Source organism: Verrucomicrobium sp. BvORR034 (assembly GCF_000739635.1).
GTDB lineage: Bacteria > Verrucomicrobiota > Verrucomicrobiia > Verrucomicrobiales > Verrucomicrobiaceae > Verrucomicrobium.
The window spans coordinates 57,672-115,342 of record NZ_BATQ01000085.1; the positions used below are offsets into that span (position 1 = coordinate 57,672).

Annotated in this window: 46 protein-coding genes and 1 tRNA gene (2 of these 47 cut by a window edge); 30 read left to right on the top strand and 17 right to left on the bottom strand. The window is 58.8% G+C overall.

Annotation, left to right across the window (positions count from 1 at the left end; all coding sequences use genetic code 11):
- The 3 genes from BV034_RS36055 to pssA form a co-directional block, all read right to left on the bottom strand.
- Positions 1-13: the beginning of a glycine zipper domain-containing protein gene (locus BV034_RS36055; RefSeq protein WP_050027764.1), read on the bottom strand. 587 nt of this gene lie to the left of the window's left edge; 13 of the gene's 600 nt are visible here — the first part of the coding sequence; it begins with the start codon at positions 11-13; its stop codon lies off the left edge, out of view.
- A 109-nt stretch (positions 14-122) separates the two neighbouring features.
- Positions 123-632: a pyridoxamine 5'-phosphate oxidase family protein gene (locus BV034_RS14730; protein WP_050027765.1), complete on the bottom strand. Its 510-nt coding sequence runs from the start codon at positions 630-632 to the stop codon at positions 123-125.
- Between the two features lie 67 nt (positions 633-699).
- Positions 700-1,569 carry a CDP-diacylglycerol--serine O-phosphatidyltransferase gene (gene pssA, locus BV034_RS14735; RefSeq protein ID WP_050027766.1) on the bottom strand — a complete coding sequence of 290 codons (870 nt, stop codon included), beginning with the start codon at positions 1,567-1,569 and terminating at the stop codon, positions 700-702.
- Between the two features lie 205 nt (positions 1,570-1,774).
- On the opposite strand from pssA, the gene BV034_RS14740 reads away from it, so the two are divergent.
- Complete coding sequence (locus BV034_RS14740; protein ID WP_050027767.1) at positions 1,775-2,542, top strand: hypothetical protein; 768 nt, start codon at positions 1,775-1,777, stop codon at positions 2,540-2,542.
- A 145-nt stretch (positions 2,543-2,687) separates the two neighbouring features.
- The gene (locus BV034_RS14745) at positions 2,688-4,016 is read left to right on the top strand and encodes a gluconate:H+ symporter (protein WP_265593018.1); all 1,329 of its coding nucleotides are present in this window, start codon (positions 2,688-2,690) and stop codon (positions 4,014-4,016) included.
- A gap of 568 nt (positions 4,017-4,584) precedes the next feature.
- Here the strand turns inward: BV034_RS14745 and BV034_RS14750 are convergent.
- The 3 genes from BV034_RS14750 to BV034_RS14760 all read right to left on the bottom strand — a co-directional run bounded on the left by BV034_RS14750 (position 4,585) and on the right by BV034_RS14760 (position 6,850).
- Positions 4,585-5,301, bottom strand: a complete 717-nt coding sequence (locus tag BV034_RS14750) for a glycosyltransferase (RefSeq protein ID WP_050027769.1) — start codon at positions 5,299-5,301, stop codon at positions 4,585-4,587.
- A gap of 26 nt (positions 5,302-5,327) precedes the next feature.
- On the bottom strand, positions 5,328-5,816 hold the full coding sequence (locus tag BV034_RS36060; RefSeq protein WP_265593019.1) for a hypothetical protein: 489 nt from the start codon (positions 5,814-5,816) through the stop codon (positions 5,328-5,330).
- A 125-nt stretch (positions 5,817-5,941) separates the two neighbouring features.
- A complete protein-coding gene (locus BV034_RS14760) occupies positions 5,942-6,850 on the bottom strand; it encodes an SGNH/GDSL hydrolase family protein (RefSeq protein WP_265593020.1) in 909 nt (302 codons plus the stop codon).
- A gap of 193 nt (positions 6,851-7,043) precedes the next feature.
- Here BV034_RS14760 and BV034_RS14765 point away from each other — a divergent pair, with 193 nt between their 5' ends.
- A complete protein-coding gene (locus BV034_RS14765; protein ID WP_081887831.1) occupies positions 7,044-10,160 on the top strand; it encodes a glycosyltransferase family 9 protein in 3,117 nt (1,038 codons plus the stop codon).
- Here BV034_RS14765 and BV034_RS34780 read toward each other — a convergent pair.
- Positions 10,096-10,818: a glycosyltransferase family 25 protein gene (locus tag BV034_RS34780; protein ID WP_081887832.1), complete on the bottom strand. Its 723-nt coding sequence runs from the start codon at positions 10,816-10,818 to the stop codon at positions 10,096-10,098. The genes BV034_RS14765 and BV034_RS34780 overlap by 65 nt on opposite strands.
- Before the next feature lie 71 nt (positions 10,819-10,889).
- Here BV034_RS34780 and BV034_RS14770 point away from each other — a divergent pair, with 71 nt between their 5' ends.
- The 3 genes from BV034_RS14770 to BV034_RS34785 all read left to right on the top strand — a co-directional run bounded on the left by BV034_RS14770 (position 10,890) and on the right by BV034_RS34785 (position 13,320).
- Entirely contained in the window at positions 10,890-11,711 is an 822-nt protein-coding gene (locus BV034_RS14770) for a polysaccharide pyruvyl transferase family protein (RefSeq protein ID WP_050027773.1), read from the top strand.
- 95 nt (positions 11,712-11,806) lie between these two features.
- Complete coding sequence (locus BV034_RS14775; protein WP_050027774.1) at positions 11,807-12,400, top strand: twin-arginine translocation signal domain-containing protein; 594 nt, start codon at positions 11,807-11,809, stop codon at positions 12,398-12,400.
- Positions 12,401-12,450: 50 nt separating this feature from the next.
- A complete protein-coding gene (locus tag BV034_RS34785; protein ID WP_265593021.1) occupies positions 12,451-13,320 on the top strand; it encodes a trypsin-like peptidase domain-containing protein in 870 nt (289 codons plus the stop codon).
- A gap of 323 nt (positions 13,321-13,643) precedes the next feature.
- Here BV034_RS34785 and BV034_RS14780 read toward each other — a convergent pair whose 3' ends face one another.
- Positions 13,644-15,038 (bottom strand): sulfatase, encoded by a 1,395-nt coding sequence (locus tag BV034_RS14780; RefSeq protein ID WP_050027775.1) that lies wholly within the window; start codon positions 15,036-15,038, stop codon positions 13,644-13,646.
- A 465-nt stretch (positions 15,039-15,503) separates the two neighbouring features.
- Here BV034_RS14780 and BV034_RS14785 point away from each other — a divergent pair, with 465 nt between their 5' ends.
- On the top strand, positions 15,504-16,154 hold the full coding sequence (locus BV034_RS14785; protein ID WP_265593022.1) for a hypothetical protein: 651 nt from the start codon (positions 15,504-15,506) through the stop codon (positions 16,152-16,154).
- Positions 16,155-16,522: 368 nt separating this feature from the next.
- Here BV034_RS14785 and BV034_RS14790 read toward each other — a convergent pair.
- Both BV034_RS14790 and BV034_RS14795 read right to left on the bottom strand, forming a co-directional pair.
- Positions 16,523-16,594, bottom strand: a tRNA-Lys gene (locus BV034_RS14790).
- Between the two features lie 70 nt (positions 16,595-16,664).
- Positions 16,665-17,372 (bottom strand): HAD-IA family hydrolase, encoded by a 708-nt coding sequence (locus BV034_RS14795; protein ID WP_050027777.1) that lies wholly within the window; start codon positions 17,370-17,372, stop codon positions 16,665-16,667.
- A gap of 216 nt (positions 17,373-17,588) precedes the next feature.
- On the opposite strand from BV034_RS14795, the gene nusA reads away from it, so the two are divergent.
- The 8 genes from nusA to BV034_RS14835 all read left to right on the top strand — a co-directional run bounded on the left by nusA (position 17,589) and on the right by BV034_RS14835 (position 28,002).
- Entirely contained in the window at positions 17,589-18,842 is a 1,254-nt protein-coding gene (gene nusA / locus BV034_RS14800; protein WP_050027778.1) for a transcription termination factor NusA, read from the top strand.
- Between the two features lie 81 nt (positions 18,843-18,923).
- The gene (gene infB, locus BV034_RS14805) at positions 18,924-21,233 is read left to right on the top strand and encodes a translation initiation factor IF-2 (RefSeq protein WP_050027779.1); all 2,310 of its coding nucleotides are present in this window, start codon (positions 18,924-18,926) and stop codon (positions 21,231-21,233) included.
- A 99-nt stretch (positions 21,234-21,332) separates the two neighbouring features.
- Positions 21,333-21,782 (top strand): 30S ribosome-binding factor RbfA, encoded by a 450-nt coding sequence (gene rbfA / locus BV034_RS14810; RefSeq protein ID WP_050027780.1) that lies wholly within the window; start codon positions 21,333-21,335, stop codon positions 21,780-21,782.
- A gap of 144 nt (positions 21,783-21,926) precedes the next feature.
- Positions 21,927-22,907: a bifunctional oligoribonuclease/PAP phosphatase NrnA gene (locus BV034_RS14815; RefSeq protein WP_050027781.1), complete on the top strand. Its 981-nt coding sequence runs from the start codon at positions 21,927-21,929 to the stop codon at positions 22,905-22,907.
- Positions 22,885-23,613 carry a tRNA pseudouridine(55) synthase TruB gene (gene truB, locus BV034_RS14820; RefSeq protein ID WP_050027782.1) on the top strand — a complete coding sequence of 243 codons (729 nt, stop codon included), beginning with the start codon at positions 22,885-22,887 and terminating at the stop codon, positions 23,611-23,613. The genes BV034_RS14815 and truB overlap by 23 nt, the downstream gene beginning before the upstream one ends.
- A gap of 112 nt (positions 23,614-23,725) precedes the next feature.
- Positions 23,726-24,658: a bifunctional riboflavin kinase/FAD synthetase gene (locus tag BV034_RS14825; RefSeq protein WP_050027783.1), complete on the top strand. Its 933-nt coding sequence runs from the start codon at positions 23,726-23,728 to the stop codon at positions 24,656-24,658.
- 80 nt (positions 24,659-24,738) lie between these two features.
- Complete coding sequence (locus BV034_RS14830) at positions 24,739-26,205, top strand: MBOAT family O-acyltransferase (RefSeq protein ID WP_050027784.1); 1,467 nt, start codon at positions 24,739-24,741, stop codon at positions 26,203-26,205.
- A 54-nt stretch (positions 26,206-26,259) separates the two neighbouring features.
- Entirely contained in the window at positions 26,260-28,002 is a 1,743-nt protein-coding gene (locus BV034_RS14835; RefSeq protein WP_050027785.1) for a hypothetical protein, read from the top strand.
- A gap of 367 nt (positions 28,003-28,369) precedes the next feature.
- Here the strand turns inward: BV034_RS14835 and BV034_RS14840 are convergent, their stop codons facing one another.
- From BV034_RS14840 to BV034_RS14855, 4 genes are all read right to left on the bottom strand, one after another.
- Positions 28,370-28,789 (bottom strand): hypothetical protein, encoded by a 420-nt coding sequence (locus tag BV034_RS14840; RefSeq protein WP_050027786.1) that lies wholly within the window; start codon positions 28,787-28,789, stop codon positions 28,370-28,372.
- A 544-nt stretch (positions 28,790-29,333) separates the two neighbouring features.
- Entirely contained in the window at positions 29,334-30,239 is a 906-nt protein-coding gene (locus tag BV034_RS14845; protein ID WP_050027787.1) for an ADP-ribosylglycohydrolase family protein, read from the bottom strand.
- Between the two features lie 43 nt (positions 30,240-30,282).
- A complete protein-coding gene (locus tag BV034_RS14850) occupies positions 30,283-30,819 on the bottom strand; it encodes a hypothetical protein (protein ID WP_050027788.1) in 537 nt (178 codons plus the stop codon).
- A gap of 103 nt (positions 30,820-30,922) precedes the next feature.
- Positions 30,923-31,675: a DNA alkylation repair protein gene (locus BV034_RS14855; RefSeq protein ID WP_265593023.1), complete on the bottom strand. Its 753-nt coding sequence runs from the start codon at positions 31,673-31,675 to the stop codon at positions 30,923-30,925.
- Between the two features lie 257 nt (positions 31,676-31,932).
- Here BV034_RS14855 and BV034_RS14860 point away from each other — a divergent pair, with 257 nt between their 5' ends.
- From BV034_RS14860 to BV034_RS14895, 8 genes are all read left to right on the top strand, one after another.
- A complete protein-coding gene (locus BV034_RS14860; protein WP_050027789.1) occupies positions 31,933-33,261 on the top strand; it encodes an MFS transporter in 1,329 nt (442 codons plus the stop codon).
- Between the two features lie 192 nt (positions 33,262-33,453).
- Positions 33,454-34,377: a D-alanine--D-alanine ligase gene (locus tag BV034_RS14865; RefSeq protein WP_050027790.1), complete on the top strand. Its 924-nt coding sequence runs from the start codon at positions 33,454-33,456 to the stop codon at positions 34,375-34,377.
- A 19-nt stretch (positions 34,378-34,396) separates the two neighbouring features.
- Positions 34,397-35,410 (top strand): FtsQ-type POTRA domain-containing protein, encoded by a 1,014-nt coding sequence (locus tag BV034_RS14870; RefSeq protein WP_050027791.1) that lies wholly within the window; start codon positions 34,397-34,399, stop codon positions 35,408-35,410.
- 41 nt (positions 35,411-35,451) lie between these two features.
- A complete protein-coding gene (gene ftsA / locus BV034_RS14875) occupies positions 35,452-36,669 on the top strand; it encodes a cell division protein FtsA (RefSeq protein ID WP_009962556.1) in 1,218 nt (405 codons plus the stop codon).
- Between the two features lie 183 nt (positions 36,670-36,852).
- Positions 36,853-38,922, top strand: a complete 2,070-nt coding sequence (locus BV034_RS14880) for a cell division protein FtsZ (RefSeq protein WP_050027792.1) — start codon at positions 36,853-36,855, stop codon at positions 38,920-38,922.
- 67 nt (positions 38,923-38,989) lie between these two features.
- Positions 38,990-39,388, top strand: a complete 399-nt coding sequence (locus BV034_RS14885; protein WP_050027793.1) for a hypothetical protein — start codon at positions 38,990-38,992, stop codon at positions 39,386-39,388.
- Positions 39,389-39,522: 134 nt separating this feature from the next.
- Positions 39,523-41,697, top strand: a complete 2,175-nt coding sequence (locus BV034_RS14890; protein ID WP_050027794.1) for a multicopper oxidase domain-containing protein — start codon at positions 39,523-39,525, stop codon at positions 41,695-41,697.
- 61 nt (positions 41,698-41,758) lie between these two features.
- Positions 41,759-42,013 (top strand): hypothetical protein, encoded by a 255-nt coding sequence (locus BV034_RS14895; protein ID WP_265593024.1) that lies wholly within the window; start codon positions 41,759-41,761, stop codon positions 42,011-42,013.
- Between the two features lie 71 nt (positions 42,014-42,084).
- Here the strand turns inward: BV034_RS14895 and BV034_RS14900 are convergent, their stop codons facing one another.
- Positions 42,085-42,321, bottom strand: coding sequence for a thioredoxin family protein (locus BV034_RS14900; RefSeq protein ID WP_038169476.1), 237 nt, complete (start codon positions 42,319-42,321; stop codon positions 42,085-42,087).
- Positions 42,322-42,512: 191 nt separating this feature from the next.
- On the opposite strand from BV034_RS14900, the gene BV034_RS14905 reads away from it, so the two are divergent.
- From BV034_RS14905 to BV034_RS14935, 7 genes are all read left to right on the top strand, one after another.
- Positions 42,513-42,872, top strand: coding sequence for a helix-turn-helix domain-containing protein (locus BV034_RS14905; RefSeq protein WP_050027796.1), 360 nt, complete (start codon positions 42,513-42,515; stop codon positions 42,870-42,872).
- Positions 42,869-43,579: an MOSC domain-containing protein gene (locus BV034_RS14910; RefSeq protein ID WP_050027797.1), complete on the top strand. Its 711-nt coding sequence runs from the start codon at positions 42,869-42,871 to the stop codon at positions 43,577-43,579. Before BV034_RS14905 ends, BV034_RS14910 begins: the two co-directional genes overlap by 4 nt.
- A gap of 333 nt (positions 43,580-43,912) precedes the next feature.
- Positions 43,913-46,225: a UDP-N-acetylmuramate--L-alanine ligase gene (murC, locus tag BV034_RS14915; protein ID WP_050027798.1), complete on the top strand. Its 2,313-nt coding sequence runs from the start codon at positions 43,913-43,915 to the stop codon at positions 46,223-46,225.
- 195 nt (positions 46,226-46,420) lie between these two features.
- Complete coding sequence (locus tag BV034_RS14920) at positions 46,421-50,131, top strand: PAS domain S-box protein (protein ID WP_050027799.1); 3,711 nt, start codon at positions 46,421-46,423, stop codon at positions 50,129-50,131.
- A 70-nt stretch (positions 50,132-50,201) separates the two neighbouring features.
- Entirely contained in the window at positions 50,202-51,641 is a 1,440-nt protein-coding gene (locus tag BV034_RS14925) for a Gfo/Idh/MocA family oxidoreductase (protein ID WP_063768796.1), read from the top strand.
- 71 nt (positions 51,642-51,712) lie between these two features.
- Entirely contained in the window at positions 51,713-52,927 is a 1,215-nt protein-coding gene (locus BV034_RS14930) for a hypothetical protein (RefSeq protein WP_050027801.1), read from the top strand.
- Positions 52,928-52,974: 47 nt separating this feature from the next.
- A complete protein-coding gene (locus tag BV034_RS14935) occupies positions 52,975-54,183 on the top strand; it encodes a sialidase family protein (protein ID WP_050027829.1) in 1,209 nt (402 codons plus the stop codon).
- A gap of 631 nt (positions 54,184-54,814) precedes the next feature.
- Here BV034_RS14935 and BV034_RS14940 read toward each other — a convergent pair.
- Together BV034_RS14940 and BV034_RS14945 are read right to left on the bottom strand one after the other, a co-directional pair.
- A complete protein-coding gene (locus BV034_RS14940; RefSeq protein ID WP_265593025.1) occupies positions 54,815-55,354 on the bottom strand; it encodes a hypothetical protein in 540 nt (179 codons plus the stop codon).
- A 174-nt stretch (positions 55,355-55,528) separates the two neighbouring features.
- Positions 55,529-57,671: the 3' portion of a secretin N-terminal domain-containing protein gene (locus BV034_RS14945; RefSeq protein WP_050027803.1), read on the bottom strand. It continues 524 nt past the right edge of the window; the window shows 2,143 of its 2,667 coding nt (coding positions 525-2,667); its start codon lies off the right edge, out of view; it ends in the stop codon at positions 55,529-55,531.

The window sequence follows — 57,671 nt, forward strand, 5'->3', positions numbered from 1 at the left end:
TTGCCGTTTTCATGATGGCGTATGGGGTGGGGGGTTAAGTTGCAGGCAAGTAAGTCCGCAGAGGGCCGCCCGTCGCATGCCTGCGACCTCAAGAACGGTCCTGAAGGGGGAGGTGGCCGTTTTCAAAGATGAACGACGCCGTGCTCCTCACCTTCCTCGATGCGAGGCTGTCGTCCGGCGACGTAGGCGGCGGCCGACTCCATGAAGGACTTGATCTTGCGGAAACCGGAATTGTCCCAGAACTCCCCATCCTCAGGGATGACGGAGATCAGGACCAGATCGGGATCCTCAACACCGTCTGGAAACCAGACGCGAAAGGGCTCTTTCCAGATGGCTTCCGTCTTCGCGCGGTTCTCCACGAGGGTGGCACGGCCGCTCAGTGTGAGATAGGCATCGTGCTCCCTCTGGCAGATCACCAGCACACGGGTGTCCGTCTGGATCTCGTGCGCCTTGGCAGACTCCCGGTGGGTGAGGAACCAGACACGACAGTCGGGTTCGATCTGCGCCAAGGCCATCGGGCGTGCATGAAACGAGTCTGCCTGCCCATGAGTCACCAGCATCGCCGTGGAGAAGCGACTTAGCAGCCGGCGGAAATGCTCCTGCTGCTCTTCCAGGGAGGGAAGCGTTTTCATAACTTGAAATCGGATCTCAATTCCCCTGTGGCCGTCTGGTTTCGGGGTTGGGGTGCTGAGCTTTAGATCAGATCAGAGAAGCGGGATCCTCCGTGCTGTCATCACGAGCCGGGGCAGGAGGCGACGCTTTGGCCGACTTTTCCTCCTCGTCCTCCTCCTCCAGCTGTTGCCGCCACTGACGGGAAATCCAAGGGCGCACGAGGCCGTAGGCCAGGTAGGAGACAAAGAGTACCATCGGCATCCACTGCCAGTACCGCACGGTGAAAAAGAGGACCAGAATGCTCACCAGCACCCAGTGGAAGGAGCGGCGGGTGCGGAAGTTCACCGCCTTGAACGAGGGGTACTCCACATTGCTCACCATGAGGTAGGAGAGGATAAGCATCAGCACCGGCAGAGCATAGCGCCAGCGTCCGATCTCGCGATTGGACCCATCCAGCCAGAGCAGAAACAAAGTGAGGGACACGATGACCCCCGCCGCAACGGGAATGGGGCAGCCACGAAAGTGCGTGGATCCCCCCTGATGAGGCATGGCGGCAAGGCAGTTGAACCGGGCCAGCCGCATGGCCCCACAGACGAGGTAGATGCAGGCGATCAGCCAGCCCAGCCCGGCCATGGACTGCTCAAACTCGGCCAGCACAATGTCATGCATGAGCAGGGCCGGGGCTACGCCGAAGCTCACCACGTCCGCCAGCGAGTCAAACTCGCGCCCAAAGGAGGAGGACTGTCCCGTCATGCGCGCCAGTCGGCCATCCAGGAGGTCGAAGAAGCAGGCCAGCAGGATGAGGCCAATGGCCCAGATGTACCGCTGGTGGCCATCGTCCGGCTGGAACCGGCCCACAATGTGGAGTGAGGCGAGGAAGCCACACAGCAGGTTGCCCGCCGTCATCAAGTTGGGCAGGACGAAGATCCGGGGCTCGCGTTCAGCGGTGTCTGACATGGATGGGTGCCTCAGGAAGGTTGGTGGGGGCAGGACGCCCGCTGTTCATTCAAGCGGATCAGGAAATCAGCCTGGGACAGTCTCCAGTGTATCGCTGGAAAAAGCGATCACGGATGCGGCAAAAGGTGGAGGAGGGGACGGCAGGCATCGCCTGTGAGGAAGGATGATTTTGCAATGGACGGTGCGACAGGTATGGATGCGTGTCATGGACGACAAGAAAATCTTCCGTCATGTCTGGGTAACAGCTGGGACCAGTGAGCTCTGGTGCGACCTCGGTGATGAGCACCGCACCTACCGGTCCATAGAGGGACATCTGCTTCCAGAAATTGGTGTGGAAAACTTGCAACAGCATGGGCCGTGGGTATGGCCCATTTCAGAACACGAATCTGCTTTGGTAGAGGATGGTTGTGTGCTGCAGATGAGTGAGCACGGCTCCGCTGATCTGACCCTTCTGCGCAATGATGTCGCCAAGCTGGGATTGAGATGGTCGGAGACTTTGGCGCGTCTTTTTGAAGACTCCGCTTTCCAGTCGAGAATCCTCACCTGCACCGGTTGTTACCTTGAGCTCTCAGATCAGCTGGTACCCATCCCTAACTGCGGTGATTCAGGCTCCGATGGATTCCTGTTAAGATTTCTTCATGACTCGCAGTGCTGCTGCCTCTGGTATCTGTGGTTGAGACCCGAGGAACCCGCCGGGGTGGTGGCTGCACCGTACTTCTACGAGAAGGAGTATTTCGATGCCCTCCAGGATGACGAGGCGCCGGTGGAGTATGACAGGGCCTTCAAGGAAGCAGTGCTGTGTGCCCACTCCCTGGAGGAGTTTCTCTACCGGTTCTGGATCGAGAACCAGATCTGGTATGCCCAATACAGAAAGCTGCCTCTATCACCCTTGATGGCCGGCTATCTCGCCACGGCACAGGCGAACCGCCGCGCAGATGCGGCAGGCGATACTGACCGGGGGTTCGAGGTGTAATTTGACGCCGGGACTCGGGGGCTGGCCGTGAGTCTGGAGGCGGTCGCCACCCACCCCAACCCCCGGAGCCATGCGTAAAAACTTTCAATAAAACTAAACCGATACTTTATTGACGGAGCGCGGCGGTACTGGCTTTATCAGCGCCGTGAGTCCGGAATCTATCAACCTGTTGTATCTCTCCCTCGGGGCGGTTGCCGTGCTGATCTTGCTGATCGCCTGGCTGCGTCTGAATGCGTTTTTGGCGTTGTTGTTCGCCGCCCTCCTCATGGGCCTGGGCGCGGGCATGTCCCCGGCCAAGGTGGCCACGGCCTTTCAGGACGGGATGGGGGCTACTCTGGGCGGGATCGCTGGCGTTCTGGGTCTGGGCACGATTCTGGGCGGCATGCTGGCTGTCTCGGGCGGGGCTGAGGTGCTGGCCGTGCGGCTGGTGCAGATCTTTGGTCCCAAGCGGGTGCACTGGTGTCTCATGATCCTGGCGCTGGCGGTGGGTCTTACCACTTGGTTTGCCGTGGGCCTGGTCATGCTGGCGCCTATTCTCCTCACCCTGGCGAAGGAGACCAAGGAGCCCTTCCTCAAGCTCGCCATTCCCATGCTGGCGGTGCTCTCCATCATGCACGGCGTCATGCCGCCTCATCCAGGCCCGCTGGTGGCGATCGAGGCGCTGCATGCGAACCTCGGCAAGGTGATGCTCTGGGGCCTGGTGGCAGCGATTCCCGTGGCGGCCATCTCCGGTCCCATCTTTGCCAAGTGGGCGGTGAAGAACGTGCAAGCCTCCGCGCCCCCACCGGTGGCCGCTCCCTCCACCGAGAATGAACGCCCCAAGCCTACCCTGCGCGCCACCGTGGCCGTGCTGAGTCTGCCGGTGATCCTGCTCCTCAGCCAGACGGCTGTGGAACTCTGGCCCAAGGCTCCCGCGCAACTCAAGAACATCACCGGCGTCATTGGGAACCCGACCGTGGCGCTTGGTCTTTCCGTCATCTTTGCCTCGCTGCTTTTCCGCTTCACCCGTGAGCAATCCTTGAAGGTGGGCGAAAAAGCCATCGCGACTGTGGGCATGACCCTCCTCGTCGTGGGCGGCGGCGGCGGCTTCAACCGCGTGCTGCGTGAAAGCGGCGCCGCCAACGCCATCGGCGAGATGGCCTTGGCCTTCCACCTGCCCACCTTGGTCTTTGGCTGGCTCTGTGCTGCGCTCATCCGCGTAGCCACCGGCTCCGCCACCGTGGCCATCACCGCCGCCTGCGGTCTCGTGGCCCCTCTGATGGTCAACTCTCCAGGCGTGAATCCGGAACTGCTCGTCGTGGGCATTGGCTGCGGTTCACTGTTCCTGTCCCACCTCAACGATGCTGGCTTCTGGATTGTGAAGGAGACGCTCGGCCTCTCCGTCTCCCAAACGCTCCGCACCTGGACCCTGACTGAGACCCTCGTCGGCATCAGCGGCCTGCTGGTGACCCTGGCGCTGGACGCAGTGTTTTAAGCAGTTTGCGAACGATCAACCGGAGCATGTTGCTCCCCTCGTCAGCCCACTTTGACGCAAGTCAGGGTGGGCTTTTTGCTGGTTCCAATCCTCATACGAAGGTACGAAGGTACGAAGGTACGAAGGTACGAAGAGGATGGGTGGCATTTGAAATGGAGGCGGGGGTTCCAGCCCTGCTCAGTCGCAAGTGCATTTCACGACGCCTGGTGCTCCATAGACAATCACCCCTTGAAAAAACTACTGAAGGGCGAGCGCCCCGCTTGCCACGAGCGTCGCCTGACACGGCAACCAAAGCGGTCGCCCTACAACCCAGAGAGTGCGATAATAGGGGAGCGATGCGACCTCGTGGGAGGCTTGGGGCAGATCAGGACAAGAATGTCTATGCGTCTGTATACGGTCCTCCGCGCCCCACATCGCAACACCATGTGAATTGGGTGGATAGGGTCTGGATGCTGACAGCATCTCTGAGGCGGCATTGCATTTGGCACCCTGTGCAAGGTCTATGGGTAACGGGATGGCATCTAGCTATGGCCAGAAGAAGGTAAGCCTTTGGGAGCTCGGCCCCGTGCTAGCGCTGAGTTGATTGAGGTAAATCAAACCAACTTCCGGCCCAGTGGTGAGCGGCGAAACTATCAGGATGGCACTCAGGATGCCATGCTTCCCCAAGATAGTAGGGGAAAAAGATCCACGGTTCGAAGAGCAAAAAGTTCCCAGGCAGGAGCATGGCCGCTCGTTTTGATGTTCCATCGACGACGACCACCTGTCCTCTCGCGAACTCCCCAAAATATTTCTTTAGCATGTCATTGAGGAACACCGGGCCTGTTTCAGATAAAATGTCGCCACTGTAGGGTGCGCGAGAAGGGAGTTGGCTAAGCATGTAGGAGAAAAAGGGATGGTTTGCAACGGCTCCCAAAACAGCCTGGCTGGGGCGGCCCGGCAGCTCATTCCCGACAAACGCCTGCGCACCTTCTATGATCGGTTCAATGCATCGCAGGCACTCCATATCCGTGTCGATATACACCCCACCATGGCGGCAAATCACCTCGATCCTAAGAATGTCTGCTTTCTGGGCAGGTTTCGATGCAGAATAGAACAAGTGGGGATGAGAAAGTGTAGGAAGATTTGAATCGGTCCAGTGGAGGTGACGCCATCCGGGGTGATTTGATATCCAACCCTCAATCCAGGTTGCTTGATCCGCGGGCATCGGTTGCTTGCCCAGCCAGATGGTGTGGAGGATTTTTGGAATCAGATTTGCACCGTCCGACGGCAATCCGGTGGAGATCATTTTGCAATTTTAGTAAGAGATTTTTTCTATTTCGTCATGGCCTGCTCGACCTTGCTCAGTACTTCCAGTGTTTGCCTTCGTCGCTCCAGGTCGCTAGTAGAACCCTGTTGGGTGCGTCTGGCTCTGAGTTCTTTGAATACCTGAATTCTCTGTGCTTCAGGAAGCGCATCCAATCGTCTTCGAATTTCACTTTCGGCTCCGGCATCACGGCTTTTGGGCGAATCTGAAAGATCTCTGGCTTGGTTGGCTGCATATCGCACATTGACATTTTCGCCATTTATTGAAATTATCGCGGTTGCACGCAGTGGATTTGAGTTTGCCTTGACCGATACAACGCTCCAGCCGCGGGCGTCCTGTGATAAAGATAGCGTATGATTGGATCGGGTGGAGCTGTCGTAGACCGTTACAAAGGGTGCACCGTGGATAATTGCCACTCCTGTTAGAAAAATGGTTTCCTGCGGTGAGACCCGCCTGAGAAATGGAGAATCAGTCAGCATTCTCTCTGCCAGCTTCATGTCGAACTTGGACGGAGAGTATGCGTCACTGTCGTCAGCGCTCAATGATGCTGCAAGCAGCAGTGAGGCTGCATGGTAAACGAAAAGATGCCAAATTGCTCGGTGACTGGACAGATCATCTGACCTCATTTGCGAGGCAAGGGGTTCGTGGGTTGCTGCTGAAATCCTCGCTGGAAGACGTTCTGGAACTCGTACGTAAGTTTGAGGTTCCATGTATGTTGTGAACCTTTTCTAAGTGCTTCCGCAACCACCATTGCAAGCAACGCTGTGCCTTGTGGTGTCAGGTGTAGCCCGTCCTTCTGCATGAGTTCATTGGTATGGCCAGCTGGGATTGTGAGGGGGCCGACGTCAATCGACGCATCTCTTTCACAGCGCCTGTGCAAGTCGATGAGGTCCACCACGACTACGTGTGGGCGCGACTGCGCCCATTTAAGTATGGTGCGGTTTGCCTCTTCCACGTCCTCAAAGGAAGGTCTCTGGTTTGGTCGAATGATCTTGGCATTTGGCAGCCAGGGAATGTTGCCAATGACAATTGGACAACCAATAGAATCCAGGTCAGTCAATGCAGTGTTCAGAATGTGAATTCTGTCAGTGGGACTATGCTTGCCGTAGCAATGCCAGAATAGGAAATCAACTGCCAGCACCACGGACGGCTTGGCTGCCATGGCTTTATTCACCATATCATGACCCAGCCGAACAGGATCTTCGTACATTGTGCGCGATGCGAAAGACCTGGATCTGCCTGATGCATTCAAAATTGCAGCGTCGAAGTAGGGTGTTATCTTAAGCCCCGGACTTTCTGAGCCCTCCAATAGGTCCTTTATAGTAAACCCGTCGGTGAGACTTGCGCCGATTGCTACTACCTCATCAAGATTGAGCCTCGAAGTGTGCTGTATCTCTGAAGGAAGTGCCTTGGTGGCAATGTTGAAATACAAGGCTAAGAAAAGTATCAAACTGTAGAGAGTTTTCAGTCGGCGCAAAGAGCGGCAAAGAGAACGATCAACTTCACCGCATTTGCAAATACTGCTCGACATGGGCCGCTTCTAACAAAAATGCATGCATTAGGAAAGAGGAAAATATATTGCATTCGCCATATAAATGAATGCAATTATTCGAGGTTGTCTCGGGCCAAGATATTGATCTAAACTGCGAATTCGAAGCTTATAGAAGGCAACTGTCCATTCTGAATCGAATATCGAAGGGACGAATCAAACGAAGCAATGCCCTATGGAAGACCGCGCTGACAGAGGAATTGTTGTGTGTGCCGGGGGAGTAACTTATCTCACGAATGCCTATATATCGATCCGCCTGTTGCGGGAAGTCGGTTGCCGAATGCCGATCGAGCTCTGGTATGAAGGCCGCCATGAAGTGGATGACCGCGTAGTTCAGATATTTTCGCCTCTACAAGTCGAAATGCGGGATGCCTCCGCTTGGGCAAAGGTCCACGGCCACCCCGCCCCGAAGGGCTGGGCAATGAAACCATTTGCAATTATCAACAGTGCCTTTGCAGAGGTTCTGTATATGGATAGCGATAATTTTGCCGTTCGCGATCCGGAGTATCTTTTCGAGGAAGAAGAATATAGGCAAAAGGGGGCCATATTTTGGCCAGATATCAATAGGGCCGATCCATATGCAGAGATATGGCAAATAATGGGGGTATTTCCAAAAGATGAGCCCGAGTTTGAAAGTGGGCAGATTGTCGTAAACAAAAATAAATGTCTTCCTGCGCTTAAGACCGTGATGGAGATGAACTACATGTCATCTTTCTACTACCAGTATTTATGGGGGGACAAGGACACATTTAGATTCGCCTGGCACAAGCACAACCTTGAGTTTGCCATGCCCAAGTCTCCAATACAGATGTTGAGTGCTGCGGACGCTCCTGACCTTGGGGGCGTCATGTGTCAACATGATCTCAGCGGCGACAGAATCTTCCAGCACCGAAACCTTCTGAAATGGCAGTTGTATGGGTTCAATCCCGCCGTTGCAGGCACGCTGCATGACAATCTTTGCAGAAGTTTTCTTGCTGACCTGACCAGCATGTGGAGTGGTAGGATCAACAGTCCAGCAGCCGAGCCGGATGTCGCTTCAGACGGCAGGTATAGGGCTCTCCTTAATGTCGATTTGCTCGTGTCAGGGATTAGTGTGCAAAAGGGTGTCAAATGGACGGTGACGGGATGCTCGGAACGCCTTGGTGACAATCTGGCTGGGCTCATAGTAAGGAAACGAAGGGGGCGCTCTGAGTCTGGTCTTAAGGAAGATTTGGCTCGGATCAGATCCTCTGGAGTCATGCTGAAGCTTCTGGATGATGGATTGGTCCGGGGGCTGGAGTCTGCAGGCCTTTGGTACTGGGAGGTTCATTTGGATGGGGCGACCGAAAAGGTCCGCCTTTTTGGTGAGAAGAACAAGGAGGCCATTTTTGAGCCCAAAACGATCGATGACCTGCCGGTTTGGATCGGGGTAGCTGGCGAAAGTGACAGCTTCTGGCCCGTAGAGATGGCCCGTTTAGACATACTGTTTCCCACGCTCTCAAAACAACCGGGACCTGTTTCGATTGGGCACGTTGACAACCTGTCTCGAGAGGAGGTCGTAATTGTCAATGTCGAGGACGGAATTGGGGATCATGTTTTTGGACTCTATGCGGCGGTGGGTGCTGCTTCTCATGCTAGAAGTGTTGTCTATTGCACTCGGTTCGCTGATTGGTTTGATCGGGTGGTTCACCCGAACCTTAGAATCATCAAGTCCTTCAGAAAAGAGAATCATCTCGGTGCTCGGATTGTAAATTTGTCTGCTCGACCCGACATCAAACTGAGGAGCGCGAGATCAGCCGCTGCCTGGTACGCGGGATTGGTTGACCATGCGATCAAACCGTGTCGTCCAATGTCGGTTGATGCGACGGTGGATCGGGTGCCGGTCGATTGTAAACGCTATGTTGTGCTGACCCCCTTCGCCGCACATCGCGGGCGTGATTGGACGCTTTCGCATTGGACGCGACTTGTGCATCTTCTGGAGAATGAGGGGTTTCAATGCATAGTCCTCAGCACAGCCAACGACAAGGCTCGTGTGGAGGAGGCGTTCGGGATCACCTGTGCAATCTGGCTATTTGATCTGGAGCCTCAACTTGTCACCGCTTTCATGCTGGGTGCTGTCGCAGTGGTCGGCCCCGACAGTGGGATGGTCCATATTGCAGGTTTGCTGGGGGTGATTGCGTTCTGTATTCATGCTCAGCTGCCGGAGGGTTATCTTTTTGATATTGTGCCTAGCGTCAAAAGTCTGCGGCCAAAATCGAGTTGCACTGGTTGCAGGTGGCAAGTAGGTGCGGGCTACAACAAAGCTTGTGATGTTGCCTGCGCTGCTCTTGGCACTCTTGATCCAGAAGTTGTGGCCCAAGAGGTGAGCCGCCTATGCAAAGCTGGGGATGGGGCGCCGCTGGGCCGCAATTTGAACGACCGCATACCTACGGTGACACGTTCTGGAGTTCAGACACCGGCCGGTGAAATCCCGGTATTTGCTGGATTCTACTCTCGCAGTGGAAATCTTGATCACGATTTCGAGACATACGCGATTGAGAAACTGTGTCCGGACTTGAAGGGATACTGTGATATTGACAACATTGAACACGAACCGCGCAATTGTGTGTTGTTGTTGAGTGGTGGTTTGAGAGTTGATTTTGACAAGTTGAGCAAAAACAAGAGGGTGGCCGCTGCGTATTTGGCTGTGCATTTTGAAGCAGATGACAATGAGCTATATCGGGCTCGAGATTATCTGATGGAGTGTGCTCCCATAGGTTGTCAAGATGAAGCCACTGCGCTCCGATTAGCCAAACTTGGAATCGAGGCGGACGTCATTGGCCCGTTGGTGCTCGGAATCACGTCGCAAATCGAAGAGCGCGTTCGGGAGGGCTCGATCGCCATCGATCTTCCGGAAACCGCGGCGCTTCCAAAGTTTGCAAGGCGACTGACTCAGAGTGGGCCAGTCAACAGCCATCCGAACTATATGAGGAAGTACACGCGGCATCGTCTTGATGAAATTAGGTCTGCGCGACTCGTGTTTGCAACAAGCATGCAGGTTGCAGGCGCTTGTCTGGCGCTTGGGACCCCCGTAGTATTGTCGGGAGATTCCGCCATGAGAGCGTCAGAAGAATGGAAAGGGATGATACCTTTGCGCGAGCTAAGTGATGGCGGGCCGCTCAAAAGTGTGCTTCTCGACAGCTCTGTCCGGGAGCGAATGGTGGCGCTTCAGAAAAATTTTGTGGAGAAGATAGTCAGAAATGCGAAGGTCAGGTTGGGTCGGAAATGTAGCTGTGCCCAAGATCGTCATGAATTGTGTAGTATTCAGGTGTGACAGAGATACGGCACTCTGGCGCACCAGGTGATCTCAGTTTCAGAAGGGAATGCCTCGTCAGGCGGGTGCCGTGTGCGCAGGCTAGCAATTGCAGGTCCACTGGTTGTTTCAGTTCTTCGAAGATTTTGAGGGCCTTTTGAGCTCCACTATAGGTGACGATGTAGGCTTCAGTTCCGCATCCGGGGACCAGCGGGAGGTAGCGATGAGATTGTAGATAGGCTGCTAGTTGAGGTTCTGTTTCAATGTTGGTGGGCAGAAGACCGCTCACCCTGTCGCCGATGAAAACGAAATCTGTGTCATTAGGCCAAGCGGGCTCAGACCATTTTTTCAGAATTCTGGCGTCATCTTCAAAAACAAATGTGTACGGAAGTGACTCGAGAAGAATCCTTTTCCAGATCAGGACATGAGAAAGTGCGCAGGCGATATTTCCGGGCGACACGGTGGGGCGGCCGATGGCGTCAACAGTGGTGCGAATGGATGCGGAAAAATTTGACTGGTCTTGGACGAGGCAGTGCGAAGTATTTGAGGAAATGACCTTTAGGTTGCATTTGTTCACCGCATCAAACTGTTTGATGTCCCATCCATGATTTCTCGCATTGGAGAAGAAACGTGTGCGTCTTTCAGTGGCGTGGTCGAGGCTGATGACAATACCTTGCATGGAGAAATTGATATGAAATTGTTTTGTAACACGCAAGTGCAATCAATGTGCTTGTAAACTATTCCCGCGACATGATCTATTTATCTGCGAATGATCGAAATCTTGGCGAGCACATGGATCTCCGTGTTGTCATACGGCGAATGGGTAAGGGGAGGATCTTCTGGCTGGATGAGGCTGTTGCGAATTCTGAGTATCGAAGTCTTGTCTACAAAGAGATCGATGGTTTGGTGCCAGTTGTTGCCGGTGGAGGGACATTGATGCCCTATTTTGAGCCCTTCTGGAAGGGGTTGCCTTGTGATCAGAAACTTTGGTTTGTTGGTACTGGGGTGTGTTTGGGCCATGGCCAGAGTGCGTCGTGGTTGCCTGGGGAAAATCAGGTGGACTTGCGTTCCAGGTTCAGGGGGCCTGTGGCGCCTGGAGTGTTTGAAGATCAGGACTTCCTGCCTCCTCCGGGTCTTCTTTTTAGAGTTCCGCGGTATCAAGGCAAATATGTGCTTTCGGTTGTGCATCCTGATCTGATTGATGCTGGGTGGCAATACATTCTGGCTGAGAAGGTTGCCAGAAAGTTGGGTTTGGGGGTCGTTCAGTGTGAGAATCAGTTGGAAGACAGATCTCGGTACTCTGAGGCTGAACTGGTGATCACAAGCCGGCTCCATGGGGCGGTAATGGCCGCCGGCAACGGAATCCGCTGTTTTGCGTTGTCGCGAGATCGAAAGATGGACTGGTTTTGTTCGTCGGCAAAGGTTGCTTGCGTTGTGATCGATGATTGCCACCCGGATATTGTACCAGATGATCTGGTAAGTCTTGCAAGTTCAGCAGAAGTTCCGTCTGCGAGAGAGTTGGAAGCCAGGCTGGGAAAATATTTTGATCAGTATTCCGTTCGGTTCCAATAGTCGGCGACCCTTTGGTGATCAATTTGCTGCGTGGTGTGTGAATGAACTGAAGGGTGATCGGGGAAATGGGAAATAACCAAAGCTTGCTGCTCTGAATGTTGATCGATGATGTGGATTGGTGCATGCGAAATTTATTTCAGGTCGTGGAAAAAGAATTGCAGGGGATTGGAGCATTTGAGATATCTATGGCGACTCCGAAACAAAAAAAGAAACAGCTAATGAAGAACGAAGCAAATGAGCCTACGAGACGTCAGTTTCTAAAAACGGTAGGGCAGGCGGGATTGGTGTTCGCTTTCGGATCTGGCCTGTCATCGTGCGCAACTATCGCGGGTCAGCCCGAGGTAGAGGTGAAATATACTGTGAAAGACAACAATGGCACCTCGCAGGGGGAGCTGTCTTTCGGTCTCAAAGTCAAACTGAACGTTGGTTCGGGAAATCGTCGCGGTAGGACCTCCTACAGCGCCCTAAATGATACGTTGGTTATTGAGAACACGGAGAGCACGGATATCATCCTTGCGGAGTTCATTGATGATCCAACTTCATTGGTGCTTCTGGCACCGGGGCAGTCCATCGAAATTACCGAGGTGACTTCCGGAGTTGGCACGATTGCCAATACGTCGTCCACGCAGATTGCTATTGGCGACTATTTCGCAGATCCTGCCACATCTGGTACCTACGAGTTGCTTTAGATCGACACTTGTTCCACACTGTCTGATGCCTCTATCGGGCAGTGTGGGCTTTGAGAAACCTGAGTCCAGTCAAAGCAGGATTTATTAAGGCATTTGTTGTGAACTTTCTAGCGCTGCATCGAAAACTGATTATTTGCTCTGTGGCGTTTGCCGGTGCCGCCTGCATGTTCCTGACGGGTTGCACTCATATTGGAACGAGATCGGGTCAAAGTTCTGATCCGGGGTTGGGTGCAGCAATGAGGGCGGTGCAGATTTGGCAGACCGAGGGTGGGCGAAGTTCGTCGCTTTTGAAGCCAAGCCGCGGCCTGGAAATTACCGGGGGAATGGCTTTTCCGGTTTCAGAGGACGGCTACTACCTAACGTCCGGGCATGTTGCGAGCGAGAGAGCTGTGATCAAGATGCTTTTGGGTCCGGATGGTGAGGGTTGTCTGGTTTCAGATTTTACGGGGTCAGGTCAGCCGATAGTTGGTTTGCGCAACCTTGGCGGGGCAGTTGCGACTGGAAATTCGCAGGTTAGAGAAGTCGAATGCAGTGTTGTTAAGCATTTGGTTTCATCTGACCTGACCATACTAAAAGCTCGGCGCAAGACTCCCGGATATCTTGGCTTCTTTCATCGAGCGCCCACCTCCAATGTGGGTGTGTATTGGGCGGCTAATCCGCTGCGATATCCGGGACCTTACGTTCACAAATGTGCGGTGAAGAAGGTGGAGATTACGAGTGCGGATACGTGGTTTGTATGGTTGGATGCTTCAGGAAAGCAGGGGGATAGTGGTAGCCCGATCGTCAATGAGGATGGAAAGTTGATAGGAGTAGTCGTTGGGCAGCAGGTGGTGGATGGGATGCCGATGCTTCTTGGCTCGGGTGTCTCGCAACGCATTGTCGATGGCATCATAGCAAGACACAGACATAGTTCGCAGTAGATGGTTCTGCGGGTCGTTTTGCTCATCGAGGTGCGTTCGGAGAGAGTGCCTGAGCGAACCTTCCGCTTTGGTGTTTTCGAGACTAGATGGAATAGAGGGGGCTCTGGCTGCTGCTACAGTGGAGGTGTGTGATCTGCCTGCCTTGTGCCTCATTAATCGGGGTATGTGGTCAATGGGGTAGATGTTTGGCGGTATGCCGCTTTGGGGGGTGGTTGGGCTTCTTGAAGGCTGTAGGGCGCTGCGGTATTGCCTGTGAGGCGGCATAGCTGATTTCCAGTCTGCGCGGCAGAGTTTCTCAGCCTTCCCTGTCCCAGCGCATCCGCTCAAGGCCTCATCAACTCCCGCTGGTCGCGTCTCCAATCATCCAGCTCCGCCCGCAACGTTTTGACGCGCTCAGCTTGCGTCGGGTCTGCGGCGAGGTTGTTCAACTCAAACGGGTCATTGACCAGATCGTATAGCTCGACGGCGGGACGATGATGGTAGCGATTGACCTTGGCGGCGATGGCGGGATCCGTCTCCGCGGCCTTCTCCCAGGTCTCCCAAAAACCGCCCCAATAGCCGGTGCCATTTCCTTTGGGGGCGAGGTCGATGTGAGTCGTGTAGTTGGCTTCTGGCGTAAGGTTCTGGATCAGTTTCCAGTCTTGCGTGCGGATGCTGCGCATAGGGTAGTTGTTCATCTTGCCGTCCGCACTGTGGGTGGTGAAAATGCGGTCGCGCGCCACCTGGGTCTCGCCGCGCAGCACCGGTGCAAAGGAGCGTCCATCGATGCCTGCCTCAATCTCCCATTTTCCGGAGTTGTGAACTGGCGGTGGCTTGCCGCCTCCCAGATCGACTAACGTGGGGAGGATGTCCACCCAGCTAACCATGGCGTCCACCCGTGAACCTGGGGCAATGACGCCCGGCCAGGACACCACCATGGGCACGCGGATGCCGGCGTCATAGCAGTTCCACTTGCCGAAGGGGAACTGAGCACCGTGATCGCTGGTCATCATGAAGGCAACCTGGGTGCCCAGAGTGTCTTTCACGGTCGACATGACTTGACCCAGTTCATCGTCCATGCGCTTCACGGCTGCCGCGTAGGCAAAGCGGGCCCGGCGAGTTTCCGGTGTATCCGCTTGGGAAGGTGGAAGCTCGGCCTTGCTGAGATCCGCATTTGCTGGGGGCGCAGGCCAGGGGACGTGAGGCCAGTTCGAGCCGACAAAGATGCACAGCGGCTTGTCACTCTTGCGCTGCTTCAGCCATCGGATCGCCGAGGGAATGCCCTCAGGATCGTGAAATGTGTCATGCTCGAAGTGATCAAACCCATAGTCGGCCGTGTGCTTGTAGTGGGAAACTTTTCCAAAGGCCACGACCTCGTACCCAATCTCCTTCAGATAGGCGGGCAGCTTTTTGATCGACGCTCCCGGCTTCGAGTGATTCACCTGAGCACCATTGTGCGCCGGCGTAAGCCCGGTCAGCAGTGCGGCCCGGCTCGGGGCACAACTGGGTGACGCGACAAAGGCATGCGAGAACGTCATCCCTGCCGCGGCCAGTTTCGTGAGGTTCGGCGTGCTTACATCCTTGGCCCCTTCAGACTCGGAATCGAGGAAGCTATAGTCGTCCGCCAGAAAGACTACGAGGTGCGGAGGCTTGGAGGAGGGGGAGGGGGCTGAAACGGGCTCCTGGGCGCAGGCAACCTGATTTCCCCCAAGGGCGATCAGGCTAGTCACCAGCCCCATGACAATCGCCAACGTGCACCATGCATTCTGTAACGCAGAGTAAACCAGCGGGCCCCGAGTCGCAGCCAGGGAAGGTGAATGTGGACGGAGGGAGCGATGCATCAAGGCATCCCAGCATGATTCACTCATTCACGCAAGTCAGCGTCATTACGAGAAATGATTAGCCTGACGATGGTCAATGGAACATGAGGAGCTTTGTAGACCCGAGGCAGCTTCGGAGTGGGGAGGTCGATTGGCGAGGTCCGGGAATGTGTAAGCAGGAGCGAGATTAAAATTGATGGCATTTTGCAGGTGTGACCGTGTAAGATGATTGCCGTCGCTCTTGCCATTAAAGCTATGGGGATAGACTTTATCGTTTGTGTGCCCAAAATTTCTTGGGTGCAAGTTCTACCAACGACTGCGACTAGCATCCTGGAGCTCAGTGCGCGAAGGTCTTCTCAAGCGGTGGCGTGCCATGACAATCCCATGAAACAAATCCAACGAGGCGCTTTTGCACTGCTGCCAATCTTCGGGTTGGTTTATTTTTCTCTGCCTGATGGGCGAGATCGTCAGCATGACGCCGCATCTGGGAAAGTGGGACTTCAACACGGAAATCGATCTGCGGAAGTACGGAGCCGGCCACTGCCAAAACCGGTTGAAATGCCCATGGACGTCGATCCTGGTACTGAGGAGGTAACTCAACTGCGGGGAGCCGAGTTGCGGGAGGCCATCAATGCAAGCATGGCCAAGGTGGCGAGGGCTGCGACTCCTGAAATCCGCCGGGAGGTCGTCAAGACGAAGATGCGTACAAGGGAGCCAGCATATCGTTCGCTGTTCTCATCTTGGAAGCTTGGATTGGAGGCCTGCGACCAGGTGCTGGAGATCTTGCACGCCCGTGAGAATCAGAAAAATGAGGCGCTTCACCAGCATGATCTCAGAGGGATGGAAGGCGGACGGGATTATGTAAAAGCGGTGGCTGCCGAAACTGCGTGGGCCGAGTCACAACTGGTGGTCCTATTGGGGCCCGACCGCGTTGCTGAATTGTCTCGTCTGGAGGCTGAGTTAGATTCTAGGGCATTTACACACGCCCGACGAATCATTGAGTCAGGATCGCATCAGCCAGTCCGACCAGAGTAAACGCTGTGGAGCGTTTAAGGTGGTTTTCAGGAGGTGCGACGGCAAGACAGTTGAGGGTAAGATAGGGAACATCGAGGCGCTTGCGATGCGATTGCGCTATCCTGTATCCTGATTGGAGTGGTCTCCAGCTGCCCCAGCGGCAAAAGGTTCGCACTCGCAACATGCGAGGAGTGGTTCGATACACCGCGTAAACGCGGAACTCCAACCCTGGCGCGATCGTGCAGTCCTGGCTTGAATGCATCAACGCTCAGGCTGTGCGCGTGATGCCCTGCTGGTCGATTTTGGGAGATACGGACGCATCATGTGCTCGATCATCGGCTTTCTCCGGTTGTTTCCTCAACTTCTGATTGCTTCAGAGAGGGGAAAAGTGCGTGGGCTGGGGATCGAACCCAGGACCAATTGGTTAAAAGCCAACTGCTCTACCGCTGAGCTACCCACGCGTTTTGGAAGGGGAGTTTTAGATATGCATTTTGGAGCTCGGTGCAAGTGGCAAAATCACTTTTTCGCATTTTATTTTTCACCGTCCCTGTTGGCCTTCGTGTTGCCATCTAGTTCAGTCACCAGAGTGAGAAGGGTGGTGCCGGGTCGATCAACGAGCCGGGAGTGCATGCCGGCCTGCTGTGCGCCTTCAAAGTCGCACTTCCGATCATCACCCAGATGCAGGCACTGGCTGGCGGGAACGCTGGCGGCAGCGAGCGCCCGATGAAAGATGCGCGGGTGGGGTTTGCTGGCACCGACCTCGCTGGAAACAAGGATGCGCTCGAAGCGGGAGGCGATGCCGAGATCGTCCAGGATGGTGAGAAGGCGACGGTCGAAGTTGGAGAGGACAAAGAGTCGGTGGGTATCGCGGAGATGTTCCAGGGCGGGGAGGGCGTCCTCGTAGAGTTCCCAAACGCCTGGCCGGGCGAAGTGGGCGTATAGCTCGGCGAAGAGGGGATCGAGCGTCTCCTCCGGCAGAGGGGCTCCAGTGACGGTCGCAAAGGTCCGGGCAACCAGCGCTCGCCACCAAGAGGCGTCGTCATCTGCCGGGGGCTGGCCATCGGGGTGGAGGAGGGGAGGCGTCGCCTTCCAGGCTTGGCGAAAGGCGGTCTCCACTGGCTGAGGATCGACCTCAATCCCGTGCCGCGCGGCAATCCTGGCATAGGACTCGCCCACGGGTTCGCGGAGGCGGATCAGGGTTCCGGCCGCGTCGAAGAAGACACACGAAACAGGGGGCATGGGCCGCTTCTCGCACGGGCTATTTCGTTCTGCCAGAGAAAGCTACGGCAGAGTTTGGTACATGAAGCCATTTTAGAGAAAACACTTGCCACATCTTCACAATCGAGTACTTTTATCGTTCCTTTCCGGGGCGAAGACTTGAGAGCGAATCTCCTGACGCAAGAGTGGGACGAGTCCCGCTCTTTTTCGTCCAGGACAGGCAGCCCTCAAAGTTTTATGGTCAGCGAACTTAAAGCCCTGTTTGAATATTACGAGAAGGAGAAGGGAATCGACCGTTCCAAAATGGTCGATGCCCTTCAGAGCGCCTTGCTGGCCGCCTCGAAGAAAAGCATCGGTCCCGCCCGGGAACTGCGCATCGAGATCGATCCCGACAAGGGATCCATTCGTGCTTTCGCGCGCCTGCTGGTTTCAGAGACCGTTGAGAACCCTTTCGAGCAGCTTTCCGTCAAGCATGCCCGCAAACTGAAGGCCGACGCCCAGCCAGGCGACGAGGTGGACATCGAAGTCACTCCCAAGGACTTCGGTCGTATCGCCGCCCAGACGGCCAAGCAGACGTGGATGCAGCGCCTGCGGGAGGCCGAAAAGGCCAACCTGTATGATGAGTTCAAAGATCGCACCGGTGACGTGGTCAGCGGCACGATCCGTCGTTTTGACAAGTCAGACGTCGTCGTGGACCTCGGCAAGTTCGAGGGCATCATGACCTCCCGTGAGCGTGTGCCCACGGAGGACTACACGTCTGGTGATCGCATGCGTTTCTACGTCAAGGCGGTGGAGAAGAGTACTTCCCGGGGTCCGGAAATTATTCTTTCCCGCAGCCACCCGAACTTCGTGCGCCGGTTGTTTGAATTTGAGGTCAGCGAGATCGCGGACCGCACCGTGGAGATCGTGAGCATCGCCCGTGAGGCGGGCTACCGTACCAAGGTGGCCGTGCACAGCGCGGACGACAAGGTGGACCCAGTGGGTGCTTGCGTCGGCCTGCGTGGCGCACGCGTGAAGAACATTGTGCGTGAGCTCAACAACGAGAAAGTGGACATCATCCGCTGGAGCAAAGACGTTGCCGAGTTCACCAAGGAGGCGCTCAAGCCCATCAAGATCCTTTCCATCAAGGTGGATGAGGATCACAAGCGGGTGCTCCTCACCGTCAGTGAGGAAGAGCTCTCCAAGGCCATTGGCCGCAAGGGGCAAAACGCCCGCCTGACGTCCCGTCTCATCGGTTACGATCTCGTGATCGAGAAGGACGAGCACGCAGCCAAGGTCTTTGAATCCCATGTGGAGGAGGCGGTGCATCGCATCGCCGCAGACCTCGACATCGACAAGAATATCGCCCGCAAACTGGTGGGTGAGGGCCTCTCTGACCTTTCCAACTTCGCTGATGCAGACGCCGATGACATCGCCGCCATCCTGGACGGTGATGCGGAGCTTGCCCAGCAAATCGTGGATAAGGTAGCCGCCATCACTTCTCGTTCGTAGTCGTTATTTCACCGATCTTTCGCCAATTTTCTCCAGCATCGCTCGTTACTCTTTCAGTTTCTGAACTTTTCCAACTCTCGCATGGCAAACAAGCCCCCGTCATCTTCCAAGCCCGTCAAGCGCACCTCTTCCACCGAGGAGGCGCAGGGAGCCTCAGCGCCCGCGGCGAAGAGTTCCGGCAAACCCGGGGCGGTTTCGCTCATCGACGACGAGGGAAGTCCTCGGAAGAAGCGCACGGGTGAACTCAAAACTGGCTCCGCCTTTGCTCCGCTGGGCTCGCGCCCACAGCAGTCTGCGGCTCCCGCCAAGCCCGCCTCCACCACCCCTGAGCCTCCGAAAAAGACGCTGGACCAAGTGAAGGCCGAGGCGTTGTCCTTGTTTGACGAGGTGGAAAAGAAGGAAGCCCGCCGTGTGCGTCGTGCTGAGGAGGGGCCGAGTGAGGCTCCCGTCCGCCCCTTCCAGGTGACATCTTCCAAAGTGTTGCCGCCCATCTCCCTCCTCCGCCATGAGGAGCCCCCGGCACCGCCGGCTCCGGTCAAAGCTCCTGAGCCTGAGGCTCCCGTTGCGGAAGCTCCTGTCCAGCCTGCCGAAGACAATTCGGAGTCCAAGATCATCCACCTGAAGCCGCCGATCATCGTCAAGGAACTGTGCGAACGCATGGGCCTGAAGGTGTTCCACGTCATCAAGGACCTCATCGAATTCAAGGTGTTCGCCAAGGCGGACACCGCCATCGAGCCCGATATCGCGGCCAAGGTTTGCGAGAAGCACGGCTTCATCTTCGAGAAGGAGAAGCGCGAAAAAGGTGCTGGCATCCACAAGGTGGAAGAGAAGATCGAAGAACCGCCGCCGCCGCCGCCTCCCAAGGCTGAGGAGAAGGACGTCTTCGAGCTTCGCGCGCCCATCATCACCTTCATGGGTCACGTGGACCACGGCAAGACCTCCCTCCTGGATGCGGTCCGCAAGACCAGTGTCACGGCAGGTGAAGCTGGCGGGATCACCCAGCACATTGGTGCCTACAGCGTCAGCTACAACGACCGGCCCATCACTTTCATCGACACCCCGGGTCACGCCGCCTTCTCTGAGATGCGCGCTCGCGGCGCCAACGTGACGGACATCGTCGTGCTCGTGGTGGCAGCGGATGACGGCTTCATGCCGCAGACCGTGGAGGCTCTCAACCACGCCAAGGCGGCGGGAGTCACCATCATGGTGGCGATCAACAAGTGCGATCTGCCCGCAGCCAACTCCATGCGAGTGAAGCAGCAACTCCAGGAAGCCGGTCTCATGCCGGTGGAGTGGGGTGGCGAAACGGAAGTGTTGGAAGTTTCCGCGACGAAGGGCATCGGCATCGACAACTTGCTGGAGACCATGTCCCTGCAGGCTGAAGTGCTCGACCTGCGCGCCAATTCCAAGGCTCCAATGCGGGCCACGGTGATCGAGTCCCGTATGGAAGCCGGTCGCGGCCCCATGGCGACAGTCATCGTCCAGAACGGCACCCTCAAAGTGGGTGAGCCTTTCATCTGCGGTCCTTACTGGGGCAAGGTGAAGAGCCTCATCAACGATCGCGGTCAGATCATCAAGGAAGTGAAGCCCGGCATGCCTGCCGAGGTGGTTGGCTTCAGTGGTCTGCCCAATGTGGGTGACGAAGTGGTGGAGATGGACAATGAGCGTACCGCCAAGCGCCTGAGCGAAGAGCGGCAGGAAGAGATCCGCCAGAAGAAGCTCGCCGCCCCGCGTCGCAGCACTCTGGAGGCCCTCTTTGCCAACCTCGAAGCGGGTGCGAAGAAGACGCTCAAGATCATTCTCAAGACGGACGTGCAGGGCTCTATGGAGGCCATCACGAAAACCCTCATGGAGATCAAGAGCGACAAGGCGAAGGTGCAGATCCTGCACAGCGCCGCCGGTCCCATCTCTGAGAGCGACATCCTTCTTGCCAGTGCCTCTGACGCCGTCGTCATCGGCTTCAACGTGAAGGTGGAGTCCACTGCTGTGGCCGTCGCCAGACGCGAGGGCGTGCAGGTGAAGCTCTTCAGCATCATCTACGAACTGCTCGACCAGATGAAGGAGGCCCTCCTTGGCCTGCTTGATCCGGAGACCCGCGAGAAGATCCTGGGCCACGCCAAGGTGAAGGTTGTCTTCAAGCTGACCCGTGGTCGCGTAGCCGGTTGTGTGGTCACGGACGGACGTCTGGACCGCAAGGCCCGGGCCCGCGTGATTCGTGGCAACCAGCCTGTGTATGACGGTTCCATGGACACGCTTCGCCGCTTCCACGAGGAAGTGCCGGAAGTGCGCAATGGTCTCGAGTGCGGTGTCCGCCTCGGCGGCTACCAGGAGTATGAAGAGGACGATGTCATCGAGTGCTACGAGCTCGAGAAGATCCAGCAGACGCTCTAAACGGTCGCCCTCTCTACGATCCATCCCGGGGTTCGGGAGTGCCGATGGGCTTCAGGCCCGGGCATGCCCGACCCCACAAACCTCTTTTCAAATACCGACATGAACCACCGCCTCGCGCGCGTCCGTGAGCTCATCAAGCGCGAGTTGGGGCCCATTGTGGACCGCAACTTCACTTTTGCGGGCTCCGTGGTGACCATTCACGAGGTCGATGTCACCCCTGACCTGAAGCAGTGCTTCATCTATGTGGGTGTCCTCGGCAAGGAACACGCTGCGCCCAACATCCTGCGCAAGCTCAATGAGAACCGCGGTCTGATCCAGCGGGAGCTCTTTAAGCGCGTGATTCTTAAGAATTCTCCGTCTCTCACTTTCAAGTACGACACCTCCATCGAGCGTGGCGTGAGGGTGTTGGCCCTCATTGAAAACCTCCCAGAGCCGCTCCCTGACGAGGAGCCCGTTGCTGAGGAGGGGGCTGACAAGGCCGCCGCCGCTGAAGAAGGCGATGAGGTGATCGAGGATGCTGGCGACGACGGCTCAGGCAAATCCCGCTGATCTCCGCTGCCATTTGGGTCCACTTCGGTCAGAACAGATCGGTCGCCACGGCACACTCAGCGAGGCTGCCCCTTGATCCGGCGGCCTTCCTGAGTTCTGTGCGTCCCGATCTCCTGCTCCAACCTTCTCCCATTCCCTCCAGCTATGAATGACAGCCTGTCCCATCTGGGTGCCCTGCTTCGCGATGCGTCGAGGATTGGCATCGCCTGTCACGTGCGGCCTGATGGCGATGCCATTGGCAGCATTGTGGGGTTGGGTCGCAGCCTGCAGCTGATGGGCAAGGCAGTTTCGATCCTGTCTGAGGACGGCGTCCCACCCAATCTGACTTTTCTGGCGGGGTCGGACCTCGTGCAGGTTTCCCAAGCCGTGCCGCTGGAGCTGGACGTGGCCGTGGCTCTGGACACCGCAGCGAAAGACCGCTTGGGCGAGCGCACGCTGACCGCCTTTCAGAATGCACCCGTGCTCATCAATGTGGATCATCACGGCACAAATCCGCGCTACGGCCATTTCAACCATATCGATAGTGCCTCGCCTGCTGCGGGTCAGCTCGTCTATGAACTGCTGCAGGTCAGCCAGTTCCCCATGGATGCGATGGTGCGGGAGAATCTCTTCGCCGCCATCAGTACGGACACCGGATCCTTCCAATACAGCAGCACCAATCCGCGCACGCATCGCATCGTGGCGGAGATGATGGAGGCAGGGCTGGATACGGCCGCTCTCGCGACCCAACTCTACCAGACCCATCCCCTGCGCCGGGTGCTGTTGCAGAAGGCGCTGCTCAACGAGATGAAGTTCACCTGCGGGCAGCGGGTGGCAAGCTGGGCGTTGAGCCAGGCCCTGCAGCAGGAGATCCAGATCCAGCCCGGGGATACCGAGGGTCTCATCGACATCATGCGCTCCATCGAGGGCGTGGTGGCCGCTGTCATTTTTGAAGAACTGCCCGACGGGCGCATCCGTGTGAGTGCCCGGTCTAAAGATTCACGCGTCAATGTCTCTCGCGTCTGCGGTGAGTTTGGCGGTGGGGGCCATGTCATGGCTGCCGGGGCACGTCTGCCCGGCCCGGTGGCAGAAGCAGAGTCACGTTTCCTTGAAGTATTAAAGAATGAAATCGAACGAACCGATTAGTGGAGTCCTCCTGGTAGATAAGTCGCCTGACATGACGTCTCACGACGTGGTGGCGGTGGCCCGCCGATGCCTGAACACGAAAAAGATCGGCCACTGCGGCACACTGGACCCCATGGCCACCGGGATGCTCATCCTGGTCATTGGCAATGCCACGCGCATCCAGGATCTCCTGATGAGTGAGGACAAGGAGTACACCGGCACGGCGCGGCTGGGTGCCACCACTTCCACCCAGGATCGGGAAGGGGAGATCATCGAAGAAAGGGAAGTGTCCGCATTCACGGATGAACAGATCAAGGGTGCCTTCGACACCATGCGTGGGGATTTCTACCAGATTCCGCCCATGGTCTCCGCCATCAAGAAAGACGGCGTGCCTCTCTACAAGCTGGCCCGACAGGGGAAGGTGATCGAGCGCGAGCCCCGGTTGGTCCACGTGTTCGACTACGAACTCACCCGGGTGGAGGTCCCTGAGATCGACTTCCGCGTGGTCTGCAGCAAGGGGTTCTATGTACGCACCTACGCGCATGACGTGGGCCAGCACCTCGGCTGCGGAGCCCACTTGAGCGCGCTGCGCCGCACTCGCTCCGGCCACTTCACTTTCCAGCCCGGCAAGTTCACGACCTTCGATGTGCTCAAAGAAGGCCGTCGTGACGAAGCTCTGGCGGCCATGTACTCCCTGTACGATGTGTCCAAGCTGAGGGGAGCGTAGTGCACCGATGAGTGGTAAATGGTCTAGCATCTGAGGCCTGACTCTTAACAAGGTGTTGTCATCCGCTTCCATTCTCATTGCGTGCGGCGTATGACCCATACTGTCTAATCCCATGCGGACTCACACTTCCATCGGCGATCTCCGGACCCTTCGCGGTCCGGTGGCGCTGGCCATTGGGGTGTTTGACGGGGTGCATCTGGGGCACCAGGAGGTGATCCGGGCGGCCATGGACCACGCCGCCACCCATCATGGGACGGCGGTGGTCATGACGTTTGATCCCCATCCGCTGCGGGTGTTGCGTCCGGAGTCGGCCCCCCGACTCTTGTGCAGCACCCGGCACAAGCTTCAAATCTTGGAGCAGCTCGGCGTGACGGATGTGCTCATTTGCAAGTTCACGCCAGACTTCGCCAAAACAGATGCGGCCACCTTCGTCGGGGCCCTGAGCCAGAGCTGTCAGCCGCTGGGCTTCATCTCGGTGGGATACACTTGGAGTTTTGGGAAAGGGCGAGGAGGCAACATTCACCAGCTCATGGAGCTGGGGCGCGAGCTTGGATTCGGCGTCTATGGAGTGCCGGAGGTAAAGCTGGGTGAGGAGGTTGTCAGCAGCACACTCATCCGTGAAGCCGTGCGCGGGGCCGATTTCTCGCGGGCGGCCGAACTCCTCGGGCGACCCTACACAGTCCTGGGGGAGGTGGTGGTGGGGCGTCAGCTCGGCCGCACCCTGGGCTTCCCCACGGCAAATGTCCGGGTGGAGAATGAAGAACTGCCGCCCACCGGTGTCTATGCCGTGCGGGCTCAGTTGGATGGACGGGACCTTCCCGGCGTGGCCAATCTGGGGGTTCGACCCACCGTGGACTCCAGTGGGGAGCGCTCGCTGGAGGTGCATCTTTTTGACCAGAGTGGTGACTTCTACGGGCACCAGATGGAGGTGACCTTTGTCCAGAAGCTCCGGGATGAACGGAAGTTCGACGGGCTGGACGCTCTGAAGGCACAGATCGCCAAGGATGCGACAGAGGCGCGGAACGTGCTGCAGGCGGTGGCTTGAGGCATTCGGGTGGACTGTCCTCCCGGTCAGCGGGTGGCAACTCCCCTTGACCCATGGGCATTCCCGCTTAAGTCCAGCGCGTGGTTTTTAGTTCGCACATCTTCATTTTCTATTTCCTGCCCCTGGTAGTGTCTGGCTACTACCTGCTGCTGGGCCTGAAGACCAACACCACCCTGCGACACCTGTATCTCACCATCGCGGGGATGATCTTCTATGGCTGGTGGAATCCCTGGTTTGTGCTGCTCATGCTGGGCACCACCGCGCTTGACTACAATCTGGGCCTGATGATCGCGAATGCGGACAAGCTCAAGGAGCGGGGAGGGACGGATGAGGATGTGAGGCGACGAAAGAAGCTGGGGGTGGTGCTCTCCGTCACCTCAAACCTCGCCGCGCTCGCCTTTTTCAAGTACACCGCGTTCGCCGTGGATTCGGTCCAGGGCATCTCTTCCGCCATGGGGTGGGGCAGCGTGGCCGTGCCCGCCTTCTTCCAGAACATCATCCTGCCGGCGGGCATCTCGTTCTACGTCTTCCAGAGTTTGAGCTACTGCGTGGATCTCTATCGTGGCCACGCCAAGCCAGCGCACTCTTTCCTGGACTTCACCTGTTTCGTCTCGCTCTTCCCGCACCTGGTCGCGGGTCCCATTGTGCGCTATGGCATCATCGACCACCAGATGCGCCACCGCGTGCACACGGTGGAGGGGTTTGCCCTCGGGCTCACCCGTTTCAGCTTCGGTCTCGCGAAGAAGATCCTGCTGGCCGATCCCATGGGAGCCATTGCCGACAGCGCCTTTGGCAGCGGAGCGGGCTCTCTCACTACTTTTGCGGCCTGGATCGGCATCGTGGCCTACGCTTTCCAGATCTACTTTGACTTCAGCGCGTACTCAGACATGGCCGTGGGTTTGGCCCGGTTGCTCGGCTTCTACTTCATCGAGAACTTCAACTCGCCGTACAAGAGCGTCAGCATTACCGACTTCTGGCGGCGCTGGCACATCTCCCTCTCCACCTTCCTGCGGGACTACCTCTACATCCCTCTGGGGGGCAACCGGAAAGGCCGAGGGCGCACGTATGTCAATCTCATGCTGACGATGGTGATCGGCGGGCTCTGGCATGGCGCGTCGTGGAACTTTGTCATCTGGGGGGCCATCCATGGCGGCATGCTGGCGCTGGAGCGGCTCATGGGGAAAAACTCCTTCTATGGCAGGGCTCCCGCCGTGGTGAAGATCCCGCTGACGTTCTTCATCCTGCTGATTACCTGGGTGTTCTTCCGTGCGGAGAACTTCGATGTCGCCTGGCGCTACCTCGGCACCATGTTCGGCCAGGGCCATGCGGGGGCCACCTCGCTGCTGCTGGAGTCGGAACTGCTTCGGGGGTTCAATCTCTTCCAGTTTGTCATCTGCGCCTTCGCGGTCTGGTTTATGCCCAATACGCAGACCATGCTGCAGCGATTCACCTTGTGGAAGGCGCTCATCGGCGTGCCGCTCTTCCTGATTGCCGTCACGATCATGGTCACCCGTGGCCACAGTCCGTTCCTCTACTTCCAGTTCTAGTCTCCTCGTCGGAGTTTCTCCGGGTTCGATTTCCCATTCTGCCCCACTTCTGCCATGTCCCAGATGCACAACCCCTTCGCGGAGGAACGCTGTCGTACGGTCTTTGAGATCGGTAAAGGCGTCGCCACGATCTTCATTGCAGGCTTCATGCTCATGCTCATTCTGCCCGCGCTGGGCTGGCATGTGTACCTTGCCAGTCAGGGGCAGTGGAAGGAATCGCCTGCAGCCCGCTTGCTGAGCTGGCGCCCCGGGCAGCAGGACATCGTCCACCATCTGCGTGAGGTGGAGAAGGTCACCGACAAGGCAGGCTACAGCGTCGCGCTGCGGCAGAAGGCCCAGAGCATGCTGCTGGAGTACGCTGATGAAGGCAATCTCAAGACCTACCTGGGTTGGGAGGGGTGGCTCTTCTACCACCCGGACTTGAAGGCACTCACCGGTTATGGCCCCATCAAGCCGGAGCCCTTCAGCGTGATGAAGGACCCAGAGCTGGGCAAGGTGCCAGAGACCCGCGAGCTCATCATCGAGTACGCCGCCCAGCTCAAGGAGCGGGGCATCGACCTCCTCCTGGTGCCTGTGCCGCTGAAGCCGATGATTTACAACGAGCAGGTGGCCCCGCAGTCAACGCCCTCCTGGGTGACCCATCCCGATGCACCTGCGTTCTACAGCCTGCTCCGAAAGAATGGGGTGGACGTGCTGGACCTCACGCAGGATCTCTCGAAGCTGCGCGGCGAGCGCAAGCGGGTGTATTACCTCGAAGCCAACTCACAGAACCGCGAGATCGCCAAGGAGAGTGAGGAGGCGCTCAAGCTGAAGAAGGACGCGTTCTTGAAGCAGGACACCCACTGGACGCCAGACGCCATGCGACTGGCTGCAGAGAAGGTGGCAGATCATGTGAAGACCAAGTACCCGCAGGCTCTGGGCCCCGGCTTCCAGACCATCCGTGCCGTGGATGGCGTGCATCGCAGCAGCCTGGGAGATCTGGTGAAGCTGCTGGATCTCAAGGACCCCTACCGGTTCTTTGAGGAGGAAGAAGTGTTTCTTAGCGTCATTGGCGACGGCACCCAGAACACCCGCTCACCACTGGTGCTGCTGGGGGACAGTTTCGTGAATATCTATGATGATCCCTCGTTGGGCTTTGAGAATCCGGAGAAGCCTGAACAGCCCATTCGTGCTGGTTTCGCCCAGCACCTGAGCCTTCTTTTGCAGCGTCCTCTGGATGTGATAGCCAAGAACGGCCAGGGCTCTACTGAGGTGCGCCGTGAACTGGCCCGCCGCCCCGACGATGAAGTGCGCGAGAAGAAGCTCGTCATCTGGGTGATCGCCGCTCGTGACGTGCTGCTTTCCACGAACGCCGCGCGCGCTGCCAATATCACCTGGGCCCGGGTGAAGTTCAGTGAGAAGACCTCCTCCGGTGCGGCGGTCGATGTTGCGCCGGGTCTCTCTGCCCCTGCAGAGGATGTGGTGGTCGAGGCCACGCTGACCGAGAAGTCCGCCAACCAGGATCCCAACGGCACGCCCTATACAAACGCCCTCCACACCGCCACCTATGAGGTGGGCAAGGTCGTGACCGGCGCGATGGAGGCCAAGCAGATCCTTGGTGTGCAGTGGACCTTCAAAGAGAAGCAGATGCAACCCACCGCCGCCTTTGCCCAAGGCAAGCGCTACCGACTGACGGTCGTGCCGTGGGACGTGAAGAAGGGGAAGGAGCCTGCCTTTGGGAACTACAATTTGAGTGATGAAAGCACCGCGTTTGATGCGGAACGCTGGTTCGTGGAAAAAGCGGAGGAGATTCCGTAAGGGCGGGAGATATTATGCCTTCGATGTCGAAGGGCGAATTCGTGTCCGGGTGAGCATTCGCATTCATCACCTGGATGCGAAGCATCTTTGGAGTACGCGAGAATCGCCGCTTTTTCGGCCCTTGTGAGTTCCTGAAATCTTGGGGTGTGAGCAGGGGTGGCGGTTGGGGGACAATTACCCTGCTCGACCGCGATCGTGGAGTGGACCTCACAAGCTCCGCTAAAGCGGCGGTTCCCGCGCGCACTCCAAAGCGACTTCGTCGCCAGGTGTTGAGCGTAGAGTGGTGGTATGGGAATTTGCGATGCTTGCGACGTCGGAGGGGCAGATGGCGTGCAGGTGACGCCCGAGCGTCAATGTACGCCCGGATCTATGGATTCGTTTGCATGCGGCTCACCAACTTTGGGATCGTCAGCAACTCGGGCCGATCATAAGTGTCGCAGGTTTCGTCTTTAAAGGTCGCTTGGGAAACCGTCTTGGTGCCAGACTTGACCTGCAGGCTGATCGTGTCGCTGGTGGTGCAGCCCCCTGCGCGTACGTGGCGGTAGAACTCGAAGAGTCGATCCAGTTTGACCGCATCGCTTTGCGTCAGCCTGATGTCGTGGAGTTTGGATGCCTTCGCGCGCTCGTTTTTGGGTTGGCGTGGGCTTGAAGTCTGAGGGCTGGTGCCCGTCGCAAGATAGCCGTCACCTTGAGGAATGATCTTGAGGTGATGTTTAGCGTAGTGGAAACAGCCGGACGATTGGAATTGCACCTCGATCGACTGCCCTGGTGTCAACTTGCTCACCATCGGAGTGGGATCCTTGTCCTTGTTCTTGGAGGTTGATGTGGCGAGGCTGGAACAGGAGGCAACCAGGAGCGGAAGTGCCAGAGAAATGCAAAAGGCGAGGGAAGGGAGAGCGATGGGCTTGATGGGCTTTGGGTATTTGATCGGGCGGGGAAGTTTTTGTCAATGGGTTGTTTTGGTAGGTGGCGATGGATCCGGCGGGCTGCTCTGCGTGAGACATCGGAGGCCTGTTGGGCGTACAGACTATTGATCGGAAGCAACCCCTGGATGCGAAGCATCTTTGGAGTGCGGCGAGAATCGCCGCTTTCATGCCCCTTGTGACTTCCTGAAACCTTGGGGTGTGAGCAGGGGCTGGCGGCGGTTGGGGGACAACGGCCCCGCTCAGCCTCTATCGTGGTGGTGCCTCACAAGCTCCACCAAAGCGGCAGTTCCCCCGCGCACTCCATCCCGACGCGTCGGGACGTCGCCAGGTGGAGCAAGTGTCCTATTGGTTGAGAAAGGTGGAACCTTCCATTGTCGAAGGCCGATGCCTGTCGGGTGTCTCCCGCTACACCTTAAACTTCAACGTTTCCCTGATCCTGAGCCACTCACTTGGAATGCTCGCTGCACCTGAGTAGGCTGCCGCCAAACTTCCTACGATGGCCGCGTTGGTATCGCAGTCGCCACCCACTTCGACAGTGCTCAAGATCGCCTCTTTGTAATCTCCCAAGTTCCGACAGGCATTCCAGAGGCAGAACGGCACGGTGTCCTGTGCAGAGATCTCATAGCCGCAGCCCAGTTCACGGGCCACGGTGTCTGCTGTGGCGTCCTTCATCTCACGTGCCAGGCGGACTTTGCGCCGGACCTCTCCCTCGGGTGTGAGATCTAGAACTGTCTGCCAGACTCTTTCGACGGCCTCCGGTTCCGTTTCGCCTCGGGCGTTGTACGCTGCGGCCGTGGCCGCCGCTACAGCGATAGCCCCCGCGATCCCTTCCGGGTGAAAGTGGGTGACTCGAGCGGATTTGGCTGCTGCTTGGACAAGTTCTGGCAAATCATCGGCATAATAGCCTCCCAAAGGGCCTGCTCTCATGGCAGCCCCATTGCCGAACGATCCTCCCCCGAAAGCCTTGGGGGACACGTCCCTCCACCCCGAGCCGTCGGCAAGCTCGTTGAGGATCCGACGGGCCATCTTGCCATAGCCCCGGTCAGGGTCGCGACGGAATCTCGCGGTGAAGGCCCATGCAACAGTATCTTCATCGATGCCCTTCATGAGGCTCAAGATGTCGTAGATGCCAAGGGCCATCTCCGTATCATCTGTGTAGATGACGGATCCATCACGATAGAAGGAGAAGTCGGTTATCTCTCTCACCCGATAGTGCTGGTAGGAGAAGGCTTCGCCCAACGCATCCCCAACGGACAATCCATCCAGAACTTCGCGTGCTGTGGCAAGGCGTTCGTTGTGATTCCGAGTCATCTTGATTCTTGGTAACCGTAGGTGACTTCAATTCCCGGCACTCCTATCGCAGTGGATTCTCCGGCCTCATGCTGTAGACAATGGCCGGGATGGACAGGAGCTCGGGCATGTAAAGGTTGTCGCAGGGGTCGCACGAATTGTCCATGAAGTATTCCTGATAGAGCGTCCGGGAGCCGGATCTGATGGTCACGTGGGTGGAGTCAACGGTGAGGCATCCTCCACAGGAGATGCTGCGGTAGTATTCGAACAGACGGTCCAGCCTGGCGCCGTCTTCGTGGGTCAGGTCCACCGGTAGGAGGGGCTTGTGGTTGAAGATCACTTTGGTGTCTGTGACGGTGCGGGAAGGGGAACGCTCCACTCCCGTCACGCGGTAACCTCCGCGGCGAGGAGTGATGGTCAGATCATAGACCAGATAGTGGTAGCGGCTTGAGGACTGAAAATTGAGATCAAGCTTCTGTCCGGGAGCGAGCCGGGTCACCACCGGGTAGGGGACTTGAGAGGGGTTGTAGTTGCAGCAACAGCTGGAGAGCAGTGCAAGCGACGCGAGAGCCAGGCAAAAGACAAATAGATGTTGTTTCATGGTGGTTGTTCTTGTTGGCGGCGCAGTGAAGAGGTGGGGGAAGGTGATCGGCAACGATGAGGTGGCGGTGTATTGGGTGAAATTCAGGAGCGGCGGGACGGAATCAACACTTCGCACTCTTCCTCTTTTTCCCGATCGCTCCCCGCGCTTCCACCTTGCGGATGTAGTCAGGAGCGGAGAACACCTGGCACTGATTGTTTCCTAAATCAGCGCTGACCGGGCCGATGGCTTCGGCATGGCGGAGGGCGGTGTCCTTGAGCGGGGCGACGAAGCTGCCCACGGCGATGACAAACTGGTTCATCTGATAGCGCGGCAAATCGGGTGCTTCATGAATCTCTCTCTCCACCCGTTTGAGCAGCGACCTCAATTCATCGAGGTCCAATTGGGTATCCGGGGTGATTGAAACCATCGCGCTTAGGGTGGCCCAACCTGCGGCGGCAATAAGAGGCTGCGGGGATTCGATCCATTGCAATGCCAGTGCATGCCCGTGAGGACTGCCAGCGGCTACGGACGGCACCGTCGTGCCATGCAGTCCTCCTCCATAAGCCTGCTCCGCCCAGTGTTGCAGATCCTCTTTGGTCATGGCGGCATCATCGGCGATGAGGCCAGCCAGATACATCGCGTCGTAGTTGCCGGTGTCGTAGAGCTCCTTGGCGAGCTGGTAGTCTTTCTTGATGCGCTTGCGGATCTTTTGCAGTTCGGATATCGCCACCCCATAGCAGGGCTCCTTCACGCCATGGTTCTTCATCAGCGTGCGTTTGTAGCTCTCCTTTCCGAGAGGCTTCAACTCCTCGAGGACCTGTGCGGCATTCATGGTGAGGCTGAGACGAGTTTGGGAGGTGAGGGCCTGATCCATTCTCCTTTGAGGAGGAGGGGCGCCGTGATCCAGGCAAACTGTCGGATGGTAGGCATCGGTGTTTTGAGATCGGCAGGGGGGCGGACAAAACCATATTACTTAACCAGCTGGTTTTTGTCCTCAAGAATGCTGGGGGACGGGATCGCAAACCTTCCCGTAGGGGAATGCGACGGAACATTCATGGTGCGCGCGGCACGATCAGGCGTAAGAGCTTCCAGAGTTCACGTTTCCGCTGCCGATTCCGCCCCACCTGCTCCATGCCCCGCAACGCCGCGCTTTTTGTCTGGTTCCGCCTGTTGTTCAACTGCCGGTTTTACTACCCGGTGTACACCATCTTGTTCCTCGATTTCGGGCTGAACCTTTCGCAGTTCGCAGCCCTGAACGTGATTTGGGCTTTGAGCATCGTGCTGCTGGAGGTGCCAAGCGGGGCGATGGCGGACATCATTGGCCGGCGCAATCTGGTGGTGCTGTCGGCAGTGCTCATGGTGGTGGAGATGACAGTGTTCGCCCTGCTGCCGGTAGGTGGGCCGTGGGTCTTCTGGGTCTTTGCCGTCAACCGGGTGCTCAGCGGTGCGGCGGAGGCGTTCTCCAGTGGGGCAGATGAGGCGCTGGCCTATGACAGCATTCCCGAAAAGGACCGGTCAACGGTCTGGCCGGCGGTCATCGGCAGGCTGAGCCGGTGGATGGCCCTGGGATTCATCGTGACCTCTCTATTGGGTGCCTATGTCTATGACGTCCACCAGATGAACCGGCTTCTTGCCTGGTTGGGGGCAGGGGAGGGCGTGCTGGCCAAGGCGGATACCATCAAGTTTCCCGTGTACCTGTGCGTCTTTACCGCTGTGGCTTGCCTGGCCGTCACTCTGGCGATGAAAGAGCCGGCTTCCAATCGGGCCAAAGAGCCCTTCTGGGCCACGGTACGAGAGAGCTGGCAAGGCATTCAACATGCGGGGGCGTGGATCTGGCGCACCCCTGAGCCCTTCCTCCTGGTGGTGTTGGGCTTCCTTCTGGACAGCACCATCCGGTTGTTTCTCACCGTTTCCAGCAACTACTACCGGCTCATTGGGATCGCCGAGGCGTCGTTTGGTGTCATCTCTGTGGCAGGCTCCGTGGCCGCCTTCTTCACCACGAGCTGGATGGAGTGGTTGGTCAAGCATCGCTCCTCGGCCTTCAACTTCGGCGTCGTCATTGCCATGGCCCTCTGGGGCTTGGTCGTCTTGGCCATTCAGATCCCGGGGTGGTGGGGAGTCCTGGCGCTGGCTCCGTTGATCCTGGCCATCCGGTTCCTCCAGTTCTTCCAGTCGCACTATTTGAATGAGGTCACGCCGTCGTCTCATCGGGCAACCGTTCTGAGCTTCAAGGGTATGACCATCAACCTGGCTTACGGCGCGGTGACCCTGCTCTTTGGCTGGCAGACGGCGTGGCTGGCGGGACGCCTCCAGCTGCCCAATGAAGCACCTCAAGTGTTTGGAGCAGCGCTCACATGGTGGCCATGGTATTTTGGGGCGACTTTGCTGGCCTATTCGCTCATCAGAAAGTGGCGGTTGCGACCTTCCAAAGTCCAAGCTCCATCGGACTCGCAATTCTGAGTGTCAGCAGTGACCCCCTAGGGGTTGTGTTGCACCACTGTTCAAATGAGGATATATGGTATCTGCGTGGGCCTGCGAGCCAAAAATGAGTGTCCTAAATTAGTTAGAATATCTTGATTTTTAACGTGCTGGCTTTACACTCGGACCATAATTCCCAGCATTTAACCCACAATACTGACCGGCGCGATTCCCATGGCTCTAGCAAATCACAAAATCGCAGTCTTGAAAGGCGGACCAGGCTCTGAGAGGGCAGTGTCGCTGAAGTCTGCCGAGAGTGTGGTTGAGGCGTTGAAATCCCTTGGGGCAGAGGTGGTTGAAATTGATGTGACCTCCACCGACTTCACGGTGCCTGGCGATGTGGTGGTTGCGGTGAATATGATTCACGGCACCTTCGGCGAAGATGGCGAATTGCAGGCCATCCTGGAGAAGCAGGGTGTGGCCTACACCGGTGCCGGTGTGGAGACCAGCCGCGTGGCCTTCGATAAAAATCTCAGCAAGGACAAATTTGTGGCTGGTGGGGTGCCCACGCCGCAAAGCCAGATCCTCAAGCTCGATGGTGTGGATCAGCTGCGCCTCTCTCTCCCCGTGGTGGTGAAGCCGCCGCGCGAAGGCTCCAGTGTGGGCGTGCACATCGTGCACACGGATGAAGAGCTCGCCGCAGCGCTGGCCGATGCGAAGCAGTACGGCGCAGACACGCTGGTGGAAGAATTTGTGGATGGCAAGGAACTCACCGTGGGGGTGATTGGTGGCGAAGCACTGCCCATCATTCACATCGAGCCTGTGAGCGGGTTCTATGACATCAACAACAAATATCCGTGGATGTCAGGCACGGGCAAGACCAACTACCATTGCCCCGCAGATCTGGACATCGAGACAACCCAACGGGTTCAGGAAGCTGCGCTGGCCGCGATGAAAGCGGTGGGCGTGGAAGTGTACGGTCGCGTGGATGTGATGCTGCGGAAGGACGGTCAGCCGTTCGTTCTGGAGATCAACACCATCCCCGGTATGACTGTCAGCAGTCTTTTGCCCAAGGCCGCACGCGTGGCCGGGCTGGAGTTTCCGCAATTGATGGAGCGCATTATCGAGCTATCGCTTGAGGTGCGGAGGGCAGGCTAACCACCGACTTCTCATCAACATGTTCTTTGCCAAAAACACCCGACGCAAGCCTGGGGCGGCGAAAGGTAATTACGCGTTCCGTCGCCGCCGCAAGGTGGTGCGACTGGAAGTGCATCGTCTGGAATTGAATCCAGAGACGGCTGCCACACGCCGCGAATCCCGCCGCAAGACGGCGCGCCTGGGTTTCAAGCTGGCCGTGGGTCTGCTAGCTGCCATGGGCATTTTCAGCGCCGGCAAGATCGTGGTCAAGGAGGCGTTCGTGGACAACTCCCGCTTCCATCTGCAGCACTTCTCTGTGGTGACGGATGGCGAGATCACGCCATCGCAGATCGTCACTGCCACCGGGCTGCATGAAGGCATGAACATGCTGGGCATTTCGCTCGTCCAGGTGAAGGAGCGTCTCGAGGCCATGCCTCAGGTGCGCAGCGCTAAAGTCACCCGTGGTTATCCCGGGATGATGTTCCTGGACGTCGAACAGCGTCACCCTGTGGCATGGCTGGAGTCTCCTGAGCAGAAGTTGGAGGCCAAGGTCTCCGGCTATGGCTGCCTGCTGGATGCAGAAGGAGTCGTGATTCCTAGTGGGGAGCTGACAGAATCTCGTCGCAAGCTGCCCGTTATTCGCGTAGGTCGTGTCCATCGTCTGGTGCCCGGGCAGAAAATTGAATCCGCTCCTGCACTCGCCGCGCTCACGATGCTGAAGATGCATGACAACACCCTTGCCTCCCGCACGCTGGGCGTGAAGTGGGTGGACGCGACCCGCGCTCATGTGCTAGGAGTTACCTATGATTCCCGCATCCATGTCACCCTCCCAGTGGACGGCATGGAAAAAGAGCTTGCCCGATTCGACCGAGTTCTTGCAGAATCGGAACGTCAGAAATGGCAGCTTGCCACCGTTGACCTGCTGGTTGCCCAAAACGTGCCCGTGACCCTTCGTGGAACGGCGATTGCTCCAGAGAATCTCGCACCTGAGCCTCCTTCCACTCCCGCCAAGCGCACTCCCGCCGGACGACGTACACTCGCCCGGGCGCAATAACACCCAAGATCATTTCCTACAACCTCAACACGTTCACCACCATGGCCAAGAGCACCATCTATGCAGGACTAGAGATCGGCACGTCCAAGATCTGCGTCGTTGTCGGCGAGGTGAAGAAGGACGGTGCCATCAAGATTCTGGGCGTAGGTCAGGCTCCTGCCCGTGGCATTCGCAAAGGCGAGATCACGGATTTTGACATCGCCCAGACCTGCCTCAATGACGCCCTTCTGCGGGCGGAAGACCGCAGTGATGTGATGATCCGCAACGTCTTCCTTGGTGTGAGTGGCACGCACATTGAGAGCTTGAACCACGCTGGCGTGTACCGCCTGCCCTCCGATCAGAACACCATCACTGAGGATGACCTTGAGGATGTTCGCGAGATCGCCTGCAATGTGGATATCGCTCAGAATCACGTGTTTCTGCATCGCATTGCGCGCAAGTACAGCGTGGACGGTCAGGAGCAGGTGCGCTCCTTGATCGGGCGTCCCGCAGAGAAGCTTGAGGCTGAGTTTCACATCATTCACGGCGTGCGCAGTCGCGTTCAGAATTCCATCCGCCTTGTCCGCCAGATCCCGCTGGAGGTGGAGGACGTGGTGTTCCTGCCTCTCGCGGCTGCCCAGGTTGTGCTTAATAAAGAGGCCAAGCAGCATGGGGCTCTCATGATCGACTTTGGCGGCGGCACTGCCGACTACGTTCTCTACATCGATGGCATGCTTACCGCCTCTGGGTGTGTGCCATTGGGTGGTGATCATATCACCAACGACATCTCCCTTTGCTTCCAGATCCCGCACGGTCGTGCAGAGCGTCTGAAGGTGGAGGAGGGGAGTGCTGTCTATGAAGACGTGGCCCCTGGCGAGATGATCCGTGTGGAGGATGAGAACGGCATGTTCGTCGGCGAGGTGGAGCGCGCCTTGCTGAATGAAGTCATCAGCCTGCGCACGCAGGAGATTCTGGGTCAGATTCGTGACCGGTGTGAGGAGCACGTCGGCCGCCTCGGCGCGGGTGTGTATCTCACAGGCGGCGTGAGCATGATGCGTGGCATCGAGCACGTTGCGAAGGAGATCTTTGGCGTTCGCGTCACCCGTGCGGGTTCGTCCCAGATGGGTGGAGTCACCGCCACCTATGAAAATCCCTGCTACTCGGCTCCGATCGGTTTGATCCGGTACGCGCAGCTCATGGATGCAGAAAAACCCTGGCTCTCACCTCTGGCAAAACTGGGCCGCCGGATGGCGGAGGTGTTCAGCACCTGGACTATTTAAGAAATTGCTCCTTGGGGGCGTGGAATTAGGCCCGGTATTTTTAAAATAGTATCCCTGCTTAACCTGCTGGGATTCAACTTTCTTTCCAGACTCGATTCGTCTTGGAGTTTTGCCCGGTTTGTGGTTTATGTAATCACGGCCCATAACCCCGTTTTCCAACCCAATTTTTAACCACTCCGGCTTATGGTAGAATTTGAACGCACTGACGAACGCGAACTGGCTCCCAGTATGCGCATGAAGATCTGTGTGGCTGGCGTGGGTGGCGGCGGCTTGAACGTCCTGGACCGCATCTCGCTGGATCGGATGATGGATGCAACGCTGGTCTCCATGCATACCGATGTGCGGGTGCTGGGTCATGCGATGACGCCGGTGAAGATTCAGCTCGGCTCCGAGCGCATGCGCGGCATTGGTAGCGGCGGTGATCCGGAGAACGGCTACGCGGCGGCGATCGACACGCGCGAGCAGATCCGCGCCGCGTTGCAGGGGCATGACATGGTTTTTGTTTGTTGCGGTCTCGGCGGTGGCACCGGTTCTGGTGCAGCTCCCGTGGTGGCAGAGGTTGCCAAGGAAATCGGGGCCATGGTGTTTGTGTTTGCCACGATGCCGTTCTCCTTTGAGGGGCGCCGTCGCATCCAGCAGGCCGAGGTGGCGCTGGAGCATCTGGGCCAGGTGGCCGATGCACTCATTCTCTTTGAGAACAACCGCATGGGCGAGCTCACGCTGCCCAAGGAAGGCATTCAAAAGGCCTTCAGCCAGGCGGATCAGTTGATCGGTCACAGCGTGCGTGCGATCGCCACCATGGTCATGCAGCCCGGCATCGTCCGCATGGGCATTGCAGACCTCCTTACGGCGCTGCGTGGTCCCAACTCCCGCTGCTTGTTTGGCTTCGGTGAAGCGCGTGGTACGAACCGCGTGGCAGATGCCCTCAAGCGTGCGCTCAAGAGCCCGCTGGTGAACCAGGGCATGCTGCTGCAGAACGCGCGCAACCTGCTCGTGCATGTGGCAGGCGGCGAGAGCCTGACGCTGGCCGAGGTGGAAAGTTTGATGAAACAACTCGGCAAGTATGTGCCCGAGGATACGCAGATCATGTTCGGCCTTGCCGTGGAGCCCAAGCTGGGCGACATGATCTCTGTCACGCTCGTCAGCTCGCTGAGTGTGTATGAGATGTCGCCGGACTCCGTGCTGGGGCGCACCGAGCGCTCCGCTCCTGTGGAGTCTCTGCCCGCGCTTCCTGCGGTGGAAGTGCCCGTGGCTGAGACTTACGTTGCTCCGCAGCCCCAGCCGCAACCAGCTCCGGTAGCCGCGCCTGTGCCGGTGCAGGCCGCTGAACCTGTTTACTATCAGAACGGGCAGAATGGCCAGAATGGTCATGCTCCGCAGCCTGTTGTTCAGACGGCAGTGGCTGCAGCGCCGACACCTGCGCCGGTCCAGGCACCCGCGCCTGCACCCGTGGCAGAGTTGGCTCCTCAACCCGTTTTCACAGCACCGGTGCAGGTTCAGGCACCGGCCCCACAGCCAGCTCCCCAGCCTGAACCTCAGCTCTTCCAACTAGAGTCTCCTGCTGTGGTTGAGCCTGATCTGTTCTTCATGGATGCGCCCGCACCTGCCCCGGTCCAGAATCTGGCATCGGCACCTGCGCCCGCACCTGTAGTCGTTTCGCAGCCGCAACAGGCTCCGCAGCCTCAGCCCCAAGCCGAGCCGATCAAGTCATCCTTCTTTATCGCGGACGACATGCCGGATGAAGAAGAGGTGGAGGCCCAGGCACCTGAGCCTCAAGTCAACTACTCCGCTCCTGCCGAAGTGCCGGCTGAGGAGAATGAAGACGTGCTCCGCGCAGAGGAACAGTTCTACCAGCCGCAGCCCCAGGCTCCTGTCGAGGCTCCAGCACCCGCACCGGCTCCTGCCAAGTCCTCCATTTTCTCCATCATCGAAGATGAAGAAGACGATGGGGACAGTGCTCCGGCGAACTATCCTGACACTCCCGGCGGTCATTGGTCTGACAAATATGCCAACCAGGCTCCGTCGCGTCCTGAGAGTGCTGCCACAGCGGTCGCTTCTGCCGTGGTCGCAGCGGCCCCTCAGCAGGCGGCCCCCGGAGGTCCTGGCAAGCCCGGCTCGGACTTCAAGCAGAGCACCTTTGACTTGAGCCAGGAAGAAGTCGCCCGATTCAAGGGTACGGACAAAACGATCGTGGAAGGGGAGGACCTCGACGTCCCGACCTGGATGCGGATGCGTCAAAAGCTCAAGCGATAGAATTGCCCAAAATTGAACATTTCGGCAGTGGAGATCTCTCATTTGTAGCGTATCTTGTCTTGTTGAAATGAATCTTCGCGCTCTGGCCCTACTGCTCCTGTTCCTGCTCACGCAGGCAGGGTCTGTTGTAGCCGGAGCCTGCGAGAAAGCGGCCCCTGCCCAGCAGTGTCCGCATGAGTGCTGTGTCTCTGTGGCCAGCGCTGAGCCTTCGCTTCAAACGACCGGATGTGCCTGCCTGCAGAGTTCGCAGGAAAGTCAGCCTCCGGCCCAAGCTCCGGTGGTGCCTGCATCTTCCAGCCGGGATCTTGCATCCCAGCAGTCGGTGTGGCTCTACATGGCGTTGGCCGATCTCTGGCTGAGCCAGTCACCGCGTGAGTTTCATCCGGTGGAAGCGGGCCGTATGGAGGTGGTGAAGCCTCTTTATGCGGTGCCCGTTCAGGTGCTGCATTGCGCCTTTTTGATCTGAGTTGTCCTCCTCCAAGGATGGATTGTGCCCTCGCTCCGCCTTGATGGCGTGTTCAGGGACGTGTGGGAGCCTCCCCCCACCTACAGCGTGCCTCGCGAAATCTCGCGCAACGCAACTCAACTCAGATTCAACTCATGTTCTCTTTCTCCCGTCGTCTGGCGGCGTGCCTTGGCGCAGCCGTGTTCCTTTCCTCCAGCCTGCAGGCCGCGCCGCTCGCCGCCCTGTGCGATTCCTGCAAGTCGGCCCGCCCTCTGGCGACTGACAAGGTGGTCGAGTACGACCTCTACATCACTGAACAAAAGGTCAGTCCCGCCGGCAAGTCCGTGCGTGCCCTGATGATCAACGGCTCCCTCCCAGGACCGACCCTGCGATTTCGTGAAGGCGAGTGGGCCCGCATTCGTGTCCACAATCAGCTGAAGAAGGAGGAGACCTCCACTCACTGGCATGGCCTGTTGCTGCCCAATGAGCAGGACGGTGTGCCCCACATCACCACGCCTCCCATCAAGCCCGGCACCACCCATACCTTTGAGTTTCAACTCCGGCATGCCGGGACGTACTGGTACCATTCGCACACGCATCTGCAGGAGCAGATCGGCGTGATTGGCTCCATCGTCGTCACCCCCAAAGGAGGCGAGCGGGAGAAGGTGGATCGGGACCAGGTCTTGGTCCTCTCTGACTGGACCAATGAGAAGCCCGAAGAAGTGCATCGCACCCTGGCGCGTGGCAGTGACTACTACGCGCTCAAGCGCGGCAATGCCCAGTCCATCGTCGGCGCATGGCAGCATGGTGCATCGAAGGAATACTGGGAGCGGGAATGGGGGCGCATGAGCCCCATGGACGTGTCCGATGTGGGCTACGACGCCTTCTTGATCAATGGCCGGAAGGAGTCGCAGATCGAAGGCCGTCCTGGCGAGCGGGTGAGACTGCGTTTGATCAATGCGGCGGCGGCCAGCTACTTCTATGTGACGTCTTCCACCGGGCCCATGACGATTGTGGCTGCGGACGGTCCCGCCGTGCAGCCAGTGAAGGTGGACCGTCTCTTCATCGCGATCGCCGAGACCTATGACGTGATCATCACCATCCCCAAATCGGGTCGTTGGGAATTGCGGGCCACCGCCCAGGATGGGACCGGTCACGCCTCTGCCTACATGGGGGCGGGGGAGGAACATCCCGCGACCGACCCACCCCGGCCGAACGTGTACACCATGGATGAGATGCTGAGCCTGACGCTGGAGGAGCAGGAGGACGATCCACGTGCTTCCTTGAACCTGCCCCGTCCCGGCTCACCCTACCGGTTGCTGAAGGCCGTGGAGGACACCACGCTGCCCACGGGGCGGCCACAGCGCAAGATCACGATGCGACTGACGGGCGACATGACCCGGTATGTCTGGTCCTTCGACGACAAGACCATGGCGGAGGATCCCTATGTGCGCCTGCATCATGGCGAGGTGATCCAGCTTGAGCTGGTGAATGACACGATGATGCATCACCCCATTCACCTGCACGGGCACTTTGTGCGGTTGATCAACGGGCAGGGCCAGCGTTCACCGCTCAAGCACACGGTGGATGTGCCGCCCATGAGCCGTCGCACAGTCGAGTTCGAGGCCAATGAGGAAAAGGACTGGATGTTCCACTGCCACATCCTCTATCACATGATGTCCGGCATGGCCCGGGTGTTCAGCTATGACAAGCCTGTTAACCCTGCCGACGGCAGTCCCGCAGAGCCTCAGATGGTTCATGCCTCTCACACAGCCTCCTCGGCAGCTGCCGGATCTTCCAGTGGTCACCATGGTGGGAGCCTGGGAGAGCATGCTCACGATATGTGGTTCCTCTTCGGCGCAGCCTCGGCCCAGTCGCACATGAGCGAGGGGAACATCACCCTCATGAATGCCAGGAATGACTTGATCCTCGGCTGGGAGGTGGGCTGGCAAGATGTGGATGACACCGAGTATGAGATCGAGGCCCTCTACCAGCGCTATCTCTCACCTGACTGGCAGGTCTTCGTCGGCGCCCGCCTCACCAATGATGAGGATGCGGAAAACCGTGCGGTTGCCGGTGTGAACTATCGCCTGCCGCTGATTATCTGGGCCAGTGCCAGTGTGGACAGCGAGGGTGACTTCCGGCTCGCCCTGGCGAAACGCTTCCAGGTGACTTCCCGTCTTGGAGCCTTTGGCGAGGTGCAGTACGACACCAACACCGAGTGGGAATGGACGGCAGGGGTGGACTACACCCTGACCAAGGAATTTTCCCTCATCGGCCAGTACCACTCCGAGTACGGCCTGGGCGGCGGGCTGCAAATTCGATTTTGAGGGTGAACACCCTCCCTAAAACACCACACAAACCTAACAGAACAGAAAGAACCCTAATATTATGAAAACGAAGATGACCCTGATCAGTACCCTCGCAGCGGTGGCTCTGGCTTTGACCGTGGGCGTGCCTGCGGCTTCTGCGGCTCCTGTGAAACCGTATCCGTCCAAGGAATGCATCGTCAGTGGCAATGAACTGGGCAGCATGGGGAAGGTCGTCACCAAGTCCCATGAAGGGCAAGAGGTGAAATTCTGCTGCAAGCCTTGTGTGAAGAAGTTCGACAAGGCCCCTGCCAAGTATCTTGGCAAGCTCAAGTAAGTTGGGCTGTTGAGAACTGACTCCTTTGGTGCCAGCCGGACCTTCGGCTGGCACCCGGGACCGTCGATTGACTACTTGAGGTCCGACAGAGCCGCTCCGAAGTTGATGTGGAACGGCTGACCGGACAGCACGAGAGCAGGCACGGATTGCACGCCAGCCTGCTCAGCCTCGGGGATCCTACCTTTGGCTTCGCCCAGATGCACCACCTCCACATCATAGCGAGAGGGATCAAGGGCCTGGGCGACGGTTTGTTCTGCGGCAACGCAGACAGGGCAACCGGCGTGGAAGAAAATGGCTTTGGATTTCATGGCAGTAGTCGTTGTTAGAGTTGGCTTGTTTTGATTTGGCTTCACCGGTTCCACTGGGTGGATGATCGGCGCTTGTAGAGGAAACGACTCCTGCGCCAGACCCGCGAGGGGGCACTATTTGGGAGGGAGGGTACCGAAAAGTACCTGCATGACACCCGGAGGCTCATCTGCCATGGTGATGAAACCTCATCATGCCTGCCAAGCCCAAAAAGTTTCTCACTTTGAGCGAGCGTTCGGCCTACCACAGTCTGGAGGACGTGGTGGGATGCAAATGGAGCGCAGGTGTTGTCGCCGCCCTTTCCCAAGGGGTGCACCGACCCGGTGCCCTGGAGCGTTACATTCCCGGCATCTCCACCAAGGTGCTCAATGAACGGCTGCGCAAATTGCTGGCCTACGGGCTCATCACCCGCGAGGAGAGCGCCGGTCTGCCCGCGCATGTGGAGTATCACCTGAGTCCCTCTGGCGTTCGGCTGGCAGAGATCCTAGGGCAGTTGCGCGTGCTCAATGGGGAGCATCAGGCCAGTTTGGACGGACAGGAGGGCGGAGCATGAAGGTCCTGTCTCTACACACCGGAGCAGCGCGTGACATCACGGCGACGGGAACGGGCGAGTGGTGGGACAAGGACTGGCGGTCCGGGTTTGTGAAGGCTTCGCAGTCGGGATCCGTCTGGCTGGGGTACGAGGGATTCAGCGGGGATGAGCAGGCGGACCGTAAGCACCACGGTGGGGTGGAAAAAGCCGTCTGCGTGTATCCCGTGGAGCACTACCTCTACTGGCAGGAAGTGTTGCCAGATTTGGACCTTCCTCACGGAGCTTTTGGCGAAAACTTGACCACCAGCGGACTGTTGGAATCGGGAGTGTCAGTGGGCGATGTGTACCAACTCGGAGAGGCCATGGTCCAGGTGTCCCAACCGCGGCAGCCGTGCTGGAAACTGGCCCGCCGCTGGAGGGTGAAAGACCTGAGCGCGCAGGTGGAGCGCACGGGGTACACGGGATTTTACTTCCGGGTGCTGCGGCACGGACATGTCGCGGCCGGGAATGAGCTGGAGTTGAAGGATCGTCCCTGGCCACAGTGGACTGTGCAACGATGCAACGAGATCATGCACCACCAGCGGCAGGATGCGGAAAGCGCCCGACAGCTCGCGGAGTGTCCCGCTTTGTCCGGCAGTTGGAAGGACAATCTCTGGCGGCGGGCGCAATCAGCCGGTGCAGGAGGGGCAGGGGAAGCGGCCCGTCGTACGGCGAGGCTGGAGGGGTGAGGAGGCTTTCAGCGAAGGAAGCTTGGGGAGCGCACGCATCTTGCGTGCTGCCTTCTGCATCTTGCAGAAGGCCCTTCCGGGGGGGGGATGAGGGGTTTGAGTGCGCGTAGGACAGCCATGCGTGCAAGGCTGACGGTTGCTCACCCACCACGAACGCCCTTCCTGAGTTCCCGGCAAGATGCCGAGAACGGTACGCAGGATGCGTGCGGTCCCCGCTGAGCTTGGGGCGACGCGGCTGGGAAGCTTCGGGAATGCGTCCAACATCCCGCCACCCCGCCCGTGATTTTTGCTCTTTGTCATTCGGGCATTCCATTGTAATGCACGGCACTAAGCATGAATCACGCCGTCGTCAGTTTGTTGAAGGAAGGTCGCCACAAGATGCACGTGCACCTCATTGGGGTGGCGGGCTCTGGCATGAGCGGACTCGCCCTGTTGCTCATGGAGCTCGGGCACAAGGTCAGCGGCTCGGACAAGGTGACGACTCTGGAAACAGAGCGGATGGAGAAGAAAGGGCTCATCTTCCATTGCCCGCAGAGCGAGCGCGAGGTGGAGGGGGCGGACATGGTCATCTACTCCAGCGCAGTGAAGCCGGGTAATCCTGCATATGAAGCAGCCTATCGACACGGCATCCCGCTCGTCCGCCGGGCGGAGGCTCTCGCCGCCATCATGGCGCGCAAGCACGGCGTGGTGGTGGCCGGTACCCACGGGAAGACAACCACGTCCTCCATGGCGGCCCACGTGCTGCGGGTGGGCGGGGCCAAGCCCTCGCACTATGTCGGGGCAGAGATTCCCATTCTGGGGAGCAATGCCCACTGGGATGAAGCCGGCGAGCTTTTCGTGGCAGAAGGGGATGAAAGCGACGGCACCCTCGTGAAATTTGAGCCGCGGCATGCCATCATTCTGAACATCGAGGCTGAGCACCTCGACTACTATGAGGATCTCAATGAGATCAAGCTCGTCTTCCGCCAGCTCCTTGAGAAGACCAGCGGTTACAGCGTGTATTGCGCGGAGGATCCCGTAGCCACGGAACTCTGCCAGGGTCGGAAGAACGGCATCAGCTATGGCTGGAGCCGTGAGCACGAATTCTCGGCGAACATCCTGGAACTGCGCCCGGCTCAGACCCGCTATGAGGTTTTCCAGAAAGGGGAGCTCATCGGGGAGGTGCTTTTGGGCATTCCTGGGCGGCACAATGTTTTGAACTCACTGGCTGCCATCAGCCTCGCCATCAGCGTCGGGGTGCCGTTTGCCAGCATCAAGCAGGCCCTGGAGTCCTTTCGCGGAGCTCGTCGGCGTTTTGAGGTCAAGTACTCCGGGGCTCACTACCAGATCATCGACGACTACGGTCACCATCCCACGGAGATCAAAGCCACGCTGGCCACGGCGAAGGCGCTCAATCCCAAGCGCATCGTCTGCCTCTTTCAGCCGCACCGCTACTCCCGCACGCAGCTCCTGAAGCAGGAGTTCGGCGGTGCCTTTAACGATGTGGATGTGCTCTGCGTGACGGATGTGTACGCAGCCAGTGAGAAACCGCTGCCCGGTGTGTCTGGCGAAACCATTCTCGAAGAGGTGAAGCTCCAGGCCCCTGGAGTGGAGTGCCATAGCACGCCCAAGCTTCTGGACGCCCGCGATCTCATTGGCAGCAAGCTGCGCCCTGGAGATCTCCTCATCACCCTGGGAGCGGGAAACGTGCATGAAGTGGGCAGTGCCCTGGCCAAGGACCTGAAGGTGGCCGAGCAACTCACCACGGTGCTCAATCGTGAAGGCGGCGGTACGGTGAAGCTCTATGAGCCGATGGCCAACCACACCACCATCCGTCTGGGAGGGCCTGCGCAGTATTGGATCGAACCCATGACCATCCAGGGTTTTGCCGAGGTGGTGAAGGCACTGCGTGCCGCGTTGATTCCGATTCGTGTCATTGGCCGGGGCTCGAACCTGCTCGTGCGTGATGGCGGCATCAAAGGGGCGGTCCTGCACCCGAGCAAGGGTGAGTTCGATGAAGTACGTGTCGAAGGCAATTTCATCTTTGCCGCCACCGGCGTCCGTCTCAAGAAGATCGCCAGCGCCGCCCGCGCAGCGGGGTTGGGTGGGTTCGAATGGATGGAAGGCATCCCCGGCAACCTCGGCGGAGCCCTGCGCATGAACGCCGGGGCCATGGGCCTGCAGACCTTTGACCAGGTGGTGAGCGTCCGTTTCCTGGATGGCAATGGAGAGCTTCGCGAGAAGATGAAGCATGAGATCGACCATCAGTACCGGAGTGTTCCGGAGCTGGACCGGCACTTCGCCGTGAGCGCGGTGCTGCAAGGACGGCCCGCGGAAGCTGCGGAGATTGACGAGAAGCTGGCGGCCTCTCATCAGAAGCGCCGGGGATCGCAGCCCATCGGGGCCAGTGCAGGCTGCATCTTCAAGAATCCGGGACCGGTGCCTGCGGGCAAGCTGGTGGACGAGCTCGGCCTCAAGGGGCGCTCGTTTGGCAAGGCCATCGTCTCAGATGTGCATGGGAACTTCATCCTGAACTCCGGTGGTGGCACAGCCCGGGAGGTGCAGGATCTCATCGCCGACATCAAGCAGGTGGCGCTACAGGAGCGGGGCATCATGCTGGAGACTGAGGTCCAGATCATTGGTGAAGAGGAACCCATCCCGCTGTAACCGCATGGCATCAGGGGTGGTGTTCAATACGGTTTTGCAACCCGTGGTGCCGCTTGGCAATCAACCTGCTAGTGGCGGGGTGGAATCTCATTTCACCGATGGAATCGCCCCCGCCTCAACAGACTGAAGATTTTTTTGCCAGAAGCTTCCCGGAGGCGGCCGGATGCTCTAGGGTGTGATTTGCAAAGGTAAATCATGCCCTACGGACGCCCGAACTTGATCGGCAACGATCCCGCGCCATCTGGCGTGGATCGGTACCGGAGCGTCTTCAATCTCCAGCACCAGTTTCTGGCGGTGCTTGCTCCGGACGGCATCGTTCTGGAGATCAATGATCTGCCCCTCCGGGTAGGGGGCGTACGCCGGGAGGCGGTGGTGGGCAGGCCTTTGTGGGAAGGCGGATGGTGGCGGGACCACCCAGAGATGCGCGCAGCGTGGCCGGTGCGTTTGAAGGCGGCCGCTGCTGAGGAGGGGCCGGTGCATCATGAGGGCCCCTTCAAGACGGCATCGGGAGACTTGCGTTATGCCCTCGATACCATCACGGCGGTGCGCGACGAACTGGGCCGGTTGGATTATTTCATCGTCCAGGGGCACGACATCACGGATCGGGTCCGGGCCGAACTGGCGCTGCGGGAGAAGGATGCCCTCCTGGAGATGGCGGGCCAGATGTCCCACATGGGGGCGTGGACGGTGGATTTCCCCGGGGCGCAGCTTACCTGGTCGGACGAAGTCTGCCGCATTCATGACATGCCGTTGGGGAGCCGCCCCACGCCGGAGGAGGCGCTGGAGTTCTACCATCCAGAGGCACGGCCGGAGATTGTGGCGGCCATTCAGGCATGCCATGAGCACGGCACTTCGTTCGACAAGGAGCTGCAGATCACAACGCGGAAGGGCTGCGCGATCTGGGTGCGGGTGATGGGGGAGGCCGTGCGGGCGCTGGATGGCACGGTGACGCGCATTCAGGGTGCCATTCAGGATATCACCCTGCCCAAGCTGGCACGTGATGCGGTGATTGCGGGTGAGGAGCGCTTCAAGTTTGTGGCCCAGGCGACGAATGATGCCATCTGGGACTGGGACGTCGTGCAGAACAAGCTTTGGTGGAGTGAAGGCTTCACACGCCTCTTCGGATTTGAGCCCCACGAGGTGGCGGAGGGTATTGAGTCCTGGACGGGCCTGATCCATCCAGATGACCGTGCGACGGTGGTGCGCGACTTCTACCGTGCGGTGGAAGGCGACGGGGACAGCTGGGTGGCAGAGTACCGGTTTCTCTGCAAGGACGGCCACGTGGCTCAGGTGCTGGACCGCGGTCGCATCATCCGTGATTCTGGCGGCCGGTGTGTGCGCATGGTGGGTGGGATGACCGACTTCACCGCCTACAAGCAGGCGGAAATGGAGCTGGCCCGGTCCAACCGCGCACTCAAGATGCTCTCGGACTGCAACGAGAGACTGATTCATGCCGCTGATGAACACGAACTGGTGGCAGAGATCTGCCGGCTGGCAGTGGAGAAAGGCGGCTACCGCATGGCCTGGGTTGGCTATGCGCAGAACGATGCGGAGAAGACCATCAAACCCATGGCGCACGCCGGGGCAGAACTGGGCTACCTGAAAGAGATCACGCTCACATGGTCGGACATCGAACCCCGCGGGCTCGGACCCGCTGGTCAGGCCATCCGCAGTGGCACGGCGGTGGTGGCCAAGAACATCCAGGACTCGGGCTCAGGCTTCCACTGGCTGGAACCTGCGCTGAGGCGCGGATACCAGAGCGTCATCTGTCTGCCGCTCAAGGAGGAGACGCGCACCTTTGGCATCCTCGCCCTCTACTCCGGGGAGGTGCAGCCGTTTGCTCCGGAAGAGGTTCATCTGCTCCAGGAACTGGCGGACGACCTGGCGTTTGGCATTCACCACCTGCGCTCACAAGGGGAGCGCCGTCAGTTGGAGGCCACGGTGCTAAAGGTGGCCTCCAGCATCTCATCGAGCACGGGCCGGGAGTTCTTTGAGCAACTGGCGCGGAACATGGCGGAGGCCCTGGGGGCGCATGCGGGATTCGTCGCCAGATTGCTGTCCGGAGAGACCAAGCGCGTGCGCACGATTGCGGCGGTGGTGGGCGGGGAGGTGCTGCCGAACTTTGAGTACTCTCTGGTTGGCACCCCTTGCGAGAATCTCGCTGAGAAGGATGAATGGGTGGTGCCCTCGGGCATGGCCCAGCAGTTCCCGAATGTGAAGTTGCTGCAGGGGATGAAGGCAGAGGGCTACGTGGGCTGCCGTCTCTCCAATGCGGCGGATCAGTTCGTCGGGCTGTTGTTTGTGATCTTCCAGCAGCCGCTGGAGAAGACGGAGTTCGTCACCACCACGCTCAAGATCTTTGCCACGCGTGCGGCGGCGGAACTGGAGCGCCAGGAGTCCGACCGCCGCATTCGTCAGCAGGCCTCCCTGCTGGATCACGCCCGGGATGCCATTGTGGTTCGAGACCTGGACAACAAGATCATCTACTGGAACAAGGGGGCGGAACGTATCTACGGATGGGGGGAGGAGGAGGTCTTGGGGCGGGACGTGGCTGGTGTGCTCTACCGGGACACCTTTGTGCTCAACCAGGCGATGAAGTCCGTGTTGGATACGGGTGACTGGTCTGGCGAGCTCCACCACGTGGGCAAGGACGGACGCCAGTTGATCATGGAAGGGCGCTGGACGCTCATGCGGGACAAGACGGGCCAGCCCCAGAGCATTCTGGCCATCAACACGGATGTGACGGAGAAGAAAAAGCTGGAGCAGCAGTTCCTGCGAGCCCAGCGGATGGAGAGCATCGGCACCCTGGCCGGAGGCATCGCGCATGACCTCAACAACGTGCTCTCGCCCATCACGATGGCGATTGATCTGCTCAAGATGAGCAACAACAACCCGGAGAATCAGGAGCTCTTTGCCACCATCGCCGACAGTGCCCGACGTGGGGCGGACATGGTGCGGCAGGTGCTTTCCTTTGCCCGGGGCATGGAGGGGCAGCGCATCCAGATCCAGGTGAAACATCTGATCAGGGAGATTGAAAAAATCACCCGCGACACCTTCCCCAAGAGCATCCGGGTGTGTACCAAGATCGCGCCGGATCTCCTGGCGCTGCATGGCGATCCCACGCAGCTTCATCAGGTGCTGCTGAATCTGTGCGTGAATGCCCGGGATGCCCTGCCCGATGGCGGCGACATCACCCTCTCGGCCCGGAACATCATGGTGCACCGTGAGGACATCACGGCCGACTTTGATGCCCATGCCGGACCGCATGTGCTGATCGAGGTGGTGGACACCGGCACCGGTATTCCGCAGTCCATCATCGAGAAGGTGTTCGACCCGTTCTTCACCACCAAGGAGATCGGCAAGGGAACCGGGCTGGGACTTTCCACCTCGCTTGCCATTGTGAAGAGCCATGAGGGCTTCATGCGGCTCGAGAGCCAGCCGGGTGTGGGCACGCACTTCAGCATCTTTCTCCCCGCCTGGGCAGAGGACGGCCGACCTCTGCTGGATCCTACGGAAGGGGAGTCGCCGCGGGGTGCAGGAGAGTGGATTCTGGTCGTGGATGACGAGGAACTCATTCGTCAGATCGCCCGCCAGACGCTGCAGGCCTACGGCTACCACGTGCTGGTGGCCTGTGACGGGGTCGAGGCCCTGGCCCTGTATCGGCAGAATCGCGACCGCATCGCTGCGGTGGTGACGGACATGATGATGCCCGTCATGGACGGGGCGACGACCATCCGGCGGCTCATGGAGATGAACCCGGCGGTGAAAATCATTGCCGCAAGCGGCATTGCCACGAATGACCAACTGGCCCGGGCTTCGGGTACAGGAGTGAAACGATTCCTGGCCAAGCCGTACAGTGTGGAGGCCCTGCTGGCCGCGCTGCGGGAGACTTTGGACTCCGACTGAGAGGCTTTGCACTTGCCCGCGCCCGGTTCATCCCGCTACCATGAGCGCGGTTTTTGCATTTGTTTCCTCCATGAACGCCACACGCCCTGATACCACCGCCCCCACCACGTCTCGTCGTCGGTTCCTTTTCCAGAGTGCTGCGGCGCTCGGATTTCCCGCCATCATCCCCGCCACTGCCCTGGGAAAAGCTGGTCGCCCGGCTCCGTCAGAGCGCATCACGGTGGCCGTGCTGGGCTGGGGCACCATCGCCACCCACTGGACTCCCAGCTTCCTGAACAACGAGAAGTGCCAGGTCGTGGCCGTGGCGGACCCCATGAAAGAGGGTTCGAACTACGGGTACAGTGGTGAACTCAAAGGAGGCCGCGAAGTGGGGCGCCAGTTCATCGACAAGTTCTACTCCGAGAACGCAAAGACCAAGGTCAAGGTCTGTTCGGCTTACACCGACTTCCGCGAACTACTGGAGAAGGAAGACATTGATGCCGTGCAGATCTGCACGCCGGACCACTGGCACGGCTACCAGACGATCTACAGCGCGCGGAAGGGCAAGCACCTCTACGGGCAGAAACCGCTGTCGCTGAACATCGGCGAAGGCCGCCAGATGGTGAATGCCATCAATGAAGCCGGCATCACCTGGCAGACCGGCAGCCAGCAGCGCAGCGATGCCTACTTCCGCATGGCGTGCGAGTTCGTCCGCAACGGCCGCATCGGCAAGGTCAAACGTGTGCGCATTGGCCTCCCCGGCGGTCACAAGAACTGGAGCAAGCTGGGTGACAAGACGGACCCCGCACCTGTGCCGGCTGATTTCGACTATGACATGTGGCTGGGCCCGGCCGAGCAGATGGAGTATCGCCCGGCGCTGCTGCCGCTGAACTGGCGTCACAACTTCAATTTCTCCGGTGGGATGATCACCGACTTCGGTGCCCACCACATCGACATCGCCCAGTGGGCCATGGATCTGGAGAGCACCGGTCCAGTGGAGATCAACAACATCCATGGGGAGCTTCCAGACAAGAAGGCGCTCTACAACACGGCCTCCAAGTTCCACTATGAGTGCACGTTCGAGAACGGCACCCAGTACATCATCGCGGATGAAAGCGAAAAACTGATGCCGGAGCTCGAAGCGTTGCAGAAGGACAAGAGCAAGCCTGCGGATCAGACGGGCATCTTCTTTGAAGGCGAGGGTGGCAAGTGGATCTGGGTGAACCGCGGCAAGTTGCTGGCGAGCGATCCCAACCTCTTCCGCGACAAGATCCGCCCTGAGGAAGTGCATCTCTACGAGAGCAAGGATCACACCGACAACTTCCTGGACTGCGTGTACTCCGGTAAGCCGCCCGTGGCTCCGGTGGAGACGGCGCATCGCACCATCAGCATCTCCCATCTGGGCAACATCGGCCTGCGTCTGGGTCGCACTTCTCTGAAGTGGGATCCCAAGGCGGAATCCTTTACAGGTGACGAGGAGGCGAACGGCCTGCGGAATCGCGAGTGGCGCAAGCCTTGGGTGCTGGCATAATCAGCACGGTGAGAGGAAAAACTCAGAATCAGGAAACTACTGGATCCGGCAGAAGCTGGATCCGGTGGGTCGTGTGCACCTGGCTGGTACTGGCGGGAACCGCCCTGGCCCATCCCTTCGATGGGGATGGGGCGGGCGAAGCGGCCGATGCCAGCCGGAACACCCAGGTGTATCTTTATCTGGAGCCTGGTCTGGCCCGGGTGGAGTGCTTGATGTGGCTGCCCGCCGCGCTGGAGCGGCTGGGGCAACCGGGTGTGAAGGATCTCCTGCTTCCGGATGAGGCGAGAGCGCGATTGATTGGGACCGCCCGGGAGGTAGCCCCGTCTTGGTGCCGTCTGCGGGTGAATCGCGTGAATCAGCAGGGCGGTATTGTCTCGGCCACGGTGCTCAAGGGCATGCCGGGGCGGAGCGAGACGATTGGAACGAAGGATGCCACCCCGGTGATTGAGGGGATGATGGGCCTGATCTGGCAGTTTGAACTGCCTCCCCATGTGGAGAGTGTGGAGCTGGAGTGGGCGGGTTTTGACGGAACCATCACCAAGGTGCCGGTCACGATTTTCTTTGGCTCCCAGGCGGAGTCGGGGCAGGAACTCACGGCAGCTGGACCGATGTTGCTTTGGAAGAATGAAGGCCTGCTACCGGACCCGCCGCCCCTGGCGGAAGTCCCCAAGCTGCCGGGGAAAGCCGCCTATCCGTTGCCTGCGGGGGCGATCGTGTGGATGGTGCTGGGAGTTGGAATCGTGTTGATTATGGGACGTTCATTGCGTCAGAAGCCTGCGGTCTTTGCCGGGGTGGTGCTCATGCTCGGGGCGGGTGCCTGGCTGCTGTGGCCAGTTTGGCGGGTCCCAGTGCCGGTTCCAGGAGCCAAAGCGCCTGAGATCACCACCGCACAGGCGACGGGTGTACTTTCCAGTCTGGTGGAGAACGTTTACCGGTCGTTTGATCAGAACAGCGAGTCAGCGATCTACGACGTGCTTGAGCGCAGCGTGAACGGTCCGCTGTTGCAGAATCTGTATTTGCAGACCTCTCAGGCCCTCACCTTGGACGGTCAGGATGGTACGCGTGTGAAGGTAAACGATTTGTATGTGCATGTGGACAACGTGACGCCGCTGCAAGGTCGCGAAGGCTTTGTGGCGGATTGCCAGTGGACCGCGCGCGGCACGGTGGGGCATTGGGGCCACCTTCATCAACGGCTCAACCGCTACACGGCCAAGATCGATGTCGAGCCGGTGGAGGGCGCCTGGAAGATGACCGGCCTGGAGGTTCTGGAAGAACGGCGGTTGTAAGGCTCCCCGTGATAGGGCGGTTGTTCCAGAGGCGTATGGTCTCGTCCATGCTCTCGAGAAATCCCCTCCTTTTGCCCTTTGTCGCTGTTTGTGCCTTCGCCGGTTTTGGTGGCGGTCTTTCCGCTGCTGAGTCCAAGCTGCTGCCTGCGGGTTGGGATGCCAAGGCAGAGGCGGACAAGGTGCTGGGTCGTCTCATCAATGTGACCAAACCTCAGGTGAAGGGGGCTCACGATGCGGAGTTCGTGATCGTAGGGGACAAGGCGTATATCGTGGCCGAAGCCAACGACGAAAAGCCGGGTGAGGCTGCGGCATGGCCCTTTGTCTATGTCACGCTGACCGTGGTGGATGTGCCCACCTTGAAGGTGGAAACGCAGCATGACTTCGCCCGGGGTGGGCAGGCTTTTGGCAATGTGACCCTGCCGGTAGGAGCCTGCTTTGTGCCGCGAATCTTGAAACTGAACGAGAGCACTCTGCGACTTTATTTCGCGAGCGAAGAACCGGCGAAACGGCAGTCGGTGACCTGGTATTTGGACTATGATGTGAAGACGGGAAAGTTTGCGAGTGAGCTTCACAAAACGAAGATCAAGACCGCAGCCGGGACCTTTGACATGGAGCCTCTGTACTTCCATGCCGATGCTGTGGCGGCGGGTTTTACGCGGAAGCCGGTGGATTTCGGTTTGTACATCTTTGATTCGTTCAAGTGGATCGACGGCCAGTGGCATGTGACACTGAACAACTACCCCGGCGGGCAGAACGCCCTCGGGCGGTTGAACGCCGCAGGCGATACCTTTGAGGTGCTGGGGCACTACAATCAGCCGGCGGAACTGAAGCTCACGGAGTCCTCGGCGAACCGGTTGCCCGATGGAAGCTGGCTGGCCATCTGCCGGCAGGAGGGGGGCAATGGAAATTACACGTTCAGCACGAGCCCGGATGGACGGACGTGGAGTGTGAATGAGTGCCGCCCGCTGGTGCCGAATGGGGCGAGTTCCAAGCCGACGTTGGACAAGTTCGGGGACATCTATTACCTCGGCTGGCAGGAAAGCACGAGGATCAACAACGTGTCCCGCAGTGTTTTCAACATCGAGGTGTCCAAGGATGGTAAAGGGTGGGAGAGAAAGTACCGGTTTGAAACAGAGAAGTCGTTTCAGTATCCGGCCTTTCATGATGATGGTGCAGGCAAGATCTATGTGTCAGTGACGCAGGGGGACAGCGATGCGAGTCGCAAGGAGCGGATCATGTTTGGAAGATTGGAGTAGGGGGGCGGTGGGTCAGTAGGCAGTGGGCGGCGAAGTTGTACGGAGTACAGGCTTTAGCCTGCGGAAGCTCGATGTTAGATGTTAGATGTGGGTGGCGAAGCTCTTTCTCGAAGAGGATGCGGCTACAAGCCCAACGTTGACGAGCTTCCAGCGAGTCTGCGCTGGGTTGAGGGGATATAGGCAACTACTCCGAAGGAGTTGCGGCGGTCAGGGAGGGTGTGGGCATCTCTGGCATCCCTTCAGGATGCAAATTTTCTCTGCTTTTCCAGGGGCAGGGCTCGTCAGACTCGCCCGGCCCCTGGCTACCGTCTGGGATGCCTTCGGCATGGCTGGATGGCCGTGGCTACGAACGAGATTAGGCGGACGGATGCTCGTGGCTGAGTTCGTAAGAACTTGGTCAGTAAGGGTGGCTTGGGCGAATGAAGGACCAAGCATCGCGCAGATGGCTTGACTCCTTCCGCGTTCTCACAAACGCAGCCACGACTGAGGTGAGACAAGGAGAAGCTTGTGGCTGAGCTCGTAAGAACTTGGTCAGTAGAGGTGGCTCGGGCGAATGAAGGATCAAGCATCGAGCAGATGGCTTGACTCCTTCCGCGTTCTCACAAACGCAGCTACGACTGACTGGGCCGCCTCACGGGATCGCTGCATCCATCAACTGCTGGAACCGCATCTCGATCGCGGCTTCATTACCGGACCGCACGAGGTCATAGAGGGCCAGGATCTCGGCGTCGTTGGCAGTTTCCATGAACTTGTCGATGCAGAAACCGGGCAGCTCGAAGAACCCCTTGGGCGACGGCCCGATGCCATACGGCGTCCCCAACCAGTTGCGCGAGATCCGGGAGTAGCTTTTCCATCGGTGCTCCAGCTTGTCGGGATGGTGCTTGGCGAGATGGAACTCCAGGGCGGAGGGGGCGTAAACTACGCTTGTATGGACTCCGAGAGGATAGGCGATGTAGTCGCGTCTCGACCCCGTCCATTCGCACATCTCCCGCACCTCCCAGCGGAATGCCCCCAATGCAACCAGGGACAGAAGGAACCCGAGTACGATGGCGAGCAGGAAATACAGCAATGGGAACCGCAGGCGCGGACGGGGGGCCTGCTGGGCGTCCGACGCAGAGGTGCCACGAAGTTCGGAAGTCGCCGAAGATGAGGTTGAAACCGGTGTGTCCATAGTGCGGCCAGGAGGCGTGTGGCACCGTAGACTCCGGCCCGGGAGTGGCCAGCAGGGAAGGATGAATTCGAGGTGAAGCCTCTGTGAAGGTCCTGCGAACGCTCGAAAACGAAAAGCCCCGCTGGCTTGGCAACCAGCGGGGCTTGGAATGAAAATGGCGGGTGGGCTCCGGCGTTACTTGGCCGCAGGCTTGCGGTTGAAGTTAAACCATTTGCGCTTTTCGTCCCGATGAGGCTCGGGATCCACGAGGGTAGCCTTGGGCACGACGCGGTCTGGAAAGACCTTGTACGCATCTTCGCCCACCTTGGTGCGAAGGTCTTCGCGCAGGCTGGCTCGCTGGAGGGAGCCGTCATCATTCACCACCATGGGCTGGATGAAGATGACCAGTTCCTTGCGCTCCTTGCTGGTGACATCTTCGCGGAAAAGACGGCCAAGCCCGGGGATGCGGCTGAGAACGGGGATGCCCTCGGTGTCCTTTTTCTCGGTCTCGGTAATGAGCCCACCGAGTACAACGGTGTTACCGGTGGGAACCGTGACGGTGGTGGCGATCTGTTCCGTGCCGATGATAGGCACATTGTTCTGGGCCACGATCTGGTTGCCGACCACGGTGTCGTTCACCTGGGCCACGCGGAGGGTCACATCGCCATCGGGATTGATGAGCGGAATGACTTCCAGCTTCAACACCACATCTTTGTAAGTGATGGTGGTCGTGACGTTGCCGGTGCCGTTGTTGTTGCTGCTGGCGTTGGCGAGGCTGGACTCCGGCACGGGAATGCTCTGGCCGCTAGTGATCACGGCGCGCTTGTTGTTTAAGGCAAACACACTGGGGCGGGAGAGCACCTTGAAGTTGTTGGTGGTCTCCAGGGCGGACACGAAGACGTCGAGGGACTGACCGAGCTGGCCATAGATGTTGAAGCCCTTCGCGTTGGCCAGTGCAGTCGTGATCAAGTTGTCGCGCATGTCGGCGACGTTGTTGTTCGTGATGATGTCTTCACGACCGGCAATGAAAGCGCTGGCCAGACCGCTGTTGCTGCCGGTGCTGACAAACTTCTGGAGGTAATCGACTCCCATTTGCATGCCATCGCCCAGCGTGAGCTGGCCGATCACAGTCGCGAGGTACACCTGGGGGGACTTGCGGTCGAGTTTGTCGAGGAGCAGGTCCACCTTGTCCTGGTTTTCCTTGGGGCCGATGACGATGATCGCATTGGCCAGCGGGTCGGCGATAATGCGCGTCTTGTTGATCATGATCGAGATGGGGGCGTTGTCCTCTTCGGACTCGATCAACTGGTCTGGACGGCTGCCCACGCCGGTAGAAGTGCCCGTGGTCGATGCGGAGGAGGAGGCACCGCTGAAAGTGCCGCCGCGGGCGGTGGTGTTGCTCCGGCCGGTGAGAAACTGGTTGCTGCTGGTGGTGAGGGCCTGGTTCTGCTGGGTGAGCGTGCCCCCCCCTGGGAGCTGGGTGGAGCCGCTGGTGGATTCGCGCAACAGATCGGCCAGCACGGAAATCACGTCCACAGAGTAGATGTTCTTCAGCTTGCGCTCGTAGGGTGTGGGCACCTCCACGGGCTTGTCGAACTCCAGGATGAGGCTGGTGATGTAAGTGTAGTCATCGGGCTCCGCGACGATGAGCACCTGGTTCAAGCGGGTGTCCGCCACCACTTGGGAGCTGGCGCGCACCTTCTGGGCGTTCGGGTCGTTGGGGTTGTTGCGATTGCCCTGGGTGATCTGGATCTGCGGCTGCGCTTGCTGTTGGGGCTGCTGGTTGTTTCCTCCCAGATTGATGGCCTGACCACGGATGGTGGTGATGCCCTTGGTCTGCGAATCCGTGGCCTGGGCATCCAGTGTGGCCTGCACGATCTGTGCGACGGTGGCGGCATCAGCATACTTCAGAGCCACGAACTTCGTCACCAGGGCGCTGGAGGTGGCGGGGGCGTCGATGACCTCACGAATGGCCACCAGCTGTTTCACGATGTTGGCGTTCTCCGTGATGAGCAGTCCGGCGGGAGCCAGCACCGGAGTGATGCGACCGTACGGGTTGAGCCCCACATGGCCACCGAGCATGGTCGCTGCCTCGGTGGGGTTCAGGAACGTGAGGGGCATGAAATAACTCACGATCGTCTCGTTGCTGGGGAGGTCCGAGGCGCTCTGATAAAAGCGCACCCCCTGGGAGAACTGGGCACCAGAGGTGCCCTGGGCCTTGGTCGAGAGGATGCGGGAACTGGTGCCGCCGGGCTCTGCCACAATGGCGTAGCCGTTGGTGAGCAGGGCGGCCTCGATCAGCTTGATGGCCTCAGCTTTGTCCACCGGCTTGGGCGTA

What these genes read in the sequence shown, in the direction of transcription:
- BV034_RS14895 (WP_265593024.1), top strand. Translation starts at nt 41,759, where the DNA reads ATGAAAACGAAGATGACCCTGATCAGTACCCTCGCAGCGGTGGCTCTG.
- BV034_RS14855 (WP_265593023.1), bottom strand. Translation starts at nt 31,675, where the DNA reads ATGGATCAGGCCCTCACCTCCCAAACTCGTCTCAGCCTCACCATGAAT.
- BV034_RS14825 (WP_050027783.1), top strand. Translation starts at nt 23,726, where the DNA reads ATGCGGACTCACACTTCCATCGGCGATCTCCGGACCCTTCGCGGTCCG.
- BV034_RS14740 (WP_050027767.1), top strand. Translation starts at nt 1,775, where the DNA reads ATGGACGACAAGAAAATCTTCCGTCATGTCTGGGTAACAGCTGGGACC.
- BV034_RS14840 (WP_050027786.1), bottom strand. Translation starts at nt 28,789, where the DNA reads ATGGTGAGCAAGTTGACACCAGGGCAGTCGATCGAGGTGCAATTCCAA.
- BV034_RS14890 (WP_050027794.1), top strand. Translation starts at nt 39,523, where the DNA reads ATGTTCTCTTTCTCCCGTCGTCTGGCGGCGTGCCTTGGCGCAGCCGTG.
- pssA (WP_050027766.1), bottom strand. Translation starts at nt 1,569, where the DNA reads ATGTCAGACACCGCTGAACGCGAGCCCCGGATCTTCGTCCTGCCCAAC.
- ftsA (WP_009962556.1), top strand. Translation starts at nt 35,452, where the DNA reads ATGGCCAAGAGCACCATCTATGCAGGACTAGAGATCGGCACGTCCAAG.
- BV034_RS14925 (WP_063768796.1), top strand. Translation starts at nt 50,202, where the DNA reads ATGAACGCCACACGCCCTGATACCACCGCCCCCACCACGTCTCGTCGT.
- BV034_RS14845 (WP_050027787.1), bottom strand. Translation starts at nt 30,239, where the DNA reads ATGACTCGGAATCACAACGAACGCCTTGCCACAGCACGCGAAGTTCTG.
- BV034_RS14885 (WP_050027793.1), top strand. Translation starts at nt 38,990, where the DNA reads ATGAATCTTCGCGCTCTGGCCCTACTGCTCCTGTTCCTGCTCACGCAG.
- BV034_RS14765 (WP_081887831.1), top strand. Translation starts at nt 7,044, where the DNA reads ATGGAAGACCGCGCTGACAGAGGAATTGTTGTGTGTGCCGGGGGAGTA.
- BV034_RS14780 (WP_050027775.1), bottom strand. Translation starts at nt 15,038, where the DNA reads ATGGGGCTGGTGACTAGCCTGATCGCCCTTGGGGGAAATCAGGTTGCC.
- BV034_RS34780 (WP_081887832.1), bottom strand. Translation starts at nt 10,818, where the DNA reads ATGCAAGGTATTGTCATCAGCCTCGACCACGCCACTGAAAGACGCACA.
- BV034_RS14865 (WP_050027790.1), top strand. Translation starts at nt 33,454, where the DNA reads ATGGCTCTAGCAAATCACAAAATCGCAGTCTTGAAAGGCGGACCAGGC.
- BV034_RS14730 (WP_050027765.1), bottom strand. Translation starts at nt 632, where the DNA reads ATGAAAACGCTTCCCTCCCTGGAAGAGCAGCAGGAGCATTTCCGCCGG.
- BV034_RS14835 (WP_050027785.1), top strand. Translation starts at nt 26,260, where the DNA reads ATGTCCCAGATGCACAACCCCTTCGCGGAGGAACGCTGTCGTACGGTC.
- infB (WP_050027779.1), top strand. Translation starts at nt 18,924, where the DNA reads ATGGCAAACAAGCCCCCGTCATCTTCCAAGCCCGTCAAGCGCACCTCT.
- BV034_RS14935 (WP_050027829.1), top strand. Translation starts at nt 52,975, where the DNA reads ATGCTCTCGAGAAATCCCCTCCTTTTGCCCTTTGTCGCTGTTTGTGCC.
- BV034_RS14785 (WP_265593022.1), top strand. Translation starts at nt 15,504, where the DNA reads ATGAAACAAATCCAACGAGGCGCTTTTGCACTGCTGCCAATCTTCGGG.
- BV034_RS14850 (WP_050027788.1), bottom strand. Translation starts at nt 30,819, where the DNA reads ATGAAACAACATCTATTTGTCTTTTGCCTGGCTCTCGCGTCGCTTGCA.
- BV034_RS36060 (WP_265593019.1), bottom strand. Translation starts at nt 5,816, where the DNA reads ATGAAGCTGGCAGAGAGAATGCTGACTGATTCTCCATTTCTCAGGCGG.
- BV034_RS14750 (WP_050027769.1), bottom strand. Translation starts at nt 5,301, where the DNA reads ATGATCTCCACCGGATTGCCGTCGGACGGTGCAAATCTGATTCCAAAA.
- truB (WP_050027782.1), top strand. Translation starts at nt 22,885, where the DNA reads ATGAAATCGAACGAACCGATTAGTGGAGTCCTCCTGGTAGATAAGTCG.
- BV034_RS14770 (WP_050027773.1), top strand. Translation starts at nt 10,890, where the DNA reads ATGATCTATTTATCTGCGAATGATCGAAATCTTGGCGAGCACATGGAT.
- BV034_RS14775 (WP_050027774.1), top strand. Translation starts at nt 11,807, where the DNA reads ATGTTGATCGATGATGTGGATTGGTGCATGCGAAATTTATTTCAGGTC.
- nusA (WP_050027778.1), top strand. Translation starts at nt 17,589, where the DNA reads ATGGTCAGCGAACTTAAAGCCCTGTTTGAATATTACGAGAAGGAGAAG.
- BV034_RS14860 (WP_050027789.1), top strand. Translation starts at nt 31,933, where the DNA reads ATGCCCCGCAACGCCGCGCTTTTTGTCTGGTTCCGCCTGTTGTTCAAC.
- BV034_RS14760 (WP_265593020.1), bottom strand. Translation starts at nt 6,850, where the DNA reads ATGTCGAGCAGTATTTGCAAATGCGGTGAAGTTGATCGTTCTCTTTGC.
- BV034_RS14910 (WP_050027797.1), top strand. Translation starts at nt 42,869, where the DNA reads ATGAAGGTCCTGTCTCTACACACCGGAGCAGCGCGTGACATCACGGCG.
- rbfA (WP_050027780.1), top strand. Translation starts at nt 21,333, where the DNA reads ATGAACCACCGCCTCGCGCGCGTCCGTGAGCTCATCAAGCGCGAGTTG.
- BV034_RS14795 (WP_050027777.1), bottom strand. Translation starts at nt 17,372, where the DNA reads ATGCCCCCTGTTTCGTGTGTCTTCTTCGACGCGGCCGGAACCCTGATC.
- murC (WP_050027798.1), top strand. Translation starts at nt 43,913, where the DNA reads ATGAATCACGCCGTCGTCAGTTTGTTGAAGGAAGGTCGCCACAAGATG.
- BV034_RS14900 (WP_038169476.1), bottom strand. Translation starts at nt 42,321, where the DNA reads ATGAAATCCAAAGCCATTTTCTTCCACGCCGGTTGCCCTGTCTGCGTT.
- BV034_RS14905 (WP_050027796.1), top strand. Translation starts at nt 42,513, where the DNA reads ATGCCTGCCAAGCCCAAAAAGTTTCTCACTTTGAGCGAGCGTTCGGCC.
- BV034_RS14870 (WP_050027791.1), top strand. Translation starts at nt 34,397, where the DNA reads ATGTTCTTTGCCAAAAACACCCGACGCAAGCCTGGGGCGGCGAAAGGT.
- BV034_RS14940 (WP_265593025.1), bottom strand. Translation starts at nt 55,354, where the DNA reads ATGGACACACCGGTTTCAACCTCATCTTCGGCGACTTCCGAACTTCGT.
- BV034_RS14920 (WP_050027799.1), top strand. Translation starts at nt 46,421, where the DNA reads ATGCCCTACGGACGCCCGAACTTGATCGGCAACGATCCCGCGCCATCT.
- BV034_RS14815 (WP_050027781.1), top strand. Translation starts at nt 21,927, where the DNA reads ATGAATGACAGCCTGTCCCATCTGGGTGCCCTGCTTCGCGATGCGTCG.
- BV034_RS14880 (WP_050027792.1), top strand. Translation starts at nt 36,853, where the DNA reads ATGGTAGAATTTGAACGCACTGACGAACGCGAACTGGCTCCCAGTATG.